Below are 55,424 nucleotides of genomic sequence, written 5' to 3' on the forward strand. Positions count from 1 at the left end.
GGAGAAGGCGGAGCGCGGTTCAGTCGATGAAGCCGAGCGTCTCCTCGATGCGGCCGAGCTCCGGTCCGGTCGTGTCGTCACCGACGACGTACCCCTCGTCGGTGGCGAGGAGGCCGGAGCCGACGAGCGGCGCGCCGTAGTTGATGGTGCCGAGGTCGGCGCGGACGTCGAGCGCCTCCTCGACCGCTTGAAGCTCCGACTCCGTCGACTGTGGATGACACAGCACGCCCGTGTCGTTGGCGACCGCCGCGGTTCCGACCGTCCGGACGTCCCCGAGATCGCCCCGGGTCACGGGAACGTCGAGCGCGTCTTTGATCGTCCGGATCGATTCGCGCGAGAGGTCCGGGTGGACGTACGCGCCGTAGTCGTTCGCGAGGACGACGTTCCCGGCGGCGTTGATCTCGCCCGGGAGTTCGCGCACCGGGACGCCGGCGGCGTCCGCGATCCGCTCCTTCTCGCGCTCGGTCGCGCGCGAGGAGACGAGGATCCCGTTCTCGTTGCCCGTCGCGAGGGATCCGACCGTGTTGGACCTCCCGACCGTCGTCAGCAGCGGCTCCGCGCCGAGTTCCGCCCCGAGGTCCTCGGCGAGCGCCTCGTCGACGTCCGGTCGGATCAACAGGAGGTCGTCGACGGCGCGGGCGAACACGCCCACGTACGACGAGCCGGTGAAGGTCGCCCGTAACACGTTACTCGGCGTGCTCGGCCTCGACGACCGGTTCGCCGTCCTCGACGAACCGAGCCGCGCGGACCCGCACCGTGCTGGGCGGGTTCTGGCGCCCGTTCGCCCAGACGGCCTCGTTGACGGAGCCGTCGATGATCACGTCGCCCTCGTCGACGGAGAAGTGCTTCGCGAGGTGCTGCCGCGTGATCTTCATCGCGTAGTCGGCGCGCTGCTGGACGGGCTTCTCCTTGGCGTCGCGGAGCGGGACGGTGACGACGCGCTCCTCGAAGTCGTTCGTCGACATTTACTCGTCCAGGTCGTTCCGGCGCCAGTTGCGCCGCTTGGGGTTTCGCGTCACGTTCATGTCCGTCTTCATCATGACCCACGCGGGGACGCGGGTGTTCTGGCGCTCCGCCTTCGCCAGACGCTTCTTTTGAGCCTTCGACTTGTCTCCCATAGTGGCGCACACTTTCCGCGGGGCGCATAAAACCCCTTCCATACGGGTCGCGCGAGGCGCCCGTGAGTCCCCGCTCCGTCCGGGGCCTCCCCCTCGCGGCCACTACAGTTCCCGTTCGGCGACCCCCATGTAGATCCGACGACAGCGGTCGAGGGCTTCCAGGCTCGCGCTCTCAGTGTCGGTGTGTGCCTCGCCCGGCTCGGAGGCCCCGCAGACGAGACAGTCGGTCCCCGCCCCCGCGAGCCAGCCGGCGTCGGTCGCGTGCGGCTTGGTGACGTGTTCGGGCGCGTCGAAGCCCGACTCATCGTGGACTGCGCGGGCGACGTCGAGGGCGGCGTCCGCGAACGCCGCGTCGCCGCAGGCCATCGGCGGGAGGTCCTGATCGACGACGAGCTCGACCCCGGCCGTCGCGTCGGCGACGCCAGCCAGATCGGCTCGGTCGCCCGGAACGGTACGCTCGTCGACGGTCGCCTCGCAGCGCTCCGGGATCACGTTCCACGTCTCGCCGCCGTCGACGATCGTGACCGCCAGCGACCCCGACACGTCGTTCCCGAGGACCGTCGCCTCCGGGGCGTCGAGCCCGCGGACCGCGTCGATCGCGTCGCAGGCGCGGTAGATCGCGTTCTCGCCCGCCTCCGGCTCCGAGGCGTGGGCCGCCTCCCCGTGCGCGACGAGCCGCGACCCGCGGCGGCCGCGGTGGGCGACGGCGACGTCCGTCACGCCCGGCTTCGAGTAGTTCGTCGACCCCTCGGCGACGACCGCGCGTTCCGGGGCGAACCCCGCGTCGATCGCGTGGCGAGCCCCGTCGCCGCCGACCTCCTCGCCGACGAAGGAGGCGAAGATCAGCTCCCTGCCCTCCGGCGGCGTCGCGTTCCGGAACGCGAGCATCGCGGCCGCGACCGACCCCTTCATGTCGGCCGTGCCGCGGCCGTAGATCCGACCGTCGCGCCGATCGACGACGTACTCGCCCTCCGTCCCCTCGCCGGCCGTCTGTTCGGGCGCGGGCGGGACGACGTCGTGGTGGCCGACGAGCGCGAGCGAGTCGGCATCGGGGTCGTCGGTCGCGCCCCTGAACGCGAGCACGTTGCCGGCGTCGTCGCGCTCGACGGTCGCGTCCGTCTCCGCGCGCAGCCACTCCTCGATCGCGTCGCCCGCTGCCGTCTCGTCCTCGTGCGATGGGATCGAGACGAGCCGCTCGGTGAGGTCCGCGAGTTCGTCCATGGACTCAGTGACGGCCGTCGCCGCATAAGCGCGTCCCTCACGTCGGGCGCGGCGAGCGCGGGCCCCGGAGCGGGCCGGCGCTCAGGTCGTGAACAGCTCCGTGTCGTCGGGCACCGCGAACAGCCCGAGCCGGACCCCGGCGTCGAGCCAGCCGTAGCCGTACGAGTAGGAGGCGAGCGCGTTCACCGGGTCGCCGTCGTCGCGGAAGTGGCGGCCGTCGTCGAGGTACGACTCCGCCATCTCGGTCACGTCCGCCGCGGCCTCGCCCAGCGGCGTGTCCGCCGGCGGGCGCGGCTCCGCGACGGCCAGCGCGTCCGCGAGCATCCGCTCGTAGCGGTCCGTCTTCTCCTCAAGATCGGCGGGCATGTCAGAGCGTTCCGTCGGGCGGACAAAAGCGGTCGGGTATTTTTGCGCTCGCGACCCGTTACACTGGACTGATGAAGTCCCGCCCTCCCGCAGGGGGCCGATCGGCCCTCGCCCTCGTGGTCGCGACGAACCTCCTCCCGCTCGCCGGCGTCGTCGGGTTCGGCTGGCGCGTCGGCGAACTGCTCGCGGTGTATTGGATAGAGGTCGCCGCCCTCGTGATCGCCCACGCCGCCGCCGCGATGTTCGCCGAGCGACCGATCCGGCTCGAAGACCGCTCGTTCTACATCACCGGCTACGACGAGGACGCCGAGCGAGACGAGGTGTGGGAGACCGACGCGGAGCCGGTTCACCTCGTCTCGTGGCTCCCGCCGATCTACCGGCGGAACTTCCGCGTCGTCCGCCGGTCGCTCGGGGTGTTCGCGTTCATGATGTTTCCGCTCTTGGCGGTCGGCTGGGAGGCGCTCTCGTACCTCACGCCCACGGTCGGAGTGGCGACGCTCGGCGTCTGCGGCGCGCAGGTCGGGGAGGTGCGTCGGGAGTTCTTCGCCGAGCGCGCCTACGAGGACCAGTCGCCGTACATGGTGGTCGAGGCCGCCCAGCGCGTCGTCTTCTTCTACTTCGTCGTCGCGATACTGACGGTCGTTTCGGTGACATTCGGAATCGCCGTGATCGATGTGGTACTGGCTCCCGGGCTGCTCGACGGCGTCGCCGACGCGGTCCTCCTCGTTCCGTACCTCCTCCCGATCGCGCTCGGGAAGGCGACCGTCGAATGGAGCCGGCGGCGCGCCTTCCAGGAGGACGACCCGGACGGGATCGCGACGTGGTTTACCGGCGAGGACGCCAGGCGTGACTGGAAGAAGGACGAAGAGTCCGTCGGAGACGCCTGACGACGCGGGGCGCGGTCGCGTCGGCGATGGGAGGGAAGCGAACGCGGCGAGGAGACAGGACGCGGCCGGCGTCGCGGTGCCGAAAGCGCAACGCCGATACGCTCGGCCGCGAAAGGGCGGGGCATGTACGAGGCCGTTCACGCCTATCCCGACGGGGAGGCAACCGTCGCGCGCCACGCCGCCACCGCGGCCCGGCACGGGTACGACGGGATCGTGGTGCGGACGCGCGACGCGCTGACGGCGGCCGGGGACGGCGGTCCGAGCGCTGCGGACCGCGGCGAGAGCCCGGCTCGCGGCCCGGAGGCGCTCCGCGAGGAGTACGGGATCGACGTCGTCGACGCGGTCGAGATCGACGCCGACGATCCGACGAGCGCCTCGGGCGCGGTCGGAAACTACCGGTCCGACCGAACCGTGGTCTGCGTGGTCGGCGGCGACGACGCGCTGAACCGGTTCGCGGTCGAGCAGGCCCGCGTCGACGTCCTCGTCCGGCCGATGGCGGGCGGCGGCGACTTCAACCACGTCCTCGCGAAGGCGGCACGGGACAACGGCGTCCGGGTCGAGTTCGACTTCGGCCCCGCGCTCCGCGAGACCGGCGGGAAGCGGGTTCGGGCGCTCGCCGACCTCCGGAAGCTCCGGGAGATCGTCGCCCACTACGACGCGCCGTACGTCGTGAGCGCGAACGCGCGGTCGCACCTCGGACTCCGCGCGCCCCGCGAGTTGGTCGCGGTCGGCGAGGCGATCGGCTTCGAGGCCGAGGCCGTCCGCGCGGGGCTCCGGGCGTGGGGCGACCTCGTCGAGCGTAACCGGGAGCGGCGCTCCGAGGGCTTCATAGAGCCGGGGGTCCGACGTGGCAGGTATGAAGAAGACGGTCGCTGAACACGCCGAACGGTTCTCCGAGAAGGCCGCGTCGTACGACGACTCGAAGAGCGACGAGTACCAGGCCTGCGCGAGCCTCGTGATCGACCACGCGTCGCCGGGGGCGGACGACGTGGTCCTCGATCTGGGAGCCGGGACCGGGGCCATCGCGCTGGCGCTCGCCGAGGACGCCGAGCGCGTCCTCGCCCGCGACATCAGCGAGGGGATGATGGACGAGGGGCGGCGGAAGGCGGCCGACCGCGGCCTCGAAACCGTCGAGTTCGCGTACGGCGAGTTCCGCGACCCCGGGATCGACGCCGACCGACCGGTCGACGTGGTCACCTCGAACTTCGCGCTCCACCACCTCGCGGACGACGAGAAGCGCGAGGCGATCCGCGTGATGAGCGAGACGGGCGCTCGGCGGATCGTCCTCGGCGACGTCGCCTTCTTCGAGGAGCCGGACCCCGAGGCTCCGTTCTACAGCCCCGAGGTCGACGACCCCGCGACGGTCGGCACGCTGGTCGAGGCGTTCACCGACGAGGGGTTCGCGGTGACGGTCGTCGAGCGCATTCACGACCAGGTCGCGGTGATCGTCGCGGAGCGCGTCCGCGAACTCCCGGCGTGATCTCGCCGTGAAGCACCTCCCCAAACACCTCCGGCCGCGGTGGCGGTACCTCGCCGTCGGGATCGAGACGTGGCCCGACGCCGAGGTCGGGCGGCGCGCGTTCCAGCGCGCGCTGTGGTACAGCGCCGGCAACCTCCTCGGGGACGCCGGCAGCGCCGACGCGGACCTCACGCTGCTGTCGTTCGCGCACGCCGACGGGACCGGGGAGGCGGTCGTCCGGGTCAGACACGGCCACGTCGACGAGGCGCGCGCGGCGGTGGCCTGCGTGAGCGAGGTCGACGGCGAGCCGGTCGGAATCCGCGTGCGGGGGATTTCGGGGACGGTACGTGCCTGTGAGGAAAGATATATGGGTCGCGCGACCGCCAGTTCGACACAGCGAGACGTCGCGTTCGAGGGGTCCGAGCGGCCCGCGGTCGTGCGCGGAGACGCGTGCGACGTGGAGACCGAGTCGGACCGCGTCGGCGCGACGACGTTCGACACCGAGTGATATCATGCAGGGCCAATCCCAACAGCAGGCGTACGACCGCGGCATCACAATCTTCTCTCCGGACGGCCGACTCTACCAGGTCGAGTACGCCCGGGAGGCGGTGAAACGAGGGACGGCGAGCGTCGGGATCCGCGCCGAGGACGGCGTCGTCCTCGCGGCCGACAAGCGCGCCCGCTCCCCGCTGATGGAGCCGGAGAGCATCGAGAAGCTCCACAAGGCCGACGACCACGTCGGCGTCGCGAGCGCGGGCCACGTCGCCGACGCGCGCCAGCTCATCGACTTCGCTCGCCGGCAGGCGCAGGTGAACCGCCTCCGCTACGGCGAGCCCGTCGGCATCGAGACGCTGACGAAGAACATCACCGACCACATCCAGCAGTACACGCAGGTCGGCGGCGCGCGCCCGTTCGGCGTCGCGCTCATCGTCGGCGGCATCGAGAACGGCGAGCCGCGCCTGTTCGAGACGGACCCGTCGGGCACGCCGTACGAGTGGCAGGCGCTCTCGATCGGCTCCGACCGCAGCGACCTCCGCGACTACCTGGAGACGGAGTACGAGGAGGGCATCTCGACGGACGAGGCGGTCGGGCTCGCGCTCGACACCCTCGCGCAGTCGAACGACGGCGAGCTGTCCCCGGACGGCGTCGGCGTCGCGACGATCACCGTCGACGACCCCGAGTACGCCGAGCGGCCGGTCGACGAGATCGAGTCGATCCTCGACGAGCGCGACCTGCTCGCGACCGACGAAGACGAGGCCGACGACGAGGAGTAGCGCGGGCCAGCGCGGCACCGAAGCGACTACTTTTGCGGCCGCGAACGCCGACACATGAGCGACGACGCGGTCGATGTTGCCGACGCCGACCGGGGACTCGGCGAGTCACCGCTTTCGGACGGGTACGAGCTCCGCGAGACGACCCCCTCCGTCGAGGCGTTCCGCCGGCTCCGGCGGGAGGCGGGCATGACAGACCGGTCCCGGGAGGCCGTCGAGCGCGGGCTCCCGAACACGACGTTCGGCGTCCACGTCGTCGAGACGGCGTCCGGGTCGACGGTCGGAATGGCGCGGCTCGTCGGCGACGGCGGGTCGGTGTTCCACCTCTCGGACACGGCGGTCGCGCCGCCGCATCAGGGCCGGGGGATCGGGACGGCGATGGTCGGCGCGCTCGTCGCGTGGCTCCGCGCGAACGCCCCCGACGGCGCGTACGTCAACCGCTTCGCGGACGTCGACGGATTCTACGAGCGGTGGGGGTTCGAGCGGACCGCGCCGGCGTCGAAGGCGATGGGGATCCGGACCGAGGAGCTGTAGCCGACCGGGACGCGGCGGGTCGGCCGCGCCCGCGTCGGGAGAGTTATTGCGTCGGAGACAGACCGGAAACGCGTGCAGAAGACGGCACTCATCACCGGCTGTTCCTCGGGCATCGGTCGCGCCGCGGCGCACGCGTTCCTCGACGAGGGATGGACCGTGTACGCCACCGCGCGGAACCCGGCGGACATCGAAGCGCTCGGCGAGGCGGGCTGCGAGCTCGCCACGCTCGACGTCACCGATCAGGACGACATCGACCGCGTGGTCGAGCGGATCTTAGACGAGGAGGGCGCGATCGACGCCCTGATCAACAACGCCGGCTACGGCCAGTTCGGCCCGGTCGAGGACGTGACCACGGAGCGGGTCCACGAGCAGTTCGACGTGAACGTGTACGGGCCGCACCGACTGATCCGGGCGGTCCTCCCGTCGATGCGCCGCGAGCGCGACGGGACCATCGTCAACGTCTCCTCCGTCGCGGGGCGGGTGTCGATCCCCGGCGGCGGCGTGTACAGCGGGTCGAAGTTCGCCCTGGAGGCGATGTCGGACGCGCTCCGCAACGAGGTCGACGACCTCGGCATCGACGTGGTCGTCGTCGAGCCGGGGCCCGTGCGGACGAACTTCTCGAAGCGCGCGGAGTCGGAAGCCGACCCCGAGGAGCGCGAGGGGATCGAGCGGACCGAGGCGTACGACGAGTTCTACGCGATGTTCGAGGACGCGCAGCTGATCGGCGGCGACGGCCCCGGCTCGGTCGAGCCGGAACTCGTCGCGAACGCCATCTACGACGCCGCGAGCGCGACGCAGCCGCCCGCGCGGGTCCAGCCGGGCACCGTCGCGAGCGTCGGCGTCCTCGCGCGGTTCCTCCCCGACGCCCTGATCGACAAGGCCTACGGGTTCATTCGGAGCTTCACCTCGTAGCGCGGGCGCGCTCCGGTCGAGCGGCGGCGGCGGGTCACCCGTCCGCGTCGACCGCGAACGGGCTCTCCCCCTCCCGCCAGTTCCAGCCGGGGAGCCGCGTCTGGAACCCCGCCGCGAGCGCGGCGTCGAGGTCGTCGGCGCCGGCCGTTCCGGCGCCGGCCCCGTCCGCCTCGGCCGCCGCGTCGCGGTCCACGTGCGTGTCCGCGACGTGGAACGTCGCCTGCGCGAGCAGCGAGAGGGGACGGCCGCCGGCGATCGTCGCCGCCAGCTCGCGCCCGAGGACCTCGTCGACGACGAAGCCCGGGTAGTCGCCCGCCACGTCGAGGTCGCGGAGGAGCCCGACGCAGGCCGCGACGTTGACCGCGACCTCGCCGTCGGCGAAGACGGCGTCGACCTCGCGGCGGTAGGCGTCTGGCGCCACCTCGTCCACCGTCGTCTCGAACCGTCGACCGAGGCGGTCGCGGGTGTCGTTGAGGACCGGGACGACGACGTCGGCGCGGTCGCGGACCCAGGCGTGTTCGTCGCGGACCGTCTGCGGCGTGACGCGCATGGGCGGCGTTCGGCCGCCCGGGGCTTGCCCTTTGCGAAGGCTTTTATAACGGCGGGGCAGTAGCCTGAGACAAGCGGGTTTTCGCTGGCTGTTCCCGCACGGAACACTACGGACAGTACTTCCACTATGCCTACCCGTCACGGTCGACCGATCGGCGGCGTGTCGCGGCGCGACCCGCGGCGCGATTCGACGACGGCGGCCCCGACGACCCGCAGTGAGATATGAGTCAAGTCGACAAGCAACTCGATACGTTGAAATCAGAGATCGAACAGGAGATTCCGAACGACATCACGGTCACCGACGTGAAATACGAGGGACCGGAGCTGGTCGTGTACACGCGCGACCCCAAGCGGTTCGCCGGCGACGGCGACCTGATCCGACGGCTGGCCTCGAAGCTCCGAAAGCGGATCACGGTCCGCCCGGACCCGAGCGCCCTCTCGCCGCCGGCGCGGGCAGAAGACGAGGTCCGGGACGTGATCCCGGAAGAGGCCGGCGTGACAGACCTCGACTTCCACGAGGACACCGGCGAGGTCGTCATCGAGGCCGAGAAGCCCGGCATGGTGATCGGCCGCCGGGGCTCGACGCTCCGCGAGATCACCCAGGAGGTCGGGTGGACCCCAGAGGTCGTTCGGACGCCGCCGATAGAGTCCTCGACCGTCTCGAACGTCCGCGGCTTCCTGAAGAACGAGCGCGAGGAGCGCCGCGACATCCTCGAACGGGTCGGCCGGCAGATCCACCGCGAGGAGATGTCCGACGACGAGTGGGTCCGGATCACGACGCTCGGCTGCTGCCGCGAGGTCGGCCGGGCGGCATTCATCCTCTCGACGCCCGAGACCCGGATCCTCATCGACTGCGGCGACAAGCCCGGCGCGGAGGGCGAGGTGCCGTACCTCCAAGTGCCCGAAGCGCTCGGCGCGGGCGCGGCGACCCTCGACGCGGTCATCCTGACCCACGCCCACCTCGACCACTCCGCGCTGGTCCCGCTCCTGTTCAAGTACGGCTACGACGGCCCCATCTACACGACGGAGCCGACCCGCGACCTGATGGGGCTGCTCACGCTCGATTACCTCGACGTCGCCGCGAAGGACGGGCGGACGCCGCCGTACGAGTCCGCACAGGTCCGCGACGCGATCAAACACACCATCCCGCTGGAGTACGGCGACGTGACGGATGTCGCCCCGGACGTGAAGCTCACGTTCCACAACGCGGGCCACATCCTCGGCAGCGCGGTCACCCACTTCCACATCGGCGACGGCCTCTACAACGTCGCGTTCTCGGGCGACATCCACTACGAGGATACCCGCCTGTTCAACGGCGCGGTCAACGATTTCCCACGCGTGGAGACGCTCGTGCTTGAGTCCACCTACGGCGGCCGCAACGACTACCAGACCGACCAGGAGGACTCCGAGGAGGCGCTCAAGGAGGTCATCAACGAGACGTACGAGCAGGGCGGGAAGGTCGTCATCCCCGCCTTCGCGGTCGGGCGCTCACAGGAGATCATGCTCGTCTTAGAGGAGGCGATGCGCGAGGGTGAGATCCCCGAGATGCCCGTCCACCTCGACGGGATGATCTGGGAGGCGACCGCGATCCACACCACATACCCCGAGTACCTCCGCGACGACCTCCGAGACCGCATCTTCCACGAGGACGAGAACCCGTTCCTCGCCGACCAGTTCAACCACATCGACGCCGGTGAGGAGGAGCGGCAGGAGGTCGCCGACGGAGACGAGTGTATCGTCATCTCTACCTCGGGGATGATCGAGGGCGGGCCCATCATGTCGTGGCTCCGCCACATCGGCCCCGACCCGGACTCGAACCTCGTCTTCGTCGGCTACCAGGCGCAGGGAACGCTCGGGCGCCGGATCCAGAACGGCTGGGACGAGATCCCGGTCGACGGCTGGGGCGGCGGGAGCCGCGGCGACACGCTCACGCTGGAGATGGGCACCGAGGTCGTCGACGGCTTCTCCGGCCACGCCGACCGGCAGGGGTTAGAGAACTTCGTGAAGACGATGAACCCCCGCCCGGAGAAGGTGCTGTGCGTCCACGGCGACGAGAGTTCCGTCCAGGACCTCTCCTCGTCGCTGTACCACGACTACAACATGCGGACGTTCGCGCCGAAGAACCTGGAGACGTTCCGGTTCAAGTAGGCGCGCGGCGAGGGGCGCGAGCGTATTCGGGGACAGCCGGAGGGCGGACGCGCTCCGCCTCCCGCGTATGTGAGTAGTTCCGGGCGACATCGACGCGGCGCCGGGACTCGGCGGTCTCGTCCACCTGCTGTTGATCGCGTGGGTGTGCGTGACGATCGCGGGCGCGATGCCGCAGTTCGTCCCGGTGTGGTCGGGGACGACGCTCGCGGACGGAGCGCCGGTCCCGGCGGTCGCCGGCGCGTAGCCGGTGACGCTCGGTCGTTCCGGCGCGGGTCGGACGGCCAGCGGCGGGGACGGCCCGCGGCGGGGACGGTTCGGGCGACGAGGCCAGCGCTTAAGCGACGCCCCCGCGACTCCCCTGTATGCGCCTCGCGCTCATCGCTCACGACGAGCTGAAAGACGAGATGGTCGCGTTCGTCGAGTCGCACACCGACGCCCTCGGCGAGTGCGAACTGGTGACCACCGGGACGACCGGAAAGCGGATCGCGGAGGCCACGGGCCTCTCCGTGAACCGGCAGGCCTCCGGTCCCTTCGGCGGCGACCTCCAGATCGGCGGGATGATAGCGGGCGACCAGATCGACGGGGTCGTCTTCCTCCGCGACCCGCTGACCGCGCAGGCGCACGAGCCGGACATCTCGGCGCTGCTGCGGGTCTGCGACGTGAAGGACGTACCGCTGGCGACGAACGTCGCGTCCGCGGAGATGCTCGTCGACGGGCTGCTCGGCGGCGATTCTCTCGACTGATACCGCCGACCGCGGAGATTTAACCCGGCCGAACCAAGGGTCGACAGATGACTCGCCCCGCAGGAACCCGCGTCCGCGCCCTCGCGTTCGCGTTGCTGCTCCTCCTCGCGACCGTCGGCGCCGGCGCGGCCGCGGGCCAGCCCGCGGTGTCGGAGCACGCCGCAGGGTCGGAAACGGTCGTTCGCTTGGCGGCGGCGGGCGCCCACGCGTCGGTCGCGGGGGCCGCGGGCGGTCCGGGGACCGTCGGCGCCGAAGCAAACGCGAGCGGGAGTCGGGTCGGCCCGATCACGCGGTGTTTCGCCGGAACGGGGTACCCGATCGCGATCGGCGGCGACGAGGGGAGCGCGACGATGGAGACGGTGATCCACCTCTCCGTACTCACCGACCCCGCCGCGGGCAACGAGTTCGGCGTCGAGACCGCCGGGCGACTCGGCGGCGAACCGATCGTGACGCTCGCCGCGGGCGTGCGACTGACCGCGCGGCAGGCGATCGCTGACGGAGACCCGTTCGCGGCGTTCGACGTGCTGTACACCTACGAGCTACGGTTCCCGATGTTCACCGGGTCGGTGGGCGACGCCGACTACGAGGACGACGGATCGCCGATCGGTTCGAGCGCCGGCGCGGTCGACTGCTGACGGGTCCCTACCGCTCGACCGCGTCGTCGTCCGGGGGACGAACCCCGCGGACGAGCGACAACACCTCCCGTCGGGTCGCCTCGAAGTCGTCACCGCTCGGGTACGCGCCGCCCGCCAGCAGGTACTCTCCGGCCTCCCACACCGCGAGCAGCGCCTCCACCGAGACGCGTTCGCCGTCGACCTCGCAGCGCCCGTGGGACACGGTGAGCGTCGCGCGCGACGCGTCCGGATCGTCGACGTCGATGCGTCGCTCGTCGCGCCGCGCGAGGTCGGTGATGTCCCGCTCGGCGAGGCGGTCGCGGAACCCCTCGCTGGCCCGCGACTCGACGAGCCGCGTGAGCGCCGGGTTCGGTCCGGTCTCCGGCGAGACGCGGAGTCGACTCGCGAAGAGGAACGGCCGCGGCGGCGGGGTCTCGCGCTCGTAGCGCGCCGTGCCCGCGGTGACCGAGACCGGTCCCGCCTCGAAGGGGCGCTCCGTCGCCTCCGCGACGAGCGTCCAGCCGTCGAGGCGGTCGCGGGGGACGACCGGTGGCTCCATGGACTCGTATCTCTCCGGACGGGAATAAAACGGACGGGCAGCGGGAGGCGGTCAGAGGGTCGAAGAGCCGGTCAGTGGTCGTCTTCGCGCCACTTGTGTTCGCACTCGGTACAGACGAAGAACCGGGTCTCCGACTCGTCGGCCGCGCGGATCTGCTGCATGTACCAGTACGCCTGATCGTTGTCGCACTCGGGACACTGCGCGGTCGTCGTCGGGAGCCCCTTGTCCTCGGCGTCGCTCACGTCGACGATCTCGGACTCGACCTGCGACTGGGTCGTCCACTCGTCGTCGCCGTCCTCGCGCCCGATCTCGTACCCGCAGGAGTCGCACACCCAGTGGTCCTCGCCCGCGCCGGATTTCATCATGGATCCGCACTCGTCGCAGAACTTCATGCCCGAACCTACCGCGGATCGTATATAAACGGCGGGATCGCAGACGGACGCCGGGTGGAGGCGTTGGCGAGCGCCGGGAAGAGTCGCGGGCGGACGCCGACCGGGCCGCCGGCGTCTCCCCCGTCATTCCACGTCGACGTGTTCGGCGAGCGCGAAGCGGACGCGCTCCTCCTCGGGCCCCTTCGTCTCTCGACCGGTGACGACGACCTCGCCGATGTCGGACGTGTTCGCGACGTGCGTCCCCGCGCAGGCGGTGCGGTCGTACGGCTCGTCGCCCTCGTCCGCGCCAGCTATCTCGACGATCCGGAGCTCCTCGATCGAGTCGGGGAGGAGGTCGATCCGCGTCCGGTCGGTGTCGAGCGTCGCCTCCGCGGTCTCGCGGTCCATCGTGTAGCTCGACACCGGTCGCGCGTCGGCGACGAGCTCGTTGAGCCGCGCCTCGATCCGGTCGAGGTCGTCGTCGGTGAACCGCTCGTAGGCCGCGTCGAGACGCGCCCGGTCGGCGTACAGCTGGTTCCCGGTCGTCTGCGCGTCGAACTCGTCGAGCAGCAGCGCCGACAGCAGGTGCTGTGCGGTGTGGTACCGCGAGTGCGCCACGCGGCGGTCGGCGTCGATCTCGCAGGTTACGTCGGTTCCCGGCTCCGGGAGCGCGGGTGCCTCGTCCGAACTACCGGCGTCTCCGGTCGGTTCGACCTCGTGGTGGACCGTGTCCGCCATCTCGGTGTCGACGACGCGCCATGGAGCGTCCCCGTCGCCGTCGGTCGCCCGGATCGTCCCGGTGTCGTGCGGTTGCCCGCCGCCGGTCGGGTAGAAGTGGGTCCGGTCGAGGACGATCCGGGCCGGGTCCGAGAGGACGCGCTCGACTGTCGCCTCGAACGTCGTCACCGCGTCGTCCGCGAGGTAGAGTCGCTCGGTCACGGATACAGGAAGGGTCGCCGCCGAGATATATCCACGGCTCTCCGCGGCGGCCACCGAGCGCGACCGCGGGGCGTCCGCGGACGCCCCCGTCTCGGCTATCGAGACTGATAGCCGAGAGTCCACGCTTATGCGTGCGCGAGTGCGAGGGCCGAGTATGAACGGGGGAGCGGGCGGCGCAGCGGCCGAGCGCGCGCAGAGCGAGGTGCTCGGCACCGTGTTGCTGTTGGGACTGACCGTCGCGGTCGTCGGCACCACGGTCGCGCTCGGCGGCGCCGCGCTCGACGACTCCCAACAGACCGCGGACCTCCAGCGCGTCGAGGGCGCGATGACGCAGTTAGACTCCAAGGCGAGCCTCGTCGCGCACGGCGGGTCGCCGTCGCAGCGCGCACGGGTGGATGTCGGCCGGGGCGCGGACCTCCGCGTCGACGAGGACGCAGGGTGGTTAGAGATCGAGGTGAGCGGCGGGGCGAACGGGACGTACACCAACCGGACGTCGCTCGGCGCGATTGTCTACGAGCGCGGCGGCGAGACCGTCGCGTACCAGGGCGGCGGCGTGTGGCGCTCGACCGGTGGCCGCTCCGAGATGGTGTCGCCGCCCGAGTTCCACTACCGCGGAACCGACGGGCCGGAGACGCTCACGCTCCCACTGGTGACGATCGAGAAGGGTTCGGCGGGGCTGAGCGAGACGGTTCAGATCAGCGAGAGCGCGACCGACGCCCGGCCGGTGTTCCCGAACACCGACTACGGGAACCCGCTCGCCGACAGCAACGTGACCGTCGAGATCACGGTTCAAAGCGAGTACGCCGACGCGTGGGGTCGGTTCTTCGAGTCGCGGACGAGCGCGTCGGTGACTGATCTCACGGACGACCGGGTGCGGATCGAGCTGCGGACGGCGACCGTCCACCCGACGCTCAGCGCGAGCGTCTCGGCGACGGGGCGTGCGGAGCTCCGGATGGGCGACATCGACTGGCTCTACGCCGACAGCTACAACTCGACGAACGGGACCTACAGCTCCCAGCCGCCCGGCGAGAACGCGAGCGTCCAGACCCGCGGCGAATTCGCGCTCACGAGGGGGGGTGGCGGGAACACGGAGAGGATCAAGATTCGCGGGAACCTCACGGCCGAGTCGTTCAACATCCCGCCCGGTCAGTCTGACAAGCTGAACGTTACCAATAAAAGTACGGAGACGGCGTTCGACGAGCTCGCGCCGGTCGAAGGCGGGATCAGACAGCGCATCGCCGGCGTGCGAAACCGAAGCCTCGCTGACACCGCGCCAAAACAGTCGACTGGCATCGATCTGTCCGGCGACGAGACGGCGGTGATAGACGAGACCACGTACGTCGACGGCGACGTCTCCCTCTCCGATCGGGCGACGCTCAGCGTCACCGACGGCGCGACGCTCCACGTCGCCGGGGAGCTGACCGGCGACGGGTCAGAGAGCCGGATCGAGCTCGACACGTCGAGCGGGAACATCACCGTCTTGGTGGACGAAGCGGTCGACCTCAGCGGAAACAACACGATCAGGGCCGCCGGGAACGGTCGAGCGACGCTGTACGTCGACGACTCGATCAGCCTTCGGGACACGGCCGCGGTGACGACGGTAAACGACACCCGGATCGACATCCACAACACCGGCAGGATCGATCTGACCGGGAGCGTGAACATCGCCGCCGACCGCGACGTGGCGAGCAACCTCTGGCTGTATTCGAGCGGGGACGATGTCGACATGGAGGGCGGCCAAAACGACGCCGAGCGTATCCGGTTCACCGGCGTCTTCTACGCCCCGCAAAGCGAAGTGACGCTGAAAGACCGGATGGAAATCAACGGTTCGTTCACCTTTAGGCGGTTCTCCTTCGAGGATGGCTACATCGAGATCCACTACGACGAGGCGCTGCGAACGCGGCGGCCGTTCAACGGCGAGACGGTCCCCGTCGTGAGCTACCTCCACGTCTCCAAGCACGGCGTGGTCGTCGAGTCCGGCTGAGTCCCGCGACCGCTGTCCGGCGCGCTCAACGCCCGGTCAGTCGGAGAACTCGACGCGGGCGGTCGTTCGGTGAACGACGAACCGATCGTAGTCGTCCGCCGCGAACGTCACGGTGAGGTCTGCGGGGCCGCTCATGTTCGTCGTCACCCCGTCGAAGCCGTCGTAGTACCGCTTCCAGACCGTCGCCTGCGTGGAGTTGATAGCGAGCGTGACGTTCTGGTCGGCGGTCCGATCGTCTATCGCCACCTCGCGGTCCGTGCGTTCGGCGACGACGAGGACCGTCCGGTCGCCGCTCACCGACTCCGCCGGGGGGCTGAGCCCGTACAGCGAGTAGACAATCGTGTCCCCGACAAGCAGGTCCGGTTCCTTAACCATCACGCCGTCGTTGCCCTCCATCCGGAAGACCGCGCCGTTCTCGTAGACGATCCGGGTGTCGCCGGCACCGTAGTACGTGATCGATCCGCCCTCGACTATCGCCGTCTCCGTGCCGGTGTCGTTGAGCCGGAACTCTGAGACCCGGTCGAACGCGAGCCGCCCACCGCCGAGCCGGAGTTCGGTCGCCCGGCTCGGTACGCCGTCCCGGCCGATGTCGTTGAAGTTGTCGTGGAGGACGTCGAACGCGCGCTCGACGTTGTCGTCGCGCTCCGCGAGCTGGGCGTCCTCCAGCCCCCCGAGGCCGACGGTGAACGTGACGGCGATGGTGGACGTGATCAGCGCGAACACCAGCACGAACCCGACGGTCTCGCTGACGCCGCGGTCGGCGGTCAGGAAGGCCGCCCCGCGATCTGCCCCCGTCATCGCTCGCTCACCACCACTTCGCCGTTGTCGCCGCCGGCCGGGTCCCACCAGATGCGGAGATCGCCGCCGGCGACGGTCGTGTTCCGGACGTCGACGGCATCGCTCGTGCGGAACGGGACCTCGACGGTCGCGTCGGTGCGGTCGCTTTCGAGCGCGAGCGTCCCCCGGGTGTCGCCGGCGCGCACGCGTATCCGATAGACGGTGCCGGCCGCCCTGTCGGGAAGCGTCAGCGATCGGTTGACCGTGAGTTCTCCCCGGGCCGACGCGCTCGCCGCGAGCCGGTCGACGGTGCCCAAGTCGGCCGCGACTCGCTCGCCGACGACCGTGAGTTCGCCCTGCGCCGCGCGCTCGCGCTGCGTCTCGACGAACGAGCCGCCCGCGACGAACAGGCCCGAGAGCAGCAGCGTCGATATGGCGAGCGTCATGACGTATCCGACGGTGACGGACACGGCGCGGTCCGTCCCGCCCGGGCCCTCACGCATCGCGCTCACCCGGCGCGAGCCGGACCTCCTCGCCGTAGGTCAATTCGGGCGTCCGGTGACGGATCTCGACATTGACCCTGTATAGCGCGTCGGCGACGTACGGCCGCGAGGACCAGTCCGAGGCCGTGTCGTCGGGGTCGTCGATGACGAAGCTGTACGTTCCGAACGCTTCGTCGCCGTTCCGGTATCGGATGTCATAGGTATCGTTCCCGTTCTGTACCCCCTCGGCCCAGACGAGTTGGGAGAATCGATCGCCGTCGACCGTCCCGGCGGTCAGGTCGATCGTGACGTTCGCCCCCGTTTCGTGCGGGAACCGCTTCGAGACGTTTGTGGTGCCGTTGCCGGTCCCGTTGCTCACCGTGACGTTGATGGCGTCGGGCGCGTCGTTCGACAGCGTCACCGACCAGTTCGCGCCCGGCCGCTCGGTCACGACCGCGAACGCGCCGGACTCGTCGTTCGAGACGCGCGTCGAGTCAACCGTCAACTGGTAGTCTCGGGTTTGGTTGACGTCGCTGGCGACGGTCCAGTCCGGGGTCGTCCCGCTGCGGTTAGTCATGTTGCGGAGTCCGGTGCTCGTTTCGTTCTGAAAAATCAGGGTACCGGGTTTCGTGCCCGTGACGGTCACGTCGGCTATCACCCCGTCACGGGCGCGGAGGTCGGCGACCGTTCGGGCATACGTCGCGACGCGCGCGTCGAACTCGTCGCCAACGTCGCCGGCGCTCGCGTTGCGGTGCTCGCGGTGCATGATCTCGATGAGATCCTCGGTGACCCCGTCGCGGAACTCGATCGCCTCCGCGCCGCCGGCGTCGGCGCCACGGGTCGCGAGGTTCTCGGTGTAGATGACGGTGTTCAACAGGAGGACGACGGCGACGAACAGGACCGCGAGCGTCAGCCCCGTGATGAGGATGATCTGCGCCCGGTCCTCGACGCTGTCGGCGTCCTCGCGGCCGTCGCGGCGGAAGAGACTCACATCTGCCATGCGGTGATTCGCACCTCCACGACCGTGTACAGGACCTCACCGGTCCCGTCCGCCGGGGCGGCGAAGTACCCCTCGTTGGAGCCGTTCTTCGCGAGTTCGTACTGGTCGTCGGCGCCGAACCGATCGTCGCCGTACAGCGCCACGCGGATGCTGGCCGTCGCCGCGTTGTCGGTCGGCGACCCCATGTCGACCATCTCGACGTCCGTCGTCCTGTTGCCGCCGTCTGCTGGATAGTACACGTCGATGTCGAACGCGACCTGGCGCTCGCCGAACGCCTCCGTCAGCGGGTCGTGGAGCGGGTGCGTCTCCGGCGGCACGCCCGCGTAGATACCGTCGTCGCCCCCGCCGACGAAGCTCCCGTTGTCGTAGTAGAGCAGCGCGGCCGTCAGGTTCCCGCTCTCCTCGGTCGTCGCCAACAGGTCCTGAGCGGCGATCGACGCCTGGTTCTCGACGTGCTGGTTCGACGTGCTCGCCGACAGCGGCGTGACGGCGGTCGCCTGCGTCGCGAAGATGAGGCCGGTGACCAACAGCAGCGCCGCCGTGAACGCCTCCAGCGTATGGGCCTGCCCGCGGTCGTCCGGGAAGTGTTCAACGAACATCTCACCACACCCGGAGCGTGAGCCGGTAGGTCTGCGCCCCCTCCGGGTCGTTGGGGTCGTCAATGGCGACGATACGGCTCGCGGCGGAGACGCTCTCGCCCCGCGGCGGCGCGGGGCCGGCGCGCATGTGGGCGCTCGCGGCGCCCGATCCGATCGACTCCACGGTCCCGTTCCGCGTCACGGTGAGGTTGAGCCCGCGGACCTCGTCGACGCCGAGTTCGGCGTGGAGGTCGTCCGCGTTCGCCGTCCAGTCGCAGCCGAACGTATCCGCCGCCGTCGCCGGGTCCGTCCCGTTGAAGAACGCGACCGTACAGGCGTGCGACAGCGTCGCCGTCGACCCGGCGCCGACGAGCGACGACTCCGCGAGCCGCGCGGCGCCGCGCTCGGCGACGATGACGGTCGCGCCCTCACCGACGGCGTACGGCTCCAGAAGCGACGGGACGAACGCGAACGTGAACCCGACCGCGACGAGAAACACCGACATCCCGACGACGAAGTCGAGGACCGTCTGCGCGCGGTCATCCGACATAGATCCACACCCCCAGCGCCAGCGTCATCAGGACCACGGCGTACTTGACGCCGGAGACGAGCTCCGCGTCGCGGATGTAGCCACTGATGAACCCCGAGAGGATCGCCTGGATCGTCACCGCGTGGAAGAAGAGCATCGAGAGCACGTCCGGGTCGACGCCGCCGCCGCCGCCGAACCCCGCCCCGCCGGCGCTCCCGCCGCCGTCGCTCTGGGAGACCAGATCGCCCATCACGTCGATGAACTGGGTCTGGAGAATGGCCATCACGCCAAGCAGGGTGATGTACGTCATCACGATGATCGCCACCTGCATCCGGGTGCGCGACTTGCGCTCGCGCTCGATATCGTCCTGGTTCTCCGAGGCCTGCGCGGCCGTCGTCAGCACGTCCGTGATCTGCGAGGAGGCCTCCTGCGCCTCGGCGATCAGCTTCACCGTCCGGGCGAGCCGGGGCACCGCGTACGAGTTGTTGAACTCCACTAAGGCGTCGCGCAGGCTCATGCCGTAGTTCACCTTCGCGTGGATCACCTCGAACTCCTCCGCGAGCTTCCCGGTCGACGTGTCCGAGACCGTGCGCACGGATTCGAGCAGCGTCTGCCCGGTGTCGTTCGCGGAAGAGAGCTTCCGGAGCGTCTCCGAGAGCTTCCCGGTCACCGCCCGCCGCGAGCGCTGGTGCCACTCGTAGAATACCCCGAGCGGGATCATCACGACGTAGGCGGGCACGTAGAGCCAGACGAACGCCGACCACACCGGCCGGGCGATCCAACCGTCGACCGTCGTCGGCGCCGAGCCGGCGGCGACCGCGACGCCGACCAATGCGAGCGCCGCCGGCACGGTCAACGCGAGGGTGTACAGCGGGTTCTCGCGCAGAAAGATGTGCGGCGCCGAGAGGATCTCCCTCGTCTTGTGGGTCCCCTCGCGGTCGCGAATGCGGTCGAAGACCCCGAAGCTCCCGACGAACGACTCCACGAGCCCGAAGTGGAGCAGCCCCTCCCGACTCGTCTGCCGGAGCCGCTCGCTCCCGCCGTCGGGCTGGAGGTAACCGTCGCCCGGGTCGTCCTGTTTCACCGTCGAGACCAAGACGAGGAAGCCGACGCCGACGAGCGGGATGAGCAGGTACACCGTGACGTACAGGAGCCGGTCGTCGGCCTCGCCCATCATCCCCATGATGACGAGGATGATGATGAGGAGGAGCGGGAACAGGGAGAGCGTCATGTACATCTCGCCGAACAGCTCCAGTGTCTCTAAGGTCATCTCGCGCTCCTGTTTCGACGTGCGGAGGTGTTTCTCCTTTTTGTCCTTCAGGAAGCCCTCCATGTCGCCGCCGGAGTTGACGATAGAGAGCATGTCGGCGAGGAACTGCGAGAGCTCGTCGGAGGGGGTCTCCAGCGACTGCTGGCGGATCGCGTTTCGGTAGTCGGTCCCGAAGTACTCCGTCTCGTTGACGATGCTCTGGAACTCGCGGGACACCTCCCCGTAGGTGTCCTCGGCGGTCGCCATCGCGCGGAGGATCTCGAGCTGGTTGAGCCCGCCGACCGATAGCGCGTACATGAACGACACCGAATCCGCGAGCAGGAGGTTGATCTCGCGCTTCCGCGAGGAGGCCCGCGAGTACGGGACCGCGACGAGTCCCCCGAATCCCACCGCGAAGCCGATCGAGCCGAAGACGAGCCCGCTGAGAAGCACGGCCGTCGGCACGACGAGCGAGCGCAGCGTCGCCTGAACGCCCGGCGTCGGCGCGGGGATCCCGAGCGAGAGCGCCTCCGGATCGATCAGCCCGAGCGAGAACACGCCGTAGCCGACCAGCGTGCCGAGCGCCCAGAGCGCCCCGCCGACGAGGAGGCCGACGGCCAGCGCCAGCGAGACGTACATCTCGACCTGGTCCGGCATCCGCGCCTCCGCCAGCTTGCGCTCCACGTCCGCGACGAAGTCGCCGTCGGCGTCGAACAGCAGCTCGAATATCGGGTAACACAGCTCTGCGAGCACGTTCGCGTCCACGCCGCCGTCGCCCGCGTCCACGTCGAGGCTCACGGCTCGGCCCTCGCGACGGACACGGCGCTACCCCTCCTCCGCGGGCTCGACGGCGCCGAACCCCCAGTCGTCGATGTCGTCGGTCGCCGCGCCGTCGGCGTCGTCGGCTGAGGCGCTCTCCGCGTCGTCGGACTCCGACTCACGGTCATCGGAGTCCGCCTCGCCGCCGGAACCGACCGCGCCGCCGTCGGCCTCCGCGTCGGCGGTCTCGTCCGTTTCGGGGTCGGCGGCGCTGAACCCCTCGCCCACGTCGGTCGACGCGTCCCCCTCGGACCGCGCCGACGGGGCCGAGAGTACGTCGACCCCGTCATCGAACGGCTCGCCGAAGTCGATGTCCCCCGGCGCGCCGGAGCCGTCGTCGGCGGGAGCGGCGCTCGCTTCTGGAGTCCGTTCGAAATCGGCGTGACTCGGGTCGGTAGGCGGCTCCGGCGAGGAGTCGGCGGCGGGGTCGGGGTCCGTCTCCACGGGATCGCTTCGGCCCGAGTCCGAGCCGCTCGGCGCTCCGTCGGCCGCGGTCGCCTCCGTGGCCGCCTCGACGAGCGCCTCGCGGTCGCCCGTCGACTCTGCCTCGATGTCGCGGGCGTGGTCCATCTCGAGGAGCGCGTCCGCGACGGAGTCCGGCACGTCGCCCCGATAGGTCTCGAACAGGTCCTCGGCCGCGTCGAGTATCTCCGCGGCCTCCTTCTCGCCGGCCGCGTCCGGCGTCGGACGGGGGACCAGCTTCTCTTTCTCGCGGTCGACGTTGATGAGCACCGACTCCATCTCGCGGAGGTCCTCCAGCGACCGCTCCAGCTCGTCGTTGGCCATCAGCGCCAGCACCGTCTCCGGGTCGTTGATGAACGCCTGAAACGTCGCCGCCACCTGCGCGTAGCTGTTGAGTCCGCGGTCGATGAGGTACGCCAACACGACCCGACGTTTGCGAAGCTCCTCGTCTAGCATCGCCCGACTCCAACCGCGGTCGAACATGATGTCTTCGAGCGTGTTCGAGTCGCCCATCTGGAGGAACTCGTCCGTCTCTGCCTGCCACTGGAACACGTCTTGGACGTTGATCTCGTCGTTTTCGGCGTCGTAGTGGTTGATCTCGGTGATCGACTTGTTCCGGCGCACCTTCTTGCCCTGAACGCGGGTGGAGGTCTGGATGGAGACCAGGTCCAGCGCCGTGAACATCGTCTTCGAGACGTTGATCGGGTCGGTGGTGAACCGCTTGAGCACCTCGCCCACGGAGTCGGCGTGGAACGTCGTGTAGGTGGTGTGCCCCGTGGACATCACCTGGAAGGCGGTCCGCCCCTCTTCGCCGCGAATCTCGCCCATCACGATGTAGTCCGGTCGCTGCCGGAGCGCGGCCTCCAGCAGGTCGAACTCGTCGATGTCGCCCTTGTCGTCGTCGGAGAAGGAGGGACGGGTGACGGAGGCGATCCAGTTGCGCTGGGGGAGCTCTACCTCGCGAGTGTCCTCGATGGAGACGATCTTCGCGTTCGAGGGAATAAAGAGGGAGACGGCGTTCAGACTCGTCGTCTTCCCGGAGGCGGTACCGCCGGCGAAGATCAGGCTCTTGTGGTTCTCGATCGAGAGCCAGAGGAACGCCATCTCGTCGAGCGAGAAGGTCTTCCAGTTGATCAGGTCGATCGGGGTGAACGGGACGTCGTTGAACTGGCGGATCGTGTAGTTGGTCCCGTGGTCGGAGACTTCGCTCCCGAGCGTGAGCTGCGCGCGCGAGCCGTCCGGGAGGGTGGCGTCTACCTGTGGCCGGCGCTTCGAGATCCCCTTTCCTGACCGCTGGGCGAGCTTCACCACGAAGTCGTCCAGCTCGTCGGTGCCGTGGTGGACGTTCGAGATGATCTGCTCGTACTCGGAGTGGTAGACGAAGACGGGGGAGTTGTAGCCGTCACAGGAGATGTCCTCGACGTTGATGTCGTACTTGATCGGGTCGATGCGCTCGTAGCCGACGAAGTCCCGCTTGAGGTAGTACAACAGCTTCTCGACCTGGTGCGCCGAGAGGGTCCGGGCGTCCTCCGCGAGGACGGCCGGCTCGGGGCGGGCGCTGATCTCCGGCGGGTTCGCCGGCGACTCGACCGGGGGCTCGTACCCCAGTGACTCCGCGATCCGCCCGGCGATCCCCTCTGTCGGGTCGATGCCGAACCGGTCGACCAGCGTGTCCGCGATCCCCCGCTCGTCGCCTTCGTCCTCGTAGAGCCCGTAGCGGTCGAGCAGCGTGCGCGCCTCCTCGACTATCACCTCCTCGCGGAACGACTCGTCGCCGCCGGCGATCGACTCGTCGGCGTACTTGATCGAGGTCCGGAGCTTGCCGGTGAGGAACTCCGTGAGGTCCGCCTCGATCTCGGTCCGGTACGGCTGGACGACGTAGTACTTCGCCTCGTTCTCCTTCCGCGACCGGAAGACGATGACGAACGCGTACGGCTTGTTCACCCAGTAGCGCTCCTCCTCGCGGAAGTGCGTCTTCTTCTGTATCGGCACCGCCTTCTCCAGGTCGTACCGGTTCGTCAGGGTGGTGTGACCCCCGTCGGTCGAGAAGAAGGCGTCCTCGTCGAGATCCGGGTTGACGTCGACGGTGCGCTCGTCGACGAGGTCCGCGAGGTCGGCCGCGGCCTCGCCGCCCGCGCCGAGTAGCTCCTCCGTGCGGTCGGGGTCGAAACCCAAGGCCTCCGTCTTGTCCTCGTGGGTGAACGACAGCGGCTCGTCCTCTCCCTCCTCGTTCTCCTCGGTCGGCCGGTTCCCGTCCTCGTCGAGGAAGAACTCCTCGCGGTAGTCGTCCCAGGTGTAGTACCCTTTCAACACGGGGACGGAGTAGGGGTCGTAACGGGCCGCGCACAGGTCCCAGAGGGCGTCGCCGACCGCCGCGGCGGCGCGGAAGCGGTAGTCCGTCTCACTCGGGTCGAAGCCGAGCAGCGTCGCCGGATCGAACGCGACTCGGTCCCACTCCTCGGGGGTCGGCGGGCGGGACGGGACCGACTCGACATCGGCTCCATGCGCAACGACGACGCCGGAGACGCCCTCGCGACCGACCGACCGGTCGAAGACGGTTCGTGGGATCGGTTCCGCGGCCGCTGCGGTCTCGGCACCGGGACTCGATGTCGCCTCCACGCCGTCGCGTTCGTCCTCGAAGGAGAACGTCGCGTCGTCCGGGTCGGCGTCGGCATCGACCCCCTCTCTTTCTGCGTCGTCGGTGCCGTCGCCGCCTCTCCCGTCGCCGTTGGCACCGTCTCCCCCGCCTTCGGTCTCGTCCTCACCCGCGGCGGCTGCGGGCGGGGTCGCCCGCCGATCGCCGGTCGGCACGACGGCGGCACCGCTAAGAACGACCGCGTCGGGACCGACGACGAGCGTCCCTCGATCCGGAGTGCCGTGTCCGGGAACGGCCGTCTCGCCGTCCGCCGCGAACGGCTCGTCGACCCCGGCGGTTCGGATAACCCCGTCGACGCCGTCCGGCAGGTGGAGGGCGACGGCGTCCGCCGGGACTACCGGCGCGTCCGGCACGTCCGCGTACACCCGCGCCGCTGCGTCCTCGTCCCCGCGATCGGCGAGTAGCGTCCGCCACGTGTACCGGTCGGTGACGACCGGCGAGCAGTCGTTCGGTCCGTCCCCCTCCTCGAAAATCACGTTCTCGAACGCTCGGTCGTCCGTTTCGTCTGTTTCGTCCGCCTCGCCCGTCTCGTCCGTCGATACCTCCTCAGCGCCTCGCGTCTCCGGTTCGGCAGGGTCCGCGTCCGAATCGGCTGACCCGGACCCGTCGGACGCCGATCGACCGCCCCCGGTGTCGGATTGGAGGGCGGATCGTTCGACATCCTCGTCGCTCATAGTTCCGGGAACGCGCGGTCCGTTGAAAAAGGTGTCTCGCAAAACACCGCGATTGATAATCGACCGCGGACGGGCGGATTTTAGTCCCCCGCGCGCCGACCCTCCGTCGTGTCACGCTCCGACAGGTTCCCGCGACTCCGCCGACTGCGTCAGCGCGCGGTCAGGCGGCGCGTCCGGGCGGCGATCGCCGAGGAACTGCTCGGAACCCCGCGGAGCCTCGCCGTCGTCTGCGCGTTCACCGCGTTCATGTTCGCGGTCGGAGTCGGGTACTACGCGCCGACCGCGGACGAGGTGCCGGTCGTCCTCTGGCCGCTGTACGCGGACTCCGCGGTCGCGGTCGCGCTCGGCGGCGGCGTCCTCGCCAGCGTCGTCCCGACCGTCCGACGCGGCGGCAGCGTCACCGCGGACGCGCCCACCTCTCGCGGACTCGCGTACCTCCATACGGTCGCGTTCGTCTGGCTGGTCCAGTTCGGGCTCTGGCCGCTGGTGTCGCTCAACCTCGCCGTCGGTCAGTACGTCTCCGCGCCCGACGCGCTGATCTACTACTGGGGCGTGATCGGGACGCACCTGTTGTTCGTCGGGCTCGCGCTCCTGTTCCCTGCGTTCGGCCGCACGACCCGCGGGGCGCTCGCGACCGCGCTGGGGCTCGGCGTCGCGAACGCCGTCGTCGACTACGGACTCGGATATCACCCGCCCCTGTTGTACGAGCCCGGCCCGGGCCTCACCGCCGCGACGCTCGCAATCGCGGTCGGTGCCGTCACGCTCGCGGCGCGCTCGTTCTGTCGGGTGGGTAAGGGACCGGCGTAGTACATCGTCTGAAACGGTAGATCCCCTACACGGTGTTAAATCACAAACAGGATACGCTGATCCGAGCGCAAGCGGTACGAAAGGGCGCGGCGGGATCCACGCGAGCGAACGCAGTGAGCGAGCGTGGAGCCAGTCGCGCCCGTGGCCGAGCGAGGCGAAGGAACGGGCGCGACGGGATTCGAACCCGCGATCGAGAGGTTAGGAACCTCTCGCCCTGTCCGCTAGGCCACGCGCCCAAGAGGGGAGGAGAAAACGGGACCGCGGTGATCGGTCGGCGTCGGGGACGACTTACGCGCTGGTTTCTTTGTCGGTCTCGGTCTCGAGGTCGTCGAACTCGTCGTCCTCGTCGTCGAGCGTCGAGTCCGCCTGCTCGCCATCTTGCATGTCTTTCAGCTCCTCTTCGACCTGTTCGCGCCCCTTCCGGAACTCGCCCATCGCCTGGCCGGTCGACCGCGCGAGCTTCGGGATCTTGTTCGCCCCGAACAGCAGGACCAGAACGAGCAGGATGATGAGGAGCTCCGGGCCCGCCGGAATGCCGCCGATCAGTGGAATCGCACTTATCATCTCTACCCCGCTCTAGCCCTGTGGCGACTATAGTCTTTTTGCCTTATCGGGTCGGCGCGGGCGCCGCGCACGGCCGCAGCGAACGCGAGCGAACGGCGCCGCCGCTCGGTAAGCGAATGGCTGAGATCTGTCGTCAGCACCCGGGAGGACCGAATCAGTCGGAACGCGCGAGCCGTGCGAAGTACCAGTCGCCGTCGTAGCGGACGAGCGGAGCGACGCCCTCCTCCGTCGCGATCGCGTCGATGACGGCCGCGAACGCGTCGGAGTGCGGCGGGGACTCCGCGTGCTCCGAGTCGATCGCCGCGTCGAGGACCGCGCGTTGGTCCGCGGTCGGGTCGTCGATCGATCGGCCGCGCTCCTCGCCGACGGCCCGGCGGAAGTCGCGCTGCGACGAGGCGACGCGGTCGGCGCGGACGGCGACGGTCCGCACCTCGACCGACCGCTCCCCGTCGAACGCGAACCGCAGCAGCTCGCCGTCCCACTCGACCCGCTGGTCGTCGTTCCCGGGGACGAACAGCGAGCGCTCTCGCCGCTCGGCGGACGCGTACGCGAACTTGACCCCGAACGGCGGGTAGTGCGGCGCGTGGACGAGCGACGCGTCCCCGAGCGCGTCGAGGACCGTGTCCCGGTCGTGGTCCGGGAGGTCCGCGAAGGGGACGCTCGACGGGGGACCGAGGAGGAAGGAGTCGACGGCGTCGACCTCCACCGTGTACGCGTAGCCCGGTGCCGCGACGGAATCGACCGTCTCGGTTTCGATCCGGTAGTACTCGGGGCCGTCGGTGACGACGTACGGTGCCGAGACGCCGGGCCCGTAGTACCCGTCGACGGTCCCTTCTCCGCCGTCGATCGCGGTCCGGACGGCCGTCCGTCCCGCGTGTCCGACGAAGTCGACTGGGGTGCTAAACTCGTTTGAGACGCCGACCAGCGAGGCCTCGTCGAGCCTGAGCACCGTCTCCGCGCGGGGGGCGTCTCCGCCGTCGTCCGTGAAACAGCCCGACAGCGTCGTCAGCGATGCGGTCGCCGTGAGCAGTGCCACCGTTCGACGTGAGAGGCGGCGTGGAGGGCCGGACATCACCTGTCCTGCGTCGGTGGTACACTTAATTCTCCCCCCGGCTCACCGATCTGGCGCCCTCCGGCGTCACACGACGCGAGTCAGTACCCGAGCCGGCGGCCGAGTGCCGCCGCCGAAACGGTGATACGCCCGGCCGACGACGACCCGGTATGCCAGACGTCGGCGACGACGCCCCAGACTTCACCGGATCGGTCGTGGACGGCGACATCGAGCCGTTCGAACTCTCCGAGCACGTCGGCAACGAGCCGGTCGTGCTCGCCTTCTTCCCCGCCGCCTTCTCGAACACCTGTACCGACGAGATGGAGGCGCTACGGGACGGGTTCGACCGCGACGACTGTACGCTGTTCGGCGTGAGCACCGACCTCCCGCACGCGCTCGTCGCCTACCGCGTTCAGTACGACCTCCCGTTCGCGCTCGTCGCCGACCCGGACCACCGCGCGGTCGAGGCGTACGACGTCGTCGAGGACTTCGCACACTACGGCGTGGAGACCGTCGCGCAGCGCGCGGTCTTCGTGATCGACGCCGACGGGACTGTGACGTATCGCTGGCTCGCGGACAACGCCGGGCAGGAGCCGGACTACGACGCGCTCGCCGAGGCGGTGGCGGACGCGGCCGCCTGACCGGAGGGCGAACCGAGCGGTCGGGCGGGTCGCGCTCAGGCCGGGTCGCGCAGCGAGTCGAGCGCCTCGGGGTTCTCCATCGACGAGAGGTCGCCCGGGTCCTCGTCGTTGTACACCGACTCGATCGCGCGACGGATGATCTTCCCCGACTGCGTCTTCGGGAAGGCCTCGACGAACAGGAGTTCGCGCGGCCGGAACGGCTTGCCGTGTTCGTCGCCGACCAGCGCCCGGAGCTCCTCGCGGAGGTCGTCGCTCGGGTCGGCGCCCGGTTCGAGGACGACGTACGCGACGACCGCGGTCCCGGTGGTGTCGTCGGGGACGCCGACGGCCGCGGCCTGATTGACCGCGTCGTGGTCGATGAGGACGCCCTCGATCTCGGCCGGGCCGACCTTCCGCCCCGCGACGTTGAGCGCGTCGTCGGCGCGGCCGTGGAGGAACCAGAAGCCGTCCTCGTCCTTCTGCGCGAAGTCGCCGTGGTCCCACAGGTCGGGCCACGTCGACCAGTACTCGTTCAGGTAGCGCTCGTCGCCCGACCACAGCGACTTCGTCATCGACGGGCAGGAGTCGCGCGCGACGAGATAGCCGCGCTCGCCCGACTCCCGCACCGACTCGCCCGACTCGTCGACGATGTCGATGTCCATCCCGAGTCCCGGCCCGCCGAGGGTACAGGGCTTGAGGGGTTGGTTCGGCATCGGCATCAGGAAGCAGCCGCAGATCTCCGTCCCGCCGGAGATGTTGATTATCGGGCAGTCGCCCCCGCCGACCGCGTCGTGGAACCAACGCCACGACTCTGGGTCCCACGGTTCGCCGGTAGAGCCGAGGATACGGAGCGAGGAGAGGTCGTGCTCGTCGACCCACTCGTCCCCGTGCTTTCGGAGCGCGCGGATCGCGGTCGGCGAGATGCCGAACTGCGTGATCCCGTGCCGGTCGATCAGCTCCCAGAAGCGGTCGGGCTCCGGGTGGTCGGGCGCGCCCTCGTACATCACCACCGTGCCGCCGAACGCGTGGTTGCCGATCAGCGTCCACGGCCCCATCATCCAGCCGATGTCGGAGACCCAGAAGAACCGGTCAGCGGGCTTCTGGTCGAAGCCGAAGTGGATCTCCTTCGCGCACTGCGTGAGGACGCCGGCGTGGGTGTGGACGATCCCCTTCGGCTCGCCCGTCGTCCCCGAGGAGTACAGCAGCATGGACTCCTGGTCGCTCGGGAGCCGCTTCGTCTCGAACGACGACGGCTGCGAGCCGACCGCCTCGTCCCAAGTTCGGTCGCGCTCGTCGTTCCACGGGACCGGGTCGACGTCGCTCCCGCTGTCAGCGGAGTCGGCCGCGGGCGTCGCCCCCAGCCGGTCGTACACGACCACGTCCTCGACGTGACCCGCGTCGGCGACGGCCTCGTCGGCGGTCCCCTTCAGCCGGACGCCGTCGCCCCGGCGGTAGAACCCGTCGCCGGTGAACAGGACGGACGGCTCCGCGTCGTCGATCCGCGTCGCGGTCGCCTCGCGGCCGAACCCGGAGAAGATCGGCACGGCGATCGCACCGACCTTCAGGCAGCCGTAGAGGATCGATACGACCTCGGGCACCATCGGCATATACAGCCCGACGGTGTCGCCGGTCTCGATCCCCGCCTCGGTCAGGTAGTTCGCGACGCGGTCGCTCTGCCGGCGGAGCTCGTGGAACGTGATCTCCCGGACGTCTCCGGGCTCGCCCTCCCAGATCAGCGCGACGCGGTTGCGGTTCGGCGAGTCGACGGCAGCGTGGCGGTCGACGACGTTGTGCGCGACGTTGACCTCGCCGCCGAGGTACCAGTCCGAGAACTGCGGCCCGTCGGCGTCGTCCCGGACCGCGTCGTAGTCGGTGAAGAACTCGATGTCGAGATAGTCGACGATCTCGTCCCAGAACCAGTCGACGCCCGACGCGGGCTCGCCCGGGACCTCCGAGGTGGTGCGCTCGATGAGCTCCTCGTAGTCGTCGATCCCGTACTCGCGCATGAACGCGGCGACGTTCGTCGACTCGGCGAACGCCTCGCTCGGTTCGTGTACGACCTCGTCTATCCCCTCGTACTCGTCCATCTCGCTCGGTGATTTTCGCGGCGACAGTAAGTAACTTTCCTGAAGGACTCGCCGGAGGTGTGCGTACTCGCCCGCGACCTCGACGGTCCCGCCACGTCCACCGGTGCGTCGCCGTCGTCGCGGACCGGCAGGTCGAGGCGGCTCGGCTCGGCACTGTTCCGTCCGAGGCAGCCGGCAGTCGCGCCGGCGAGCGCACCGATTCCCGCGGCGAGGCCGCTGCGTCGTTCCGTGGGCATCGCTCGTCGCGACGGGAGTTCAAGCCCGCACAGAGGACCGGTAGCGCCTGGAAAGCGAACGGACGCCGCCGAGCGCGGTGCCTACTCGTCGTCCGTCTCCGCCTCGTCGTCGCCGTCCGCGGCGGCGTGGATCGACTCGGGCACGATGTCGACGGAGGCGACCTCGTCGTCGGGGTCGAGGTTCATCACGATGACGCCCTTCGTGTTGCGACTCACCGTCGATACCTCCTCGACGCGGGTCCGCATGATCTGACCGTCGGCGCTCATGGCGATCAGGTGGTCGCCGTGGGTCACCGCCTCGATGGCGACGACCTCGCCGTTCCGGTCGCCGGTCTTGATGTCGACGAGCCCCTTCCCGTTCCGCGACTGCGGGCGGTACTCGTCGAGGTCGGAGCGCTTCCCGTAGCCGTTCTCGGTGACGGTGAGCACCCAGTTGTGGTACTCGTCGTCGATGGCGGCGACGCCCGCGACGGCGTCGCCCTCGCGGAGGTCGATGCCGATCACGCCGCGGGCCGTCCGACCCATGGCGCGCGCCTCGGACTCCTCGAACCGGATCGCCATCCCGTCCCGGCTGCCGATGACGATGTCCGTGTCGCCGTCGGTCACCTCGACGTCGACGAGTTCGTCGCCGTCCTCCAGCCGGATCGCCCGGATCCCGGTCGAGCGGATGTTCCCGAACTCGTCGACCGCGGTCCGCTTGATGTAGCCGCCGCGGGTGACCATCGTGAGGTACTCGTCGTCGTCCAAGTCCTCGGTGTTGACGACCGACTCGATCTCCTCGCCGTCGTCGAGGTCGAGGAGGTTGACCGCGGACTTCCCGCGCGCCGTGCGGGACATCTCCGGGATCTCGTAGGTCTTCAGCTCGTAGATCTGACCGTGGTTCGTGAACACGAGGAGGTAGTCGTGGGAGTTGGCCGCGAACACCGAGGAGACGCGGTCGCCCTCTTTGAGCCCCGTGCCGATGATCCCCTTGCCGCCGCGGTTCTGCGCGCGGAACGTGTCGAGCGACATCCGCTTGATGTAGTCGTCCTCGCTCATCACGACGACGCACTCCTCCTCCGGGATGAGGTCCTCGTGGGTCACGTCGCCCGCGTCCTCGATGAAGCTCGTCCGGCGCTCGTCGTCGTACTCGGCTTTGATCTCCTGAAGCTCGTCGACGATCACCTGATCGAGCTCGGCGGGGTCGGCGAGGATCGTCTCCAGCCGCTCGATACGCGCCTTCACCTCCTCGTACTCCGACTCGATCTCTGCCGTCTCCATCGACGTGAGCGAGCCGAGCTGCATCCGGACGATGTGGGCCGCCTGCGCCTCGGTGAAGTCGAACGCCGACTCCAGCGCGGCCTTCGCGGCGTCGCGGTCGTCGGAGTCCTGGATCGTCTCGACGACGCTGTCGACGTTGTCGAGGGCCTTCAGCCGCCCTTCGAGGATGTGTGCGCGGTCCTCGCGCTCGGCGAGCTCGTGTTCGGAGCGCCGGCGCACCACCTCGCGGCGGTGGTCGACGTAGTGTTCGAGCGTCTGCTTGAGGTCCAGCACCTGCGGCGAGCCGTCGACCAGAGCGAGGTTGATGACGCCGAACGTGCGTTCGAGGTGGCTCTCCAGCAGCTGGTTCTTGACGACTTCCGCCATCGCGTCGCGCTTGAGCTCGACGACGATCCGGATCCCGTCGCGGTCCGACTCGTCGCGCAGGTCGCGGATCCCTTCGATCGCGCCCTCGTTGACGTCCTCGGCGATGCGCTCGACGAGCCGCGACTTGTTCTGCTGGAAGGGGAGCTCGCTGATGACGATCCGTCCCTCCTCCTCGTGGACCTCGAACTCCGCGCGGACGCGGATCCGTCCGCGCCCCGTCTTGTACGCCTTGTGGACCGCGTTCCGCCCGACGATGTTCGCGCCGGTCGGGAAGTCCGGCCCCTTGACGTGTTCCATCAGATCCTCGACGGTCGCGTCGGGGGTCTCTATCAGCTCGACGGTGGCGTCGATCACCTCGCCGAGGTTGTGGGGCGGGATGTTCGTCGACATTCCGACGGCGATACCCGACGAGCCGTTGACGAGCAGGTTCGGGAACGCCGCGGGCAGCACCTCCGGCTCCTCGAGGCGGTCGTCGTAGTTCGCCTGGAAGTCGACGGTGTCGCGCTCGATGTCCGCCATGAGCTCCTCGGCGATGGGGGCCATCCGGGCCTCCGTGTACCGCATCGCGGCCGGCGGGTCGCCGTCGACGGAGCCGAAGTTCCCCTGCCCGTCGACCAAGGGGTAGCGCATCGAGAAGTCCTGCGCCATCCGGGCGAGGGTGTCGTAGATGGCGCTGTCGCCGTGCGGGTGGTAATCGCCCATCGTCTCGCCGACGACGGAGGAGGACTTGCGGTGCGCGGAGTTGCTCGTTACGCCCGCCTCGTTCATCGCGAAGAGGATCCGGCGGTGGACGGGTTTGAGCCCGTCGCGCACGTCGGGGAGCGCGCGACCCGCGATGACGGACATCGCGTAGTCGATGTACGACTGCTCCATCTCGTCTTCGATGCGGGCGTTCGTCACCTGTGCTGCGCGGACGTCGCCGGGGTCGGCGTCGGGAGTCTCCGAGCTCATATGTCCACCCACTCCGCTTCGGTCGCGTGCTCCTTGATGAACTGCTTGCGCGGCTCGACCGCGTCACCCATCAGCACGTTGAACATGCGGTCCGCGGCGGCCGCGTCGTCGATGGTGATGCGCTTGAGCCGGCGGTTCGTCGGGTCCATCGTGGTGTCCCACAGCTGGTCGGGGTTCATCTCGCCGAGCCCCTTGAACCGCTGGACCTGCGTGGGGTTGCCGTCGCACTCCTCTTCGACGATGCGGTCGCGCTCCGCCTCGGTCATGGCGTCGTACGTCTCGCCGCGGTACCGGACGCGGTACAGCGGGGGCTGGGCCGCGTACACGTAGCCGGCCTCCAGAAGTGGCTTCATGTGCCGATAGAGGAGCGTGAGGAGCAGCGTCCGGATGTGGGCGCCGTCGACGTCGGCGTCAGTCATCAGGATGATCTTGTTGTACCGGACGTCGTCGAGGTCGAACTCCTCGCCGATGCCCGCGCCGATCGCGGTGATCAGCGCGCGGATCTCGTCGTTCTCTAGGATGCGGTCGAGGCGGTGTTTCTCGACGTTGAGGATTTTCCCCTTCAGCGGGAGGATCGCCTGGTTCTCGCGGTTCCGGCCCTGCTTGGCCGAGCCGCCCGCGGAGTCGCCCTCGACGACGAACAGCTCCGCCTCGGTCGGGTCGCGGGTCTGGCAGTCCGCCAGCTTACCGGGGAGCGCGGTCGACTCCAGCGCCGACTTGCGGCGGGTGAGCTCCTCCGCCTTCTTCGCGGCCTTCCGCGCGCGCGCCGCCTCCGCGGCCTTGTGGACGACCTTCTCGGCGGTGTCGGGGTTCTCCTCGAAGAAGGTGCCGAGCTTCTCGTGGGTCGCGGACTCGACGACGCCGCGGACCTCGCTGTTGCCGAGTTTCGTCTTCGTCTGCCCCTCGAACTGCGGGTCCGGGTGTTTCACCGAGACGACCGCCGTGAGCCCCTCGCGGACATCTTCGCCCTTGAGGTTGGCGTCGAGGTCGTTGACGAGCCCCTGTTCGTTGGCGTAGTCGTTGACGGTCCGCGTGAGGGCGGTCTTGAAGCCGGTGAGGTGGGTGCCGCCCTCGCGGGTGTTGATGTTGTTGGCGAACGCGTGGACGGAGCCCTGGAGCTCCTCGGTCGCCTGCATCGCGACCTCGACGTGGACGCCGTCGGTCTCGCCCTCGAAGTAGATGACCTCCTCGTGGATCGGCGAGCGCGTCTCGTTGAGGTACTCGACGAACTCGCGGATGCCGCCGTCGTAGCGGAACGTCTCCTCGCTGTCGTCGCGGTCGTCGGCCAGGCGGATCTCGACACCGGAGTTGAGGAAGGCGAGCTCGCGGAGTCGGTTCGAGAGCGTGGAGGTCTGGAACTCCGTCGTCTCGAATATCTCCTCGTCGGGCCAGAACCGGATCTCGGTCCCGGTCGACTCGCCGGCGTCCATGTCGCGGACGCGCTCGAAGCCGTCCTCGTCGGGTTCGCCGCGCGCGAACCGGTGGCGGAAGACGCCGCCGTCACGTTTGACCTCGACCTCGAGCCGCTCGGAGAGGGCGTTGACGACGCTGACGCCGACGCCGTGGAGCCCGCCGGAGACCTGGTACGACTTGGAGTCGAACTTCCCGCCGGCGTGGAGGACCGTCAGGATGACCTCGAGCGCGGGGCGGTCGTACTCCTCGTGAGTGTCGACGGGGATGCCGCGCCCGTCGTCGCTGACGGAGACGGAGCCGTCGTCGTGGATCCGTACCTCGATCTCCTCGCAGTAGCCCGCGAGGGCCTCGTCGATGGAGTTGTCGACGACCTCGTAGACGAGATGGTGGAGCCCCCGACCGTCCGTGGACCCGATGTACATCGCCGGTCGCTTACGGACGGCCTGCAGGCCTTCGAGGACCTGAATTTGGCCGGCTCCGTATTCGCTCTGCTCTGACATAGGAACTTACACTCGCTAGTCGCTGTCGGGTTATAAACCCGGCGCACGCGCGCGTGTGAGCCCCCGACGGCGACGTGTGCCTAGCTCTCCCACAGCTACAAACCGCGCCCTCGCGTACCCGTCGCCGATGCTACCGATCGCGGACTCCTTCGACCACGTTCACCGCGGCTGCGAGATCCGGTACGGGCGGGGACGAGTCGCCGACCTCGGCGCCTGGCTCGGCGATCGCGGCCTCGACGGCGCGCTCGTCGTCTGCGGCTCGAACACCGGCGCGAACAACGCCCTGATGGATCCGGTCCGAGACGGCCTCGGCGACCGACTCGTCGGCGTCTTCGACGGGACAACGCCAGACAAGCGGGTCGAGACCGCCTACGACCTCCTCGACGCGCGGGCCGAGGCGGACGCGGACGTCCTCGTCGCGGTCGGCGGCGGCGCCAGCCTCGACGTCGCGAGACAGGCGACGCTGCTCGCGGCCGACGGCCGGGATCTCGACGCCCTCCGCGGCGACGCGGAGGCCGGCGCAGACGCGCTCGGCGACCTGGCGCCTGAGAGCGGCCCCGCCCTCCCGGCTGTCGTCGTGCCGACGACATTCGCGGGCGCGGACGTCTCGACAGGCGGCTCGCTGGAGGTCCTCTCGGCCGACGAGTCGCCGACCGGACAGCCGGTGACCGTCAGCGGGAGCGGCGCGTGGCCGATCGTCGACGTGGCCGACCCGGCGCTGTTCGAGACGACGCCGGCCTCGGTGCTGGCCGGGTCGGCGATGAACGGGTTCGACAAGGGGATCGAGACGCCGTACGCCCGCGACGCCTCCCCGGTGAGCGACGCGGCCGCGGTCCACGGACTCCGCCTCCTCTCGGACGCGCTCCCCCGCGTGGCCGGCGACCGACCGGGCGGCGAGGACGCGATGGACCGCGCGGTCGTGGGGTCGCTGCTCGTCCAGCTCGACTCCAAGATCAGCGTGATCCACGCGTTCGGCCACGGGTTCGCGCGGCGATATGAGGTTCAGCAGGGCGCGATCCACGCCGTCGTCGCGCCGCACGCGCTGGCGTACCTCTTCGACGAGGTCGACGCGAGCCGGCGGGCGCTGGCCGCCGGGCTCGGGATCCGGACCGGCGGCCGCGACGAGGCAGCGATCGCCGAGGATGTCGTCGCGGCCGTCGCCGAGGTCCGGAACGCGCTCGATGTCCCGAGCCGCCTCCGGGATCTCCCCGAGACCGACGAGGACGACCTCCCGGCGATCGCCGAGTTCGTCGCCGAGGACCCGCCGATGGAGCGCGCGCCGGCCGACCTCGACGCGACTCCCGAGGAGATCCTCGGCGTGTTGCGGGCGGCGTGGTAAGGCCGGGGAGACGGCCTATCCGTCGGACGACTCGGCCCCGTACGTCTCAAGCGAGGTCAACCGCCCGGCCTCGGTCTCGAACACGTCGACGAACGCGAACAGCACGTCGCCGTCAGCGTCACGGAGGCGGCCGCGGACCGCGACGCCGGGACCCGACGGATAGACGCGGTCGACCGCGTGGGTCGTGTTGGTGTTCGGCCGCCCGTCTCGCATGAACGCGACGAACCGGTCGCGTCCCTCGAACGTCCTGTCGCCGCGCCGCTGGACGAATTCGGGGTCGAGCAGCGACGCGAGCCGCTCGTACTCGCCGGCGTCGATCGCGTCGTAGTAGGCCCGGGCGAGCGCGGCGGGGTCGGCGCTTTCGCCCGCCGGATCTCCGCTGTCCGCGTCGGCGTTCGCTCTGCTGTCCGCGTCGGCGTTCGCTCCGCTGTCGGGGGCGTTCGCTCCGCGCTCTGCGTCGTCCGCCTCACGCCGCGAGGGCATCGAACTCCTCGGCTGAGGTCCGGGTTCCCTTCGAGATGATCACGTCGCCGCCCCGCAGCGTGGTGTCGATGTCGTGGCCGACCAGCCACCCCTCGTCCGGGCGGCGGATCGCGAGGACGCTCGTCGAGATGTCGGTCGCGGGCACGCCGTCGGCGACGGCGGTCCCGTCGAGTTCGCTCCCCTCGACGACGACGGTCCGGGTGATTATCTCGTCGGACTCCTGGACCGCCATCTCCACGACCGGGTGGACGTCGAGGTCACGGAGGACTCCCTCGGTGATCGCCAGCGCGGCGTCGGATATCTCCTCGGTCGCGACGCCGAGGTGGATGAGTCCCCGCAGCGACACCGGGTCGTCGGCCTCGGCCGCGGCGCGGAGCGTCCACGCCTCGAACCGCGACTGGAGCGCGTCCACCTCGATCTCGAGGTTGCTCACCTCCTCGGCCAGCTCCTCGTTGTCGAAGAGGACCGACCCGTACGCGAGGTCGACGGCGAGCTCGGAGAGGTTCTTCATCAACACGATCGAGTCGACCGCGCGCTCCAAGTCGTCGATCGCCGGCTCGGGCGCGGGCTCGGGCTCGAACGGGTCGCCGCTCAGCTCGGGGTACACGTCCTCGACGCCCGCTTCGGGCCCCCGAAGCAGAGTCACGTCGCCGGGCGCTAACCGGGTGGTCGGTCCGGGGTTGAGGATCCAGTCCTCGTCGCGCCGGACCGCGATGACGCGGACGCCGGTCTCCGATTCGAGGTCGATATCGTCCAGCTTCCGGCCGGCGTACGCGGACTCGCCCCGCACGGTCCCGCGGACGAGCGTCTCCACGCCCGCGGAGAGCGCGCCCCGCATCGCCTCGGGGAGCCCGATCTCCTCGGTGACGATCTTGGCGATGTCGCCCGCGGCGTCGGCGACCTTGTCGGCGGCCGCGATGACGCCGAGCACGGGCGCGAGCGTCTCCGCCTCGTTCGGGTTCCGCGCGGCGAGCATCAGGCTCATCCGGGCGCGCATCTGGAGCACGTCCATCCGGTGTTCCAGCTCGACGACCTCGTGCGCGACCGTCGGGCTCGCGTGGAGAACCGCCGAATAAGACAGATCGATCAACAGCTCCGCGGTGTCCTTCATCTCGACGAGCAGGTCCTTGACGCTCGTCGGCTCGTAGCGGACCGTGCGCTCGTCGAATCGTCCCATATGACTCCCTCTCCGGCACCGAGTAAAAGGCTTGTTGCGGGAGTTCGAACGGTCGGAGCGGAGGAGACGACCGCCGCGTCAGAGCGCGTCGCCGGCGACGTAGCCCGGCGCATCCTCTGGCGATTCCGTGCCGTCGCCGACGGGCGCGGCGAGGTCGACGAGCGCGAGCCATCCCAGCAGCCGGGCCGCGCGGCCCCGCCACGTCGCCTCCCAGTCGGGATCGCGGGCCCTGTCGTGCCGCGGAACTCGGTCGCGGGTCGCGGCGAAGAGGTCGGGGGCGGTCAGCGGGTCGTCGGTCGAGGCCTCCCGCAGCGCCGCGAGCGCCTCGGGGCCGAACAGGACCTCCTCTCGGAGCCCCTCGCGGACGCGCTCCGGCGTCGGCTCGGCGTCGGCGCGGACGAACCCCCGAGAGGTGTCCTCGGCGAGGTTGAGCGCGCGCAGGAACGCGAGCCAGTCGTTCGCGGTCTGACGGTCGGGGAGGTCGCGTCGCCGCCGGAGGCGGGCGCAGCAGTCGTCAGCGGTACCCGGGACGAGCGGGACCGCGCGCTGGTACTCGCGGAGGGCGTCGAGGTCGGCCGGGGGTTCGGGGACGGGTTTGAGTCGCATCAGTCGGGGACGCTCGCGGCGTCAGCGGTAGCCGAACGACTCGGCGAGCAGCTCCTCGTCGGTCTCACCGACGGTGTAGACGGGGCCGTCGACGACGTCGACGGTGACCCGCGCCGGGGCGAACACGCTCTCGGGCACGTCGTAGAAGTCCCAGTCGGCGTCCTCGAACACCTCAACGAAGGGGGTGCCGTACTCCTCGCCCGCGGTCGAGACGATCTCGCCGAAGCGGTCGTCGTCGCGCGCGACCTGGAGGTGGACCTCGCCGCCGTACGCCAAGGCGTCGTTGGTCCGGCCCATCGCCTCGGTCTCGTCGCGGGTCGGGGGCGCGAGCGGCGCGGAGCCGGAGGCGTGGAGCACGTCCGTGGGCTCGTATCCGACCTCCAACAGGCGGAAGACGGCGAGTTCAGCGGCGCGGGCCGCGGTGGTGACGGAGCCCGCGGTCGAGCCGGTGGCGAACGTCGGGAGGAACACGCCGTCGGTGTCGACCTCGGCCAGCTCGGCGACCTGTTCGGCGACCTCCTCGTCGGGGAGCGCCGTCGACTCGACCGCCAGCGTGGCGAACTCGGAGGAGTCGTAGTAGCCGACGCGCTCGAACTCGGTCTCGCGGCCGACGAGCGCGCGGGCGGGGCCGGAACCCAGCCCCTCGAAGCCGCCCTCGGTCGTCAGCTCCCAGCCGGCCTTCTGCGAGCAGAGCAGCGCGACCGCGGGGTGGTCCGTCGACAGCTCGACGTACTGGCGCGGCGCGCCGGCGAGCCGGCCCATTCGCGTCTGGAGGTTCGCGAGCCCGGCGGTCTGGATCTCCGCGAGCAGGAGTCCCGCCTCGACGCCGCCGGCCGCGTCGACGCCGAAGTCGACGACGGTGGCGCCGTTGTCCAGCTCGTAGCCGACGACATCCAGCTCGCCGGCGAAGTCGAGCGCCTCGTCGACCAGCTCGATCGCGGTCCGATTGATGCTTTCCATAAACGAGCGTACTCGCTCCCCGTTTAAGGGGTTTGGCTGTTCGGCTCGGGGCGTCGCAAGAGATCCGGTGGACGTTACTTATAAACAACCGAGGCGGTGGCGCGTGCCTCCGAACGCCCGCAGGGCGTGAGGAGCACGCGCGAGGGAGTCGCTCGCCCGCGGCGAGCGACGCGGCTGGGGAGGTGTGAGGCTGCGGTACTGCGCGTTCCCGCGAGCGAAGCGAGCGGGAGCACGGAAGTCGCAGCCCGCGCAGCAAAGCGAGCAGGAACGTCTTCCGGTGGGGCTTTGCCGGTGTCCGTCGCCGGTCCACCAGCGACTATTTAGAATTGAGCGAGCGCGATTTCGGGAGCGTTCGACCGAAATGCTTCGTGAGGCGGATGTAAGCGAGCGTTCCGAGTCGTCACCAGAAGCCGTCGGAGTCGCTCGGGCCGCCGGCCTCGCCGGGGCCGCTCGGACCGCGGGGCCCGCTCGGTCTCGGATCGGGGTTGATCTCGACGGGGGCAGACTCAGCCCGCGGGTCGATCTCGCGCCCCTCGTCGTAGCGGACGAACGAGAGGTAGAACGCCTCGCCGCAGCCGACGCCCTCGGCGTCCGGCTCGCGGTACGGCTCGTCGCCGCCGACGTCGGTGCCGCGCACGCCGTCGTGCGGGTCCCACTCGACGCCGTCGCTCTCGCCGCAGACGAACCGGACGCCGTCGGCGTCGGCGGTGTCGCCGTCTTCGGTCGCCTCGTCGGCGTCGAACGGCTCGGTCGGCGCGACGTACGTCCACCCCTCCAGCGGGTACGGCGTCACCGACTTGTCCGCGAGGTACCCCTCGCGTTCGAGCGCGACGAGCGTCCCGCAGTGGGGACAGTAGTACGTGACCGGGTAGCTCATACGCCTCGTAGGGGACCCGTTTATAAACAGCCGTCGCCGCCGCGTCAGCTATTTGATCGCTCGGGCCGACGATTCGATATCTCATCCGATACCACTCCTGACAGCTCGGACGCATCGGACGACTCGTCCGGCCCCGTTACCCGCCGCCGGCTCCTCTACGGCGTCGCGGGCGGCGTCGGTCTCCTCGGGGGCGGCGGACTGTACGTCGCCAACGCGCTCGACGGCGACTTCGGCGGGTACGAGGCGCCAGAGTCACAGCCGATGGTCTCCACCCGAGGGCGGCTCGACGCCGACGAGCCGACGACGCGCTCGGGGTCGTGGGAGTTCGGCGGCAGCGACGCGGTGGTCCTGTACGTCCACGGCCTCGGCGCGGACGCAGAGTCGGCCCGCGATCAGGCGTACGCGGCGCGATTGGGGCTGGCGGCGGCGTCGGACTCGGCGGGCGGCGACGACGCGGCGGCGAGCGTCCCCCCCGTGATCGGCTACTCGTGGTCGTCGAACGACGACTGGGGACCGGCGAAGCGCACCGCCGACGCCAACGCCGCCCCGCTCGCCGACTGGCTGACGGCGTGGGCGGACGAGGACGGCCGTCCGGCCCACGTGTTCGCGCACTCGCTCGGCGCTCGCGTGACCGGAGCGACGCTGCGCGAGCTCGCGGACAGGGGGCGAACGGACGCCCTCGCGTCGGTGTCGCTGTTCGGCGGGGCGATCCCGCACGACAGCGTCGGGACCGACGGGGCGTACGGGGCGGCAATTGGGGCGCTCGACGCGCCCCTCTACAACTTCTACAGCCGGAACGACCGCGTCCTCGGGTGGGTGTACCGCGCCTCCGACCGGACCCGGGCGGTCGGCCACGGCGGGCTGTCCGGCGCCGCGACGGCGCCGGACGGCTACGCCGACATCGACGTCAGCGATCTGGTGGCGGACCACTACTCGTACCTCGAACCGGACGCGGGCTGTCTGCCGCGCGCGATCGGCCGGATCGGGTTCGAGTAGTGCGACGGCGCACTCCGGGGCGCCTCGCCGCCGACTCGCCCCCGGAACCCCTTTTACCGGCGCGGTCGACCCTTCGGGCATGATCGACGAGACCGTCGCCGAGATCCGGGCGATGCGGACCCACAGCACGTCCGCGGTGGCCGTGAAGGCGACGCGGTCGCTCGCGGACCTGTTAGACCGGGAGTACGTGACCGTCGACGAGTTCGAGCGCGACCTCGAACACAACGCGGGCGTGCTGCGCCGGTCGAACCCCTCCCACGCCGCGCTCCACAACGCGATGCGCGAGGTCGAGCGATCCATCGTCGGCGAGGCGACGAGCGTCGAGGGCGCGAAGCAGCTGTTGGAGGACGTGATCGCCCGCGTCGTCGACGACATCGAGACGGCGAAGGGCGAGGCGGCCGCCAACGCGGCCGAGCACATCGAGGACGGCGACACGCTGCTCGTCCACGACTACTCCACGACGGTGCTGGAGGCGATCGAGAACGCCGCGCGCGACGGGGCGCACCTGACCGTCTACGTCACCGAGGCGCGCCCGCGGACGCTCGGCCGCAAGACCGCGCGGATTCTCGCCGGGGTGTCCCGCGTCGACGTCCGCATGGTCGTCGACAGCGCGATGGGGTACGCGCTCCGCGACTGCGACCGCGTCCTGCTCGGTATCACCTGTATTACCGGGGGAACCTACTACAACCGGATCGGCACGTTCCCCCTCGTCGTCACGGCGCGCGAGCTCGGCGTCCCAGTCACCGCGGTCGGCTCGGGCGCGAAGACGATCGAGGAGTTCCGGTTCGAGAACGAGTTCCGCGACGCCGTCGAGGTGATGCGCGAACCCGTCGAGGACGTCGAGATCGAGAACCCGAGCTACGACGCCACCCCGATCGGGATGATCGACACCGTGATCACCGACGACGGCGTCCGGGACTGAGGGCCCGACGAGGCGAGAAGACGAGCGCTGCCGGCGAACCCCGTCGAGCGGACAAAAGCGCTTTGTGTGTGTACCGTGTTAACAGGCGTAATGAGCGTTCGTACGGGTTCGACGACGGTGTTTCAGATCCCCGATCAGGGGGTGACGGCGGCGGGGTGTTCGAGCGGCTGGTGCGACCTGTGGGCGGTCGCGACCGATCCGGGCGTGCTGACGGCGGTCGCGATCGTCGGTCTCGCCGCGCTGGTCGCGTTCGCGTACGTCCGGGACGCCGAGGCGGCCTGTCACCGCGAGCGACGCCGCGTCCTCGACGAGCGGGACGCGTTCGAGTCGTTCGCCGACCGCGTGGCCGACATCGACACCATCTCGGCCGCGACGGACTCGACGCCGTCCGGCGTGCCGGCCGGCTCGCTCCGCGGAATGGGCGCTCCCGGCGACGGGGCGCGCGGCCCCGGCGGCGGATCGCCCGGGAGCAGCGTCAGCCTCAGACGGGTGATGGCCGCGTACGACGACACCGTGCTGTCGCTCCCCCACTACCGGGCCGAGTACGACGAGACGCCCGCGGAGAGCCTGGCGGCCGAACTCGGTCCGGACGCCGTGACCGCGCTGGCGTCGGACGGGGGGCTCTCGGGCGCCGCGCAGTCGGCGCTCGTCGACCGGAGCCGCCGCGCCGTCGACGCACGCGAACGCCTCGCCGACGCGATCGACGAAGAGATCGACGCGATCGGCGACAGGGAGTCAGCGCTGTCGGCGATCGACCGCCGTGGCCGCCGGCTGCTCGGTCACTTAGACGGGGTCCGACCCGGCTGCGAGGCCGAGGCCGCCGTCGACGTCTGGAGCCGGCTGACGGAACTCGAAGGGGAGTGCGACGACCTCGCCGCCGACCGACAGCGCTCGTTAGACGATCCCCCGTTGACGCCGCGCACGCCGCTCGACGCCGACCGCGAACGGCCGTTCTACGCCTACCTCTACGGCCCGACCGACGGGCCGCGGTACCCGGTGTTGGCCCAGATCGCGGAGGTCGCAGACCGGATCCGCGCCGATAAGGACCGCGTCGGGGGACGAATCGCCCGCGGCCGCTGACTCTCCCGGGCGCCCCGGACCGGCGGAAACTCCAAACTACCGGATTGTTTATGAAGGTAGGGCGGGTCTGGGGGGGTATGAGTTGGCAGGAGGCGGAACGAGCGTTCACGGACGACGCCATCGCCCGAGAGACGCTCCCCGCGACGTTCGAACGCACCGCGGAGCGGCACGCTGACCGGATCGCACAGCGGTACAAGGGGGGAGTCCACGACCGGTCGCTCGTCGCGTCCGGGGTGGTTCCGGAGGCCCCCGCGGGCGAGTACGCCGACGTGACGTACGCGGAGATGCGGGGGATCGTCCGGAACCTCGCGACCGGGCTGCGCGAGCTGGGCGTCGACGACGACACGCGACTGGCGATGTACTCGCAGACCCGCATGGAGTGGGCTCAGACCGACTTCGCGGCGCTGGCCGCTGGCGCCGTCGTGACGACCGTGTACGCCTCGTCGTCCCCGAGCCAGCTGCGCTACCTGCTGGAGGACCCCGAGGCGACCGTGGTCGTGGCCGAGAACCGCGAGATGCTCCGCGAGGTCCTCGCGGTGCGCGGCGACCTCGAACACGACCTCGACGCGATCGTGACCCTCGACGAGGTCGACACCGACGACCTCGGGGACGATGCCGACGCTGACGTGGACGACGTGTACACCCTCGGCGAGGTCCACGAGCGCGGCGCCGCGGCGTTCGACGAGGCGGCCTACGAGGGATGGCTCGACGCGGTCGGCGTCGACGACCTCGCCAGCCTGATCTACACCTCCGGGACCACCGGGAAGCCGAAGGGGGTCAGGCTCACCCACGGCAACTTCCGGGACAACGTCTCCCAGTGTTACCGGCGGTTCGCGGACCGGCCCGACCGCGACCCGGAGGTGCCCGGCATCTCCGCCGAGTCGACGACGCTGTCGTTTCTCCCGCTCGCGCACGTCTTCGAGCGGATGGCCGGCCACTACATGATGTTCGCGGCGGGCGCGACGGTCGCGTACGCGGAGAGCCCCGACACGCTCCGCGAGGACTTCGGGCTCGTCCGCCCGACGACGACCACCAGCGTCCCGCGCGTCTACGAGAAGCTGTACGACGCGATCCGGGAGCAGGCGAGCGAGTCGCCGGTGAAGGAGCGCATCTTCGAGTGGGCGGTCGACGTGGGCCGCGACCACCACGAGGCCGACGCCCCCGGTCCGCTACTCGACGCCAAGCGGGCGGTGGCCGATCGGCTCGTCTTCTCGTCGGTCCGGGAGGCGATCGGCGGGAACATCGACTTCTTCATCTCGGGCGGCGGGTCGCTGTCGGCGGAGCTGTGCGCGCTGTACCACGCGATGGACCTGCCGATACTGGAGGGATACGGCCTGACGGAGACGTCGCCCGTCATCTGCGTCAACCCGCCCGAGAAGCCGAAGGTCGGCACCATCGGGCCGCCGGTGGTCGACACCGAGATCGCGATCGACGGCTCCGTGGTGGGACAAGAGGTCGCGGACCTGGCCGGCGACGTCGGCGAACTGCTCGTCCGGGGGCCACAGGTGACGGACGGCTACTGGAACCGGCCGGACGCGACCGCAGACGCGTTCGTCGACGCGGACGACCTCCCGACCGACGCCGTCACCGCCGGGACCCCGGCCGACGACCGCGTCGGCGTCGGCGGGGACGGCCCCGGAGACGCGGAGGCCGCCGCCGCGGAGCCGTGGTTTCGCACCGGTGACATCGTCCAGCTCCGCCCCGACGGCTACGTCGCGTTCCGCGAGCGCGCGAAGCAGCTGCTCGTGCTCTCGACCGGGAAGAACGTCGCCCCCGGACCGATCGAGGACCGGTTCGCCGCCAACGAGTTCGTCGAGCAGTGCGTCGTCCTCGGCGACGGCCGGAAGTTCGTCTCGGCGCTCATCGTGCCGAACTTCGAGAGGGTCGAGGCGTGGGCCGAGGCCAACGGGATCGACTTGCCCGCGGAGCGCGCCGCGGTCTGCCGCGACGACCGCGTCCGCGAGCGGATTCAGGAGGAAGTCGACCGCGTGAACGAGGAGTTCGAGTCGTACGAGAAGATCAAGCAGTTCCGGCTCGTCGAGGAGGAGTTCACCGAGGAGAACGACCTGCTCACGCCGACGATGAAGAAGAAGCGACGGAACATCTTAGACCGATTCGCCGACGAGGTCGAGGTCATCTACGAGGAGTAGAGCGGCCGGAACCGGGCAGAACTAGAAACCGATATCCGTCGCGAGAGAGTAAATTCGGCGATGGGTCCCCACGTACCGCCCCGATACGGCTTCGCCGCTCTGGGGGGGTGTTGTTTCGGCCTCGGTGTGCTCCACCTGACTCACGCGGGCCCGACCGTGGGGATCGCACTCGAATCGGTGCTGATACTCGGCCTCTCGGGCGTCGCCTTCTACACCGTTCGCGACCTCCCGCGCTGGGGGATCTCTCGCTCCGGCCAGTGGCGAGCGGTCCGGATCGGCGCGGGGACCGCGCTCGGGTTCACCGGGCTCGCCGCCGTCGTCTGGCTCATTTGGCTGATCGGACACCACGCGTTCAAGCTCCCCTTTCTGCTCTCGTTCGCCGCCAGCCTCGGCGCGGCGGTCGGGTCTCGCGGGAGCCTCTACGCGGTGAAGGCGGACGAACAGCTCACCGAGGCGCAGGAGCTCGCGACGCTGCTCTCGATCAACGACCGGGTGTTGCGCCACAACATCCGGAACGAGCTCTCGGTGGCGCTCGGGTACCTCACCGAGATCGAGGCGGCGGACGACAGCCCGGAGACCCGAGCGCAGGTGGCGACGATCCGCGACCACTTGGAGTCGCTCCTCGACACGAGCGAGCGGACGCGACGGCTCGTGTCGATCTGGCAGACCGACGCGCGCTGCTCGGTGGACCTGGTCACCGTCGTCGAGGAGGAGGTGGCGCAGTTGACCGCCGAAGCGCCCGACGCGACGATCCGCACGGAGCTGCCGGAGCGCTGCGTCGTCCGGACGCATCCGTCCGTCCGGGTCGCGTTCGAAGAGGCGCTGCGGAACGCCGTCGAACATAACGACGACGTGACCGTGACGGTGCGCGTGTGGCGCGACGATGCGGTACACCTCGTCGTCGCGGACGACGGATGCGGCATCCCGCGGATCGAGCGGCGGACGCTCCGAAAATCCGAGGAGACCCCGCTCGAACACACCGAAGGCGTCGGGCTGTGGCTGATCTACTGGGCCGTGAACCGGGCGGGCGGAACGGTCGAGTTCGCGGAGAACGAGCCGGGGGGAACGGCGGTCCGGATCCGCCTCCCCGATCGGCCGGATTCGGACGGCTCGGCCGGCGTCGACTCCGGAGAGGATCGGCGGTGAGAGTGAGGTCGGAAGCCTCGGAGTAGCGGCCGTGCGACCCGTGCGGGAGCGATCTCGGTCGGTTCGGGCGCCGCGTCGACCGCGTGGCGGCGCGAGCCGTTCGCTGGACACCGAGGTCGCGGTCAGTTCGTTAGGCGTGGGAGAAGCGCGCCGTTCGCGTGGCGTTAGGCCGACGACGGCGTGGACTCCGGCTGTTCGTCGCGCTCGACCGAGTCGCCGTCGGCCGGTGTCGACTCCGTCACGGGGTCGCCGAACGCGTACACCGTGTTGTGGCCGGTCACCTCGACGGTGAGGAAGTCGCCGACCTCGACGCCGCGATCGGTCGCGTTCTGGACGATGATCTGTCGGTAGGCGCCGTCGCGGCACTTGACCGAGTCGCCCGTCCCCTCCTCGACGACGAGCACCTCGAACGTCCCGCCGACCATCGACTCGTACGCCTCGCCGACAACCTCCATCTTCAGCTCGGACATCGCCTTCGACCGCTCCTTCTTGACGGTCCCGCCGAGCCCCTTCATGTCGGCCGCGTCGGTGCCGGGGCGCTTCGAGAAGCGGGTGACGTTGATCTTTTCGGGCCGGACCTCGGCGAGCAGGTCCATCGAGCGCTCGTGGTCGGCCTCGCTCTCTGTGGGGAACCCGACGATGAAGTCGGTCGACAGCGTCCAGTGGTCGAGCCGGTCGTCGAAGGTGTCGACGACCTCGCGGAACTTCTCGACGCGGTGCTGGCGGCGCATGTCTTCGAGCACGTCGTCGGAACCGGACTGGACCGGCGCGTGGATGAAGTCGTACAGCTCCTCGTTCTCGGCGAACACGTCGGCCAGCTCCTCGTGGATGCCGTGGATGCCGCCGGGGTTCGCCATCCCCAGCCGCACCCGGAAGTCGCCGTCGATGTCGCAGATGCGGTCGAGCAGCTCGGGAAGCTTCCGGTCGCCGTCGTCCCAGCCGTAGACGCCCGTGTCCTGCCCGGTGACGCGGATTTCCTTCGCGCCGGCGTGGATCAAGGCCCGGGCCTTCTCGACGTTCTCCTCGACCGACGGGGAGTCGACCCGGCCGGTGGCGAACTTGGTGATACAGTACGAGCAGTTGCTCATACAGCCGCGCGCGATCGGGAGGAGACCGACGACGCCGTCGAGGACCGGTTCGGCGTCGGGCGTGACCGTCGGGCACTCGCCGTTGAGCACGTACGAGGGGACCTCGTCCCAGTGGAGGATCTCGGCGTCGACGTCGGCTTCGGCGAACATCTCGCCCTGTGCCAGCGCCATACAGCCAGTAACGACGAGTTCGGCCGTCGTCTCCGACAGCTCCTCGGCGCGGCGGAGCATGTTCCGCTCCGTCTTCTCGACGACGGTACAGGTGTTGAGGATGGCGACGTCCGCGTCGTCCGGGCCGTCGGCCGGGCGGTGCCCCCCGTCGCGGAGGGCGCGCTCGATCTCCCGGCTCTCTCCCCGGTTCGAGCTACAGCCGTACGTTTCGATGTGGTACGTCGCCATCGGAGTGTCCTCACTATCGGTCCCGAGGGCAAAAGCGCGACGGATCGGGGCGTCGGCGGCCCGGCGAGTCGGCCCCGTTCCGCGTCAGTCTTCCGCGACCGCGGCAGTCGGCGCGTCGGCCTCGGAGGCCGAGTCGGCGGTCGCCTCCGGCTCGTCGACGGGGTCGCGCTCGGCCGGCGGAACCGCTTGGTAGACGGACCGGCGGGCGTCGCGGGGGCACAGCCCCTCCTCGACGAGGCCGACCTCGGTGAGCTTCTCGACCGCGAACCGGACGGTGCGGGTCGAGAGGCGGGTCTCCTCGGCGAGACCGGTCTGGTCGAACCGGCCCTCCGCGTCGAGCACGTAGTAGACCAGTTTGGCGCTCGGCGGGAGCGGTTCGAGCAGCTCGCGGGTTCCGTCGTCCATACATTACTTACAGGGGCGAATCGCGCATAACCGTGGCCCGCCTGTGCGCACCCTGCGCACGCCAACCGTCTTTTTATATACTATGATTCAGGGCGGAACTCGAACCGCGCGCCGTCCCTGTCGTCGACCGACAGTTCCCAGCCGTGAGCGGCCGCGATCTCTCGCACGATCGCGAGGCCGAACCCCGTCCCGTCCGGGGTACTCGATCGCCCGTACTCCGTCGCCGCCTCGGCGTCGATGTCGAAACCGCGTCCGTCGTCCGCGACGTAGAAGCCGTCCGGGAGCGATCCGACGGAGACCGTGAGGTCGTCGGCGTCGTCCGAGCCGTGCTCGACGCCGTCGTCGGGCGTTGCCCGACTGCTCGTGGAACCGTGTTCCACGCTGTTCGTAAACAGGTTCTCGAGGAGCGTCCGGAGCCGCTCCGGGTCGGCGTCGACCGCGTCCGTCGCAGCCGACGCGTCGAGCGTGGCGCCCGCCGTGTCGACGGTGCGCCACGCGCGTTCGGCCGCCTCGTCCAGCGGGACGGGCTCGATGTCGTCGACCGTCCGACCCTGCCGCGCCAGCGCGAGGAGGTCGTCTATCAGCTGCGTCATCCGGTCGTGGGCGTCTTCCACCCGATCGAGCTCATCGAGGACCGCCGCGTCGTCGGTCAGCGCCCGAGCCAGGTCCGTCCGGCCGGCCGCGACGTTGAGCGGGTTCCGGAGGTCGTGAGAGACCAGCCCGGCGAACTTCTCCAGCCGGTCTATCTCCCGCTGGAGCGCCGCGTCCCGCTCGCGCAGCTGTTCTGTCCGCTCGGCGTGGTTGAGCGCGACCGTGACGTTCGCGGCGAGGACGCGGGCCAACTGGACGTCCGTCGCGTCGAAGAACTCCGGCTCCCGCGACCCCAACGGCATCACCCCGTGTTCGCCGAGCGGGACGACGAGGAGGCTCCGGTGTTCGCCGTACCCGACCGCGGTGTCGACCGTGTCGAGGTCGTCGACCACGATCGGCTGGCCGGACTCGAACGCCTCCCAGACGCGGCCGTCGCCCGGACCGAACGCGGGGCGGTCGCCGAACGCCGCGGTGGCCTCCTCGCTTATCGCCGTCGGGCGGAGGACGTTCGTCTCCGGCTCGTACAGCCGGACCCCGCTGCTCGGAAACCCGAGGGTGTCGATCGCCGCGCGGGTGGCCACCTCGGCGATCTCCGCCCGCGAGTCGCCGCCGAACATCTCGCGGGTCGTCGCGTGGAGCCGCCGAAGCGTCCGCTCGATGCGTTTCTGGTCGTCGATGTCGGCGTAGACGCTGTAGAGGACCGTCTCGTCCGACTGCTTGACGGGGATGACGTGGAGGATAAAATCGCGAATCCCGTCGACGGTCCGCCGGCGCACTTCGAGCCGCGAGGGCTCGCCGCGTTCGAGGACCGCCTCCGGCTCGAACCGCTCGGCGCTGTCCGGGATGACCTCGTCGCAGACCTCCTCGTACCCGCTGTCGGCGCCGTAGCCGAACGTCTCCCGGAACGCCTCGTTGGCGGCGTCGAGGCGACGGCCGCCCCCGTCGAGGGCGACGGTGCGCACCGCCGGGAGGGGGAGGTCGTGGAACAGCGCCGTCAGCCGATCTCGCTCCCGGCGGAGCGCGTTCTCCGTCTCGATCTGCTCGATGGCGTTGGCCGCGTGGGCCGCCAGCAGCTCCGCGAACTCGACGTCGCGCTCGTCGAACGCGGCGTACCCGTTCGAGACGGCCTGTAACACCCCGTGGGAACCGATAGGGACGCTGATCGCCGACCGGATGTCGTCGGCGACCGGGTCCGCCACCTCCGACCCGGTCCGGCGGTCGGCTCCGACCGACGACCGACCCGGAGACGAGGGGTCCTCCAGTTCGTCCGGGTCCGCTGGGTCGACGCTGAGGTTGTCGACCACCATCGTCTCCTGCTCCGCGACCGTGGTCCCGACGACCCCCTCGCCGATGTCGAACGCCCGGACCTCCTCCTCGCTGACGCTCTCGGAGAGGACGGCCGGGACGACCTTATCGCCGCGGCGGCGGGCGGTGACGCAGCGGTCGAACTCCAAGATGTCCTCGGCCGCGTCGACCGTCCGGTCGAACACCGTCGCAACGTCGGTCACCGATGCCAGCTCCGCCGCGAACTCGTGGATCGCCGTGACCTTCGCGTTCACCTCACGGAGGTCCCGCTCTGCCCGGCGGCGGCCGAGCGCGTTCGCGACGCTGTTCGCGAGCATCTCGTAGCGGTCGCGACCGGCCCCCTTCTGGAGGTAGTCCGTCACCCCAGCGGAGATGGCGTCGCTCGCGATCTCCTCGCTCCCCTTCCCGGTGAACAGCACGAAGGGGAGCCCGGGGTCGACATCGCGGACCGATTCGAGGAACTCGAGCCCGTTTGATCCCGGCATGTCGAAGTCGCTGACGACGCAGTCGACGCGGCCGTCGCGGACCACCTCCAGCCCCTCGTCCGGCGACAGCCGCGTCAGCGTCTCGATCCCGTCCACGAGCCGATCGACGTGCGTGGCCGCGAGGTCAGCCGCCCCCGGCTCGTCGTCGACGAACAGGACACATCGGGACGAGTCGGCGTTCGATCCCGGCGCGTCGGACGCGGCCGCTCCGGTCCCCGCAGAGGCGTCGCCGGGTTCAGAATTCATGTGCGTGTGTTTCCCTACCGGTAGTTTTAGCTTTCGCTCCCGATACCGAAATTGAAAAGCCCGCCGACCGCGGGGCCCTTACAGGAAGTCCTCGACGTGGTCGGCGACCTCCTCGGGGGTGTCACCGACGGGGACGCCGGCGTCGTTGAGCGCGTCGATCTTCGACTGCGCGGTGCCGGTGCCGGAGCCGGAGACGATGGCGCCCGCGTGGCCCATCCGCTTGCCCGGCGGCGCGGTGCGCCCGGCGATGAAGCCGGCGACCGGCGTGTCCATGTGCTCGCCGATGAACTTCGCGGCCTGCTCCTCGTCCTCGCCGCCGATCTCGCCGCACATCACGACCGCGTCGGTGTCGGTGTCGGCCTCGAACGCTTCGAGGGCGTCGACGAAGGACGTGCCGATGATCGGGTCGCCCCCGATGCCGATCGCCGTCGACTGGCCGAGCCCGCGCTCGGTGAGGTTGTCGACGACCTGGTAGGTGAGGGTGCCGGATCGAGAGACCAGCCCGACGTTCCCCTCGGAGAAGATGTTACCGGGGAGGATGCCCAGTTTCGCCTCGCCGGGCGTGATGATCCCGGGGCAGTTCGGACCGATGAGACGGGTGTCGGTCTCGCTCAGGCGCTTGTTCACCTTCGCCATGTCCTGCGTCGGGATCCCCTCGGTGATCGCGACCGCGAGGTCGAGGTCCGTGTCCAGCGACTCGAAGATCGCGTCGGCGGCGAACGCCGGCGGCACGAAGATGACGGAGGCGTCCGCGTCCTCGGCCTCGACGGCCTCGTCGACGGTGTCGTAGACGGGGACGCCGTCGACCTCCTGTCCGCCCTTGCCGGGCACCGCGCCGGCGACGACGTTGGTGCCGTACTCGATCATCTGGCCGGCGTGGAACTTCCCCTCCCCGCCGGTGATCCCCTGGACCACCACTCTGGTGTCGTCGTCGACGAAAATGCTCATTGGGTCACCTCCTCCGCGTTCGCGACCGCTCGCTGGACCGCGTCCTCCAGCGTCTTCTCGACCTCGACGAGGTCGGTGTTCAGAATATCCATCCCCTCCTCGGCGTTCGTGCCGGCGAGCCGGACGACCACCTTCTTGGGGATCTCGTCGAACTGCTCTAGGGCCTCGTTGATCCCCTTGGCGACCTCGTCGCCGCGGGTGATCCCGCCGAAGATGTTGAAGACGACGGCGTCGACGTTGTCGTCGGAGAACACCATGTCGAGCGCCTGCGTGACGCGCTCGGCCTTCGCCCCGCCGCCGATGTCGAGGAAGTTCGCGGGCGCGCCGCCGTAGTAGTCGACGAGGTCGAGGGTCGTCATCACGAGCCCGGCGCCGTTGCCGATGATGCCGACGTTCCCGGAGAGGCGGACGTAGTCGAAGCCGTACTCGCCGGCCTTGCGTTCGAGGTCGTCCTCGTAGGACGCCTCGGCCATGTCGGCCAGGTCGGACTGGCGGAACAGCGCGTCTTCGTCGATGTTCATCACGGCGTCCGCGGCGATCACGTCGCGGTCGCCCGTGATCATCACGGGGTTGACCTCGATCTCGGAGGCGTCGTTCTCCTCGTAGAGGTCGTACAGTGTCGAGAGGATCGAGGCCACGTCGAGCGCCACGTCGGCGTCGACGCCGGCCTCGTAGACGACCTTCCGGGCTTGGTACGGGTGGAGGCCGAACGCGGGGTCGACGTGTTCGCGCGCGATCGCGTCGGGGTTCTCCTCGGCGACCTCCTCGATGTTGACGCCGCCCTCGGTCGACACCATCAGGACCGGCTTCCCCTCGCCGCGGTCCATCGTGACGCCGACGTACAGCTCGTCGACGAAGTCGACGCCGGCCTCGACGAGGACCTGATCGACGGTGTATCCCTTCAGGTCCATCCCGAGGATCTCGTCGGCGTACTGCTCGGCCTCCTCGCGGTCCGTCGCGATCTTGATCCCGCCGGCCTTGCCGCGGCCTCCCACGTGGACCTGCGCCTTGATCGCGGCCGGGTACCCGATCTCGTCGACAGCGTCGAGCGCCTCGTCGACGCTCGTCGCGAGCCGGGAGTCCGGAACCGGGATCCCGGCGTCGGCGAAGAGAGACTTCGCTTGATATTCGTGAAGTTTCATCCGTGTGGGATCGGTACCGACACCGGCTTAAATGGTTCCGATTCGACGCGCCTTCTTTGGCATCGGGCGTCTGCTACCCCCATGGATCCCGCCGAATTCCTCCGGAACGGGACGGTCAGCGTCCCGGCGGGGACGTACGCGGTCTGCCGGACCGACGGCGAACACCCCGGCGCGTTCGCGACTGTCCGGGAGGTCGGTGAGAAGACGGTGGTGGTCGACCAGGACGAGGCGGACGCCGTCGCGACCGACGCGGTCGAGCCCGGGTGGAAGCGCCTCACCTTCGAGCCCGAGCTCCCCTTCGAGCTGGTCTGGTTCCTCGCGGCGGTCGCGACGGCGCTCGCCGAGGTCGACGCCTCGGTGTTCGTCGTCTCGTCGTACGCGACCGACCACGTGTTCGTCAAGCGGGACGACCGCGCCGCGCCCGTCCGGCGGCTGGAAGCACTGGGCTGCGAAGTCGCCGACTGAGGTCGCCGAGCGGGCGGCTCAGTCCTCGTCGCCGAGGATGACGCGGTGGGTCATCGCCTCGGGGGCGAGCACCTCGTCGGCCTCCTCCTCGGTTAGGTAGCCGGCCTCGACCGCGGCCTCGCGGACGCTCTTCCCCTCCTTCAGGGCCGTCTTCGCGACCTTGCTGGCCTTATCGTAGCCGATCGCGGGGTTCAGCGCGGTCGCCAGCGCCATCGACTGCTCGACGCGTTCGCGCGCGAACTCCTCGTTCGCCTCCAGCTTCCCGACGAAGCGCTCGCCGAACGTCTCGGCGACGTTCGCGATCAGCTTCGCGGATTCGAGGAAGTTGTGCGCGATGACCGGCTTGTAGAGGTTCAGGTCGATCTCGCCGCGCGCGGCGCCCGCGGAGACGGCGGCGTCGTTGCCGACGACCTGCTTGTGGACCTGGTTGACCGACTCGGCGACGACGGGGTTGATCTTCCCGGGCATGATCGAGGAGCCGGGCTGGTTCTCCGGCTGCTCGACCTCGCCGAGCCCGTTGCGCGGGCCGGAGGCGAGGAGCCGCAGGTCGTTGGCCATCTTGTTGAGGCTACCCGCGATCGTTCGGAGGGCGCCGTGGCCCTCCGCCATCGCGTCGTGGGCGGCCTGCGCCTCGAAGTGGTTCTCCGCCTCGCGGAACTCCGTCCCGGTCTCGTCGGAGATGTACTCCGCGGCCAGCTCCGGGAACTCGGGGTGGGTGTTGAGCCCGGTCCCGACCGCGGTGCCGCCGAGGGCGAGTTCGCGGAGGTTCGACTGGACGGCCTCGGCGCGCTCGATCCCCTTCGAGACCTGCGTCCGGTAGCCGCCGAACTCCTGGCCGAGTCGGATGGGGGTGGCGTCCTGGAGGTGCGTCCGGCCCGTCTTGACGACACCGTCGAATTCGGTCTCCTTGGCCTCCAGCTCGGCGTGGAGCGTTTCCAGCGCGGGCACGAGGTCCTTCTCGACGGCCTCCAGCGCGGCGACGTGCATCGCCGTGGGGATCACGTCGTTCGAGGACTGGCCGTAGTTGACGTGGTCGTTGGGGTGGACGACCCGGTCGCCGATCTCCGCGCCCGCGATCTCGGCGGCGCGGTTGGCGATCACCTCGTTAGCGTTCATGTTCGAGGAGGTGCCGGAGCCGGTCTGGAACACGTCGACCGGGAACTGGTCGTCGTGCTCGCCCGCGATCACCTCGTCGGCGGCGGCGACGATCGCCTCCGCGGTGTCGTCCTCGACGAGCCCGAGGTCGCGGTTGGCCTGCGCGGCCGCCTTCTTGACGACGCCGAGCGCGCGGATGAACCGCCGGCTCATCCCGATCCCCGAGACGGGGAAGTTCTCGACGGCGCGCTGGGTCTGCGCGCCCCAGTAGGCGTCCGCCGGCACCTGCATCTCGCCGAGGCTGTCCTCCTCCGTGCGGTAGTCGTCTCCCATGCCTCGGCCTTCCCGCGAGACGCTGTAAAAGGTACTGGAAGGCGTCACTCACGTGAAATCGTGCGGTACGGTAGCAACACAATTGCCACCGAGAAGCACGACTTTTACGAGAGTTCCGTCGACTGGCCCGATGGGGCGAGCGCCGCCACGAAACCGCCTGTGGCGCCACACTTGAGATGTATCGGCCGCTCTCGGCCGGGAATTTAACTCGACTAAAACCGGTTCAACTCGGGGCGACGGCGTTCCCGTTATATGCCGGTCCGGCGGCAACGGCCGAGCGCCAATGAGCTCGAACGACTCAGCGATCGGAACGGCGCTCGACCGCGACACGTTCCGGTCGACGAGCAGACTGCTGATCGGCGCGCTGGCGGTCGTCGGCGTGCTCTCGCTCGTGACGCTGCTACCGGGGGTGGACCGGCTCGTCCCGTTC

At 69.8% G+C, this 55,424-nt stretch carries 53 protein-coding genes and 1 tRNA gene (1 of these 54 running past the window's edge); 21 read left to right on the forward strand and 33 right to left on the reverse strand.

Features of this window, described 5'->3' with window-relative positions:
* Positions 1-19: 19 nt before the first annotated feature.
* The 5 genes from EXE47_RS10790 to EXE47_RS10810 form a co-directional block, all read right to left on the reverse strand.
* A complete protein-coding gene (locus tag EXE47_RS10790; RefSeq protein ID WP_049929508.1) occupies positions 20-685 on the reverse strand; it encodes a translation initiation factor IF-6 in 666 nt (221 codons plus the stop codon).
* A 1-nt stretch (position 686) separates the two neighbouring features.
* Entirely contained in the window at positions 687-965 is a 279-nt protein-coding gene (locus EXE47_RS10795; RefSeq protein ID WP_049929507.1) for a 50S ribosomal protein L31e, read from the reverse strand.
* Positions 966-1,118 (reverse strand): 50S ribosomal protein L39e, encoded by a 153-nt coding sequence (locus EXE47_RS10800; protein ID WP_004050128.1) that lies wholly within the window; start codon positions 1,116-1,118, stop codon positions 966-968.
* Positions 1,119-1,220: 102 nt separating this feature from the next.
* Positions 1,221-2,339 carry a M20 family metallopeptidase gene (locus EXE47_RS10805; RefSeq protein WP_089307626.1) on the reverse strand — a complete coding sequence of 373 codons (1,119 nt, stop codon included), beginning with the start codon at positions 2,337-2,339 and terminating at the stop codon, positions 1,221-1,223.
* 81 nt (positions 2,340-2,420) lie between these two features.
* On the reverse strand, positions 2,421-2,705 hold the full coding sequence (locus tag EXE47_RS10810; protein WP_086216485.1) for a DUF357 domain-containing protein: 285 nt from the start codon (positions 2,703-2,705) through the stop codon (positions 2,421-2,423).
* A 71-nt stretch (positions 2,706-2,776) separates the two neighbouring features.
* Between EXE47_RS10810 and EXE47_RS10815 the strand changes: the two genes are divergently transcribed.
* The 7 genes from EXE47_RS10815 to EXE47_RS10845 all read left to right on the forward strand — a co-directional run bounded on the left by EXE47_RS10815 (position 2,777) and on the right by EXE47_RS10845 (position 7,768).
* The gene (locus tag EXE47_RS10815) at positions 2,777-3,592 is read left to right on the forward strand and encodes a DUF6498-containing protein (RefSeq protein WP_049929504.1); all 816 of its coding nucleotides are present in this window, start codon (positions 2,777-2,779) and stop codon (positions 3,590-3,592) included.
* Between the two features lie 123 nt (positions 3,593-3,715).
* Positions 3,716-4,468: an RNase P subunit p30 family protein gene (locus EXE47_RS10820; protein WP_089307625.1), complete on the forward strand. Its 753-nt coding sequence runs from the start codon at positions 3,716-3,718 to the stop codon at positions 4,466-4,468.
* Positions 4,449-5,072, forward strand: coding sequence for a class I SAM-dependent methyltransferase (locus EXE47_RS10825; RefSeq protein WP_089307624.1), 624 nt, complete (start codon positions 4,449-4,451; stop codon positions 5,070-5,072). The genes EXE47_RS10820 and EXE47_RS10825 overlap by 20 nt, the downstream gene beginning before the upstream one ends.
* 7 nt (positions 5,073-5,079) lie before the next feature.
* Entirely contained in the window at positions 5,080-5,559 is a 480-nt protein-coding gene (locus EXE47_RS10830; RefSeq protein ID WP_049929501.1) for an Rpp14/Pop5 family protein, read from the forward strand.
* A 4-nt stretch (positions 5,560-5,563) separates the two neighbouring features.
* The gene (gene psmA / locus EXE47_RS10835) at positions 5,564-6,325 is read left to right on the forward strand and encodes an archaeal proteasome endopeptidase complex subunit alpha (protein WP_049929499.1); all 762 of its coding nucleotides are present in this window, start codon (positions 5,564-5,566) and stop codon (positions 6,323-6,325) included.
* Between the two features lie 54 nt (positions 6,326-6,379).
* A complete protein-coding gene (locus EXE47_RS10840; protein ID WP_049929498.1) occupies positions 6,380-6,856 on the forward strand; it encodes a GNAT family N-acetyltransferase in 477 nt (158 codons plus the stop codon).
* Positions 6,857-6,928: 72 nt separating this feature from the next.
* A complete protein-coding gene (locus EXE47_RS10845) occupies positions 6,929-7,768 on the forward strand; it encodes an SDR family oxidoreductase (RefSeq protein WP_233127158.1) in 840 nt (279 codons plus the stop codon).
* Positions 7,769-7,802: 34 nt separating this feature from the next.
* On the opposite strand, the gene EXE47_RS10850 is transcribed toward EXE47_RS10845, so the two are convergent.
* Positions 7,803-8,318, reverse strand: coding sequence for a hypothetical protein (locus EXE47_RS10850; protein WP_086219613.1), 516 nt, complete (start codon positions 8,316-8,318; stop codon positions 7,803-7,805).
* A gap of 221 nt (positions 8,319-8,539) precedes the next feature.
* Here EXE47_RS10850 and EXE47_RS10855 point away from each other — a divergent pair, with 221 nt between their 5' ends.
* The 3 genes from EXE47_RS10855 to EXE47_RS10865 all read left to right on the forward strand — a co-directional run bounded on the left by EXE47_RS10855 (position 8,540) and on the right by EXE47_RS10865 (position 11,843).
* Positions 8,540-10,465 (forward strand): beta-CASP ribonuclease aCPSF1, encoded by a 1,926-nt coding sequence (locus EXE47_RS10855; protein ID WP_049929494.1) that lies wholly within the window; start codon positions 8,540-8,542, stop codon positions 10,463-10,465.
* A gap of 362 nt (positions 10,466-10,827) precedes the next feature.
* The gene (locus tag EXE47_RS10860) at positions 10,828-11,208 is read left to right on the forward strand and encodes a methylglyoxal synthase (protein ID WP_049929493.1); all 381 of its coding nucleotides are present in this window, start codon (positions 10,828-10,830) and stop codon (positions 11,206-11,208) included.
* Between the two features lie 47 nt (positions 11,209-11,255).
* Positions 11,256-11,843 carry a hypothetical protein gene (locus tag EXE47_RS10865; protein WP_089307623.1) on the forward strand — a complete coding sequence of 196 codons (588 nt, stop codon included), beginning with the start codon at positions 11,256-11,258 and terminating at the stop codon, positions 11,841-11,843.
* A 7-nt stretch (positions 11,844-11,850) separates the two neighbouring features.
* On the opposite strand, the gene EXE47_RS10870 is transcribed toward EXE47_RS10865, so the two are convergent.
* The 3 genes from EXE47_RS10870 to EXE47_RS10880 form a co-directional block, all read right to left on the reverse strand.
* Positions 11,851-12,381: a hypothetical protein gene (locus EXE47_RS10870; protein ID WP_089307622.1), complete on the reverse strand. Its 531-nt coding sequence runs from the start codon at positions 12,379-12,381 to the stop codon at positions 11,851-11,853.
* Between the two features lie 71 nt (positions 12,382-12,452).
* Positions 12,453-12,773 carry a transcription factor S gene (locus EXE47_RS10875; RefSeq protein ID WP_049929490.1) on the reverse strand — a complete coding sequence of 107 codons (321 nt, stop codon included), beginning with the start codon at positions 12,771-12,773 and terminating at the stop codon, positions 12,453-12,455.
* A 123-nt stretch (positions 12,774-12,896) separates the two neighbouring features.
* Entirely contained in the window at positions 12,897-13,691 is a 795-nt protein-coding gene (locus tag EXE47_RS10880) for an alanyl-tRNA editing protein (protein ID WP_086216495.1), read from the reverse strand.
* A 154-nt stretch (positions 13,692-13,845) separates the two neighbouring features.
* Here EXE47_RS10880 and EXE47_RS10885 point away from each other — a divergent pair, with 154 nt between their 5' ends.
* The gene (locus EXE47_RS10885; RefSeq protein WP_089307621.1) at positions 13,846-15,675 is read left to right on the forward strand and encodes a hypothetical protein; all 1,830 of its coding nucleotides are present in this window, start codon (positions 13,846-13,848) and stop codon (positions 15,673-15,675) included.
* A 36-nt stretch (positions 15,676-15,711) separates the two neighbouring features.
* Here EXE47_RS10885 and EXE47_RS10890 read toward each other — a convergent pair whose 3' ends face one another.
* The 7 genes from EXE47_RS10890 to EXE47_RS10920 are packed head-to-tail and all read right to left on the reverse strand — an operon-like array spanning position 15,712 to position 24,901.
* Complete coding sequence (locus tag EXE47_RS10890) at positions 15,712-16,473, reverse strand: hypothetical protein (protein WP_089307620.1); 762 nt, start codon at positions 16,471-16,473, stop codon at positions 15,712-15,714.
* Positions 16,470-16,955, reverse strand: a complete 486-nt coding sequence (locus tag EXE47_RS10895; RefSeq protein ID WP_089308081.1) for a hypothetical protein — start codon at positions 16,953-16,955, stop codon at positions 16,470-16,472. Before EXE47_RS10895 ends, EXE47_RS10890 begins: the two co-directional genes overlap by 4 nt.
* Entirely contained in the window at positions 16,948-17,934 is a 987-nt protein-coding gene (locus EXE47_RS10900; RefSeq protein ID WP_089307619.1) for a hypothetical protein, read from the reverse strand. Before EXE47_RS10900 ends, EXE47_RS10895 begins: the two co-directional genes overlap by 8 nt.
* The gene (locus tag EXE47_RS10905) at positions 17,922-18,533 is read right to left on the reverse strand and encodes a hypothetical protein (RefSeq protein ID WP_089307618.1); all 612 of its coding nucleotides are present in this window, start codon (positions 18,531-18,533) and stop codon (positions 17,922-17,924) included. The genes EXE47_RS10900 and EXE47_RS10905 overlap by 13 nt, the downstream gene beginning before the upstream one ends.
* Before the next feature lies 1 nt (position 18,534).
* Positions 18,535-19,062, reverse strand: a complete 528-nt coding sequence (locus EXE47_RS10910; RefSeq protein WP_089307617.1) for a hypothetical protein — start codon at positions 19,060-19,062, stop codon at positions 18,535-18,537.
* On the reverse strand, positions 19,052-21,088 hold the full coding sequence (locus tag EXE47_RS10915) for a type II secretion system F family protein (protein WP_086220380.1): 2,037 nt from the start codon (positions 21,086-21,088) through the stop codon (positions 19,052-19,054). Before EXE47_RS10915 ends, EXE47_RS10910 begins: the two co-directional genes overlap by 11 nt.
* 27 nt (positions 21,089-21,115) lie before the next feature.
* Positions 21,116-24,901: an ATPase, T2SS/T4P/T4SS family gene (locus EXE47_RS10920; RefSeq protein WP_137708272.1), complete on the reverse strand. Its 3,786-nt coding sequence runs from the start codon at positions 24,899-24,901 to the stop codon at positions 21,116-21,118.
* A gap of 108 nt (positions 24,902-25,009) precedes the next feature.
* Here EXE47_RS10920 and EXE47_RS10925 point away from each other — a divergent pair, with 108 nt between their 5' ends.
* Entirely contained in the window at positions 25,010-25,708 is a 699-nt protein-coding gene (locus EXE47_RS10925; protein WP_049929479.1) for a DUF1405 domain-containing protein, read from the forward strand.
* Positions 25,709-25,871: 163 nt separating this feature from the next.
* Here the strand turns inward: EXE47_RS10925 and EXE47_RS10930 are convergent.
* From EXE47_RS10930 to EXE47_RS10940, 3 genes are all read right to left on the reverse strand, one after another.
* Positions 25,872-25,944: transfer RNA gene (locus EXE47_RS10930), tRNA-Arg, on the reverse strand.
* Between the two features lie 52 nt (positions 25,945-25,996).
* Complete coding sequence (locus EXE47_RS10935; protein ID WP_049929478.1) at positions 25,997-26,272, reverse strand: twin-arginine translocase TatA/TatE family subunit; 276 nt, start codon at positions 26,270-26,272, stop codon at positions 25,997-25,999.
* A 154-nt stretch (positions 26,273-26,426) separates the two neighbouring features.
* Positions 26,427-27,344 carry a hypothetical protein gene (locus EXE47_RS10940; protein WP_137708273.1) on the reverse strand — a complete coding sequence of 306 codons (918 nt, stop codon included), beginning with the start codon at positions 27,342-27,344 and terminating at the stop codon, positions 26,427-26,429.
* 149 nt (positions 27,345-27,493) lie between these two features.
* Between EXE47_RS10940 and EXE47_RS10945 the strand changes: the two genes are divergently transcribed.
* Positions 27,494-27,964 carry a redoxin domain-containing protein gene (locus tag EXE47_RS10945; protein WP_094553138.1) on the forward strand — a complete coding sequence of 157 codons (471 nt, stop codon included), beginning with the start codon at positions 27,494-27,496 and terminating at the stop codon, positions 27,962-27,964.
* 35 nt (positions 27,965-27,999) lie between these two features.
* Here the strand turns inward: EXE47_RS10945 and EXE47_RS10950 are convergent, their stop codons facing one another.
* The 3 genes from EXE47_RS10950 to gyrB all read right to left on the reverse strand — a co-directional run bounded on the left by EXE47_RS10950 (position 28,000) and on the right by gyrB (position 34,756).
* A complete protein-coding gene (locus tag EXE47_RS10950) occupies positions 28,000-30,030 on the reverse strand; it encodes an AMP-binding protein (protein WP_086216384.1) in 2,031 nt (676 codons plus the stop codon).
* A gap of 317 nt (positions 30,031-30,347) precedes the next feature.
* Positions 30,348-32,843 carry a DNA gyrase subunit A gene (gene gyrA / locus EXE47_RS10960; protein WP_089307612.1) on the reverse strand — a complete coding sequence of 832 codons (2,496 nt, stop codon included), beginning with the start codon at positions 32,841-32,843 and terminating at the stop codon, positions 30,348-30,350.
* Entirely contained in the window at positions 32,840-34,756 is a 1,917-nt protein-coding gene (gene gyrB, locus EXE47_RS10965; protein ID WP_094582979.1) for a DNA topoisomerase (ATP-hydrolyzing) subunit B, read from the reverse strand. Before gyrB ends, gyrA begins: the two co-directional genes overlap by 4 nt.
* Positions 34,757-34,883: 127 nt before the next feature.
* Here gyrB and EXE47_RS10970 point away from each other — a divergent pair, with 127 nt between their 5' ends.
* Positions 34,884-36,095: an iron-containing alcohol dehydrogenase family protein gene (locus EXE47_RS10970; RefSeq protein WP_094582978.1), complete on the forward strand. Its 1,212-nt coding sequence runs from the start codon at positions 34,884-34,886 to the stop codon at positions 36,093-36,095.
* Positions 36,096-36,110: 15 nt separating this feature from the next.
* On the opposite strand, the gene EXE47_RS19205 is transcribed toward EXE47_RS10970, so the two are convergent.
* From EXE47_RS19205 to EXE47_RS10995, 5 genes are all read right to left on the reverse strand, one after another.
* Positions 36,111-36,578 carry a nuclear transport factor 2 family protein gene (locus EXE47_RS19205; protein ID WP_137708274.1) on the reverse strand — a complete coding sequence of 156 codons (468 nt, stop codon included), beginning with the start codon at positions 36,576-36,578 and terminating at the stop codon, positions 36,111-36,113.
* Positions 36,562-37,755 carry a potassium channel family protein gene (locus EXE47_RS10980; protein WP_137708275.1) on the reverse strand — a complete coding sequence of 398 codons (1,194 nt, stop codon included), beginning with the start codon at positions 37,753-37,755 and terminating at the stop codon, positions 36,562-36,564. The genes EXE47_RS19205 and EXE47_RS10980 overlap by 17 nt, the downstream gene beginning before the upstream one ends.
* A 78-nt stretch (positions 37,756-37,833) precedes the next feature.
* On the reverse strand, positions 37,834-38,361 hold the full coding sequence (locus tag EXE47_RS10985; protein ID WP_094519387.1) for a hypothetical protein: 528 nt from the start codon (positions 38,359-38,361) through the stop codon (positions 37,834-37,836).
* 21 nt (positions 38,362-38,382) lie between these two features.
* Positions 38,383-39,321 (reverse strand): methenyltetrahydromethanopterin cyclohydrolase, encoded by a 939-nt coding sequence (mch, locus tag EXE47_RS10990; protein ID WP_049929466.1) that lies wholly within the window; start codon positions 39,319-39,321, stop codon positions 38,383-38,385.
* Positions 39,322-39,721: 400 nt separating this feature from the next.
* The gene (locus EXE47_RS10995; RefSeq protein WP_049929465.1) at positions 39,722-40,198 is read right to left on the reverse strand and encodes a hypothetical protein; all 477 of its coding nucleotides are present in this window, start codon (positions 40,196-40,198) and stop codon (positions 39,722-39,724) included.
* A 261-nt stretch (positions 40,199-40,459) separates the two neighbouring features.
* Between EXE47_RS10995 and EXE47_RS11000 the strand changes: the two genes are divergently transcribed.
* The 5 genes from EXE47_RS11000 to EXE47_RS11020 all read left to right on the forward strand — a co-directional run bounded on the left by EXE47_RS11000 (position 40,460) and on the right by EXE47_RS11020 (position 46,492).
* A complete protein-coding gene (locus tag EXE47_RS11000; protein WP_137708276.1) occupies positions 40,460-41,194 on the forward strand; it encodes a DUF726 domain-containing protein in 735 nt (244 codons plus the stop codon).
* Positions 41,195-41,273: 79 nt separating this feature from the next.
* On the forward strand, positions 41,274-42,116 hold the full coding sequence (locus tag EXE47_RS11005) for a translation initiation factor eIF-2B (RefSeq protein ID WP_049929463.1): 843 nt from the start codon (positions 41,274-41,276) through the stop codon (positions 42,114-42,116).
* Positions 42,117-42,206: 90 nt separating this feature from the next.
* Entirely contained in the window at positions 42,207-43,196 is a 990-nt protein-coding gene (locus tag EXE47_RS11010; protein ID WP_137708277.1) for a hypothetical protein, read from the forward strand.
* A gap of 77 nt (positions 43,197-43,273) precedes the next feature.
* On the forward strand, positions 43,274-45,346 hold the full coding sequence (locus EXE47_RS11015) for a long-chain fatty acid--CoA ligase (protein ID WP_137708278.1): 2,073 nt from the start codon (positions 43,274-43,276) through the stop codon (positions 45,344-45,346).
* A 60-nt stretch (positions 45,347-45,406) separates the two neighbouring features.
* Positions 45,407-46,492, forward strand: a complete 1,086-nt coding sequence (locus tag EXE47_RS11020) for a sensor histidine kinase KdpD (protein ID WP_137708279.1) — start codon at positions 45,407-45,409, stop codon at positions 46,490-46,492.
* Between the two features lie 164 nt (positions 46,493-46,656).
* Here the strand turns inward: EXE47_RS11020 and EXE47_RS11025 are convergent, their stop codons facing one another.
* From EXE47_RS11025 to sucC, 5 genes are all read right to left on the reverse strand, one after another.
* Positions 46,657-47,979, reverse strand: a complete 1,323-nt coding sequence (locus EXE47_RS11025) for a tRNA (N(6)-L-threonylcarbamoyladenosine(37)-C(2))-methylthiotransferase (protein ID WP_086220498.1) — start codon at positions 47,977-47,979, stop codon at positions 46,657-46,659.
* An 84-nt stretch (positions 47,980-48,063) separates the two neighbouring features.
* Positions 48,064-48,384 (reverse strand): hypothetical protein, encoded by a 321-nt coding sequence (locus tag EXE47_RS11030; protein ID WP_049929458.1) that lies wholly within the window; start codon positions 48,382-48,384, stop codon positions 48,064-48,066.
* 80 nt (positions 48,385-48,464) lie between these two features.
* Entirely contained in the window at positions 48,465-51,011 is a 2,547-nt protein-coding gene (locus EXE47_RS11035; protein ID WP_137708280.1) for a GAF domain-containing protein, read from the reverse strand.
* A gap of 78 nt (positions 51,012-51,089) precedes the next feature.
* Positions 51,090-51,959, reverse strand: coding sequence for a succinate--CoA ligase subunit alpha (sucD, locus tag EXE47_RS11040; protein ID WP_049929456.1), 870 nt, complete (start codon positions 51,957-51,959; stop codon positions 51,090-51,092).
* On the reverse strand, positions 51,956-53,101 hold the full coding sequence (gene sucC, locus EXE47_RS11045) for an ADP-forming succinate--CoA ligase subunit beta (protein ID WP_086220948.1): 1,146 nt from the start codon (positions 53,099-53,101) through the stop codon (positions 51,956-51,958). Before sucC ends, sucD begins: the two co-directional genes overlap by 4 nt.
* An 81-nt stretch (positions 53,102-53,182) precedes the next feature.
* Between sucC and EXE47_RS11050 the strand changes: the two genes are divergently transcribed.
* Entirely contained in the window at positions 53,183-53,566 is a 384-nt protein-coding gene (locus tag EXE47_RS11050; RefSeq protein ID WP_137708281.1) for an ACT domain-containing protein, read from the forward strand.
* An 18-nt stretch (positions 53,567-53,584) separates the two neighbouring features.
* Here the strand turns inward: EXE47_RS11050 and EXE47_RS11055 are convergent, their stop codons facing one another.
* Positions 53,585-54,994 (reverse strand): class II fumarate hydratase, encoded by a 1,410-nt coding sequence (locus EXE47_RS11055; RefSeq protein WP_086216726.1) that lies wholly within the window; start codon positions 54,992-54,994, stop codon positions 53,585-53,587.
* 283 nt (positions 54,995-55,277) lie between these two features.
* On the opposite strand from EXE47_RS11055, the gene EXE47_RS11060 reads away from it, so the two are divergent.
* Positions 55,278-55,424 carry the start of a hypothetical protein gene (locus EXE47_RS11060; protein ID WP_137708282.1) on the forward strand. 483 nt of this gene lie beyond the right edge of the window, so only the first 147 of its 630 coding nucleotides appear in the window; it begins with the start codon at positions 55,278-55,280; its stop codon lies off the right edge, out of view.

Origin of the sequence: Halorubrum sp. GN12_10-3_MGM, assembly GCF_005435235.1 — an archaeon.
GTDB classification, from domain to species: domain Archaea; phylum Halobacteriota; class Halobacteria; order Halobacteriales; family Haloferacaceae; genus Halorubrum; species Halorubrum ezzemoulense.

Excerpts from the sequence above, each read along its gene's own strand:
- EXE47_RS10795 (WP_049929507.1), bottom strand. The coding sequence starts at position 965 with ATGTCGACGAACGACTTCGAGGAGCGCGTCGTCACCGTCCCGCTCCGC.
- EXE47_RS10800 (WP_004050128.1), bottom strand. The coding sequence starts at position 1,118 with ATGGGAGACAAGTCGAAGGCTCAAAAGAAGCGTCTGGCGAAGGCGGAG.
- EXE47_RS10805 (WP_089307626.1), bottom strand. The coding sequence starts at position 2,339 with ATGGACGAACTCGCGGACCTCACCGAGCGGCTCGTCTCGATCCCATCG.
- EXE47_RS10810 (WP_086216485.1), bottom strand. The coding sequence starts at position 2,705 with ATGCCCGCCGATCTTGAGGAGAAGACGGACCGCTACGAGCGGATGCTC.
- EXE47_RS10815 (WP_049929504.1), top strand. The coding sequence starts at position 2,777 with ATGAAGTCCCGCCCTCCCGCAGGGGGCCGATCGGCCCTCGCCCTCGTG.
- EXE47_RS10820 (WP_089307625.1), top strand. The coding sequence starts at position 3,716 with ATGTACGAGGCCGTTCACGCCTATCCCGACGGGGAGGCAACCGTCGCG.
- EXE47_RS10825 (WP_089307624.1), top strand. The coding sequence starts at position 4,449 with ATGAAGAAGACGGTCGCTGAACACGCCGAACGGTTCTCCGAGAAGGCC.
- psmA (WP_049929499.1), top strand. The coding sequence starts at position 5,564 with ATGCAGGGCCAATCCCAACAGCAGGCGTACGACCGCGGCATCACAATC.
- EXE47_RS10840 (WP_049929498.1), top strand. The coding sequence starts at position 6,380 with ATGAGCGACGACGCGGTCGATGTTGCCGACGCCGACCGGGGACTCGGC.
- EXE47_RS10850 (WP_086219613.1), bottom strand. The coding sequence starts at position 8,318 with ATGCGCGTCACGCCGCAGACGGTCCGCGACGAACACGCCTGGGTCCGC.
- EXE47_RS10855 (WP_049929494.1), top strand. The coding sequence starts at position 8,540 with ATGAGTCAAGTCGACAAGCAACTCGATACGTTGAAATCAGAGATCGAA.
- EXE47_RS10860 (WP_049929493.1), top strand. The coding sequence starts at position 10,828 with ATGCGCCTCGCGCTCATCGCTCACGACGAGCTGAAAGACGAGATGGTC.
- EXE47_RS10865 (WP_089307623.1), top strand. The coding sequence starts at position 11,256 with ATGACTCGCCCCGCAGGAACCCGCGTCCGCGCCCTCGCGTTCGCGTTG.
- EXE47_RS10870 (WP_089307622.1), bottom strand. The coding sequence starts at position 12,381 with ATGGAGCCACCGGTCGTCCCCCGCGACCGCCTCGACGGCTGGACGCTC.
- EXE47_RS10875 (WP_049929490.1), bottom strand. The coding sequence starts at position 12,773 with ATGAAGTTCTGCGACGAGTGCGGATCCATGATGAAATCCGGCGCGGGC.
- EXE47_RS10885 (WP_089307621.1), top strand. The coding sequence starts at position 13,846 with ATGAACGGGGGAGCGGGCGGCGCAGCGGCCGAGCGCGCGCAGAGCGAG.
- EXE47_RS10890 (WP_089307620.1), bottom strand. The coding sequence starts at position 16,473 with ATGACGGGGGCAGATCGCGGGGCGGCCTTCCTGACCGCCGACCGCGGC.
- EXE47_RS10895 (WP_089308081.1), bottom strand. The coding sequence starts at position 16,955 with ATGCGTGAGGGCCCGGGCGGGACGGACCGCGCCGTGTCCGTCACCGTC.
- EXE47_RS10900 (WP_089307619.1), bottom strand. The coding sequence starts at position 17,934 with ATGGCAGATGTGAGTCTCTTCCGCCGCGACGGCCGCGAGGACGCCGAC.
- EXE47_RS10905 (WP_089307618.1), bottom strand. The coding sequence starts at position 18,533 with ATGTTCGTTGAACACTTCCCGGACGACCGCGGGCAGGCCCATACGCTG.
- EXE47_RS10910 (WP_089307617.1), bottom strand. The coding sequence starts at position 19,062 with ATGTCGGATGACCGCGCGCAGACGGTCCTCGACTTCGTCGTCGGGATG.
- EXE47_RS10920 (WP_137708272.1), bottom strand. The coding sequence starts at position 24,901 with ATGAGCGACGAGGATGTCGAACGATCCGCCCTCCAATCCGACACCGGG.
- EXE47_RS10935 (WP_049929478.1), bottom strand. The coding sequence starts at position 26,272 with ATGATAAGTGCGATTCCACTGATCGGCGGCATTCCGGCGGGCCCGGAG.
- EXE47_RS10940 (WP_137708273.1), bottom strand. The coding sequence starts at position 27,344 with ATGTCCGGCCCTCCACGCCGCCTCTCACGTCGAACGGTGGCACTGCTC.
- EXE47_RS10945 (WP_094553138.1), top strand. The coding sequence starts at position 27,494 with ATGCCAGACGTCGGCGACGACGCCCCAGACTTCACCGGATCGGTCGTG.
- EXE47_RS10950 (WP_086216384.1), bottom strand. The coding sequence starts at position 30,030 with ATGGACGAGTACGAGGGGATAGACGAGGTCGTACACGAACCGAGCGAG.
- gyrA (WP_089307612.1), bottom strand. The coding sequence starts at position 32,843 with ATGAGCTCGGAGACTCCCGACGCCGACCCCGGCGACGTCCGCGCAGCA.
- gyrB (WP_094582979.1), bottom strand. The coding sequence starts at position 34,756 with ATGTCAGAGCAGAGCGAATACGGAGCCGGCCAAATTCAGGTCCTCGAA.
- EXE47_RS10970 (WP_094582978.1), top strand. The coding sequence starts at position 34,884 with ATGCTACCGATCGCGGACTCCTTCGACCACGTTCACCGCGGCTGCGAG.
- EXE47_RS19205 (WP_137708274.1), bottom strand. The coding sequence starts at position 36,578 with ATGCCCTCGCGGCGTGAGGCGGACGACGCAGAGCGCGGAGCGAACGCC.
- EXE47_RS10980 (WP_137708275.1), bottom strand. The coding sequence starts at position 37,755 with ATGGGACGATTCGACGAGCGCACGGTCCGCTACGAGCCGACGAGCGTC.
- EXE47_RS10985 (WP_094519387.1), bottom strand. The coding sequence starts at position 38,361 with ATGCGACTCAAACCCGTCCCCGAACCCCCGGCCGACCTCGACGCCCTC.
- mch (WP_049929466.1), bottom strand. The coding sequence starts at position 39,321 with ATGGAAAGCATCAATCGGACCGCGATCGAGCTGGTCGACGAGGCGCTC.
- EXE47_RS10995 (WP_049929465.1), bottom strand. The coding sequence starts at position 40,198 with ATGAGCTACCCGGTCACGTACTACTGTCCCCACTGCGGGACGCTCGTC.
- EXE47_RS11000 (WP_137708276.1), top strand. The coding sequence starts at position 40,460 with ATGGTCTCCACCCGAGGGCGGCTCGACGCCGACGAGCCGACGACGCGC.
- EXE47_RS11005 (WP_049929463.1), top strand. The coding sequence starts at position 41,274 with ATGATCGACGAGACCGTCGCCGAGATCCGGGCGATGCGGACCCACAGC.
- EXE47_RS11010 (WP_137708277.1), top strand. The coding sequence starts at position 42,207 with ATGAGCGTTCGTACGGGTTCGACGACGGTGTTTCAGATCCCCGATCAG.
- EXE47_RS11015 (WP_137708278.1), top strand. The coding sequence starts at position 43,274 with ATGAGTTGGCAGGAGGCGGAACGAGCGTTCACGGACGACGCCATCGCC.
- EXE47_RS11020 (WP_137708279.1), top strand. The coding sequence starts at position 45,407 with ATGGGTCCCCACGTACCGCCCCGATACGGCTTCGCCGCTCTGGGGGGG.
- EXE47_RS11025 (WP_086220498.1), bottom strand. The coding sequence starts at position 47,979 with ATGGCGACGTACCACATCGAAACGTACGGCTGTAGCTCGAACCGGGGA.
- EXE47_RS11030 (WP_049929458.1), bottom strand. The coding sequence starts at position 48,384 with ATGGACGACGGAACCCGCGAGCTGCTCGAACCGCTCCCGCCGAGCGCC.
- EXE47_RS11035 (WP_137708280.1), bottom strand. The coding sequence starts at position 51,011 with ATGAATTCTGAACCCGGCGACGCCTCTGCGGGGACCGGAGCGGCCGCG.
- sucD (WP_049929456.1), bottom strand. The coding sequence starts at position 51,959 with ATGAGCATTTTCGTCGACGACGACACCAGAGTGGTGGTCCAGGGGATC.
- sucC (WP_086220948.1), bottom strand. The coding sequence starts at position 53,101 with ATGAAACTTCACGAATATCAAGCGAAGTCTCTCTTCGCCGACGCCGGG.
- EXE47_RS11050 (WP_137708281.1), top strand. The coding sequence starts at position 53,183 with ATGGATCCCGCCGAATTCCTCCGGAACGGGACGGTCAGCGTCCCGGCG.
- EXE47_RS11055 (WP_086216726.1), bottom strand. The coding sequence starts at position 54,994 with ATGGGAGACGACTACCGCACGGAGGAGGACAGCCTCGGCGAGATGCAG.